Consider the following 56,591-nt stretch of genomic DNA (forward strand, 5'->3'; position numbering starts at 1 on the left):
AAGCCGCCCAGCCCGCCGCGGCCCAGCCCGCGACGCCCGCGCGCAAGCCGATCATCCCGGCCGGCCAGCCGCTGCCGCCGCAGCCCTCCGCCGGCGAGATCAGCCCCGAGGCGCTCGCCTCGGTCCGCGAGGTCGAGAAGAAGGCGCGCAAGATCGGCCTGATGGATCTGACGGAACGCACCTGCAAATGGCCGATCGGCGACCCGGCGACCGAGGATTTCTGGTTCTGCGGCCTCGCCGCCCAGCCCGGCAAACCCTATTGCGAGGCCCATGTCGGCGTCGCCTTCCAGCCGATGTCCTCGCGCCGCGACCGGCGCCGCTGATCCCGGCGGCAGGCGGCAGGAGGGTGCTTCCCTTCGCCGCCGCCTGCGCGTAGCCTCCGCCCCGCGAACAGGAGGCCCCATGCGACCGATCATCGAGGTCCGCGACCTTTCCAAGACCTATGCCAGCGGCACCCATGCCCTCTCGGGCGTGACGCTCGACATCGCCGGGGGCGAGATCCTCGCGCTCCTCGGACCGAACGGCGCCGGCAAGACCACCTTCATCTCGATCACCTGCGGCCTCGTCACCCCCACCGGCGGCTCGGTCAGCGTCGACGGGCACGACATCGTCCGCGACTACCGTGCGGCGCGGTCGCTGATCGGGCTCGTGCCGCAGGAGATCACGCTCGAATTCTTCGAGACCGTGATGAACACGGTTCGCTTCTCGCGCGGGCTCTTCGGCAAGGCCCCCGACGACGCCTACCTCGAAACGGTGCTCCGGGCGCTGGCACTCTGGGACAAGCGCGACGCGAAGCTGCGCGAGCTGTCCGGCGGCATGAAGCGCCGGGTGCTGATCGCCAAGGCGCTCGCCCACGGCCCCCGCATCCTCTTTCTCGACGAGCCCACCGCCGGGGTCGACGTGAACCTCCGCCGCGAGATGTGGGAGGTCGTGCGCGGCCTGAAGAAGCAAGGCGTCACGATCATCCTGACGACGCATTACCTCGAAGAGGCCGAGGAGATGGCCGACCGCGTCGGCATCATCGACAAGGGGCGTCTGCTGCTCGTCCGCGACAAGACCGAGCTGATGCACGAATTCGGCCAGAAGATCCTCACCGTTGAGCTGACCGACCCCGTCGCCGCGCTGCCCGCCCCCCTCGCCGGCCTCGGGCTCGACCTTGGCGCCGACGGGCGCACGGTGCGCTTTCGCTATGACACCCATGCCGACCGCTCCGGCATCGCCCGGCTGCTCGCGGAATTCTCCGGCCACGGGCTCGCGGTGCGCGACCTCTCCACCGAACAGACCTCGCTTGAGGAGGTCTTCCTGCGGCTCGTGAGGGACATGGCATGAACGCGCGCTCGATCCTTACGATCTTCAACTTCGAGATGGCCCGGTTCTGGCGCACGCCCTGGGAATCGCTCGCCGCTCCGGTCGTCTCGACCGTGCTCTACTTCGTCGTCTTCGGCGCAGCGATCGGCAGTCGCATCCAGTCGGTCGAGGAGATCAGCTACGGCGCCTTCATCGTGCCGGGTCTGATCATCCTCACCGTGCTGCAGCAATCGCTCTCGAACGCCGCAAACGCGATCTTCATGCGCAAGTTCGTGGGCACGATCTACGAGATCCTCTGCGCCCCGGTCTCCTTCCTCGAGGTCGTTGCCGGCTTCGTCGGCGCGGCGGCGCTGAAATCGGTGATCATCGCCATCGTCATCTACCTCACCGCGCTCTTCTTCGTCGACCTGCCGCTCGCCCATCCGGTGCTGGCGCTCCTCCTCCTGGTCCTGACCTCGTTCGGCTTTGCGCTCTGGGGCTTCCTGATCGGGATCTGGGCCAAGGACTGGCAGCAGCTGCAGTTCATCCCGATGATGGTGATCACCCCCCTCGTCTTCCTCGGCGGCGCCTTCTATTCGACCTCGATGCTGCCGCCGTTCTGGGCCGCGGTGGCGAAGCTCAACCCGGTCCTCTACCTCGTCTCGGGCTTCCGCTGGACCTTCTTCGGCCTCGCCGACGTGCCGCTTGCCGCCTCGGTCCTCGCCCTCGCGATCTTCCTCGCGCTCGGCTTCCTCGCGGTCTGGGCGATCTTCCGCACCGGCTGGCGGCTGCGCGCCTGACCCTTTCCTTGACCGCCGCGAGCGCGTATACGCCGCCGCCATGACCCAGAACCCGCCGAACCTCCGCCCCGATCTCGCGCCGAAGCCCGTCTTCGACGGTCCCGCCCGCCCCGGCCAGCCCCGGATCGGCATGGTCTCTCTCGGCTGCCCCAAGGCGCTGGTCGACAGCGAGCGGATCCTGACCCGCCTTCGCGCCGAGGGCTACGCGATCAGCCCCGACTACGCCGGCGCGGACGCCGTCATCGTCAACACCTGCGGCTTTCTCGACAGCGCCAAGGCGGAAAGCCTCGAGGCCATCGGCGAGGCGCTTACGGCCAACGGCCGGGTGATCGTCACCGGCTGTCTCGGGGCCGAGCCCGACTACATTACCGGCGCGCATCCCTCCGTCCTCGCAGTGACCGGCCCGCATCAGTACGAACAGGTGCTCGACGCGGTTCACGGCGCAGTGCCGCCCGCGCCCGATCCCTTCGTCGACCTCATGCCCGCGACCGGCGTGAAGCTCACGCCCCGGCATTACAGCTACCTCAAGATCTCCGAGGGCTGTAACCACAAGTGCCGGTTCTGCATCATCCCCGACATGCGCGGCCGCCTCGTCTCGCGCCCCGCCCATGCGGTCGTCCGCGAGGCGGAAAAGCTGGTCGAGGCCGGGGTGCGGGAACTGCTCGTCATCAGCCAGGACACCTCGGCCTACGGGCTCGACCTGAAACACGGGGTCAGCGCCGGCCGCGGCGGGCGCGAGCACCGCGCCCATATCACCGACCTCGCCCGCGACCTCGGCAGCCTCGGCGCCTGGGTCCGGCTGCACTACGTCTACCCCTACCCCCATGTGCGCGACCTCATTCCGCTGATGGCCGAGGGGCTGGTGCTGCCCTATCTCGACATCCCGTTCCAGCATGCCCATCCGGAGACGCTGAAGCGCATGGCACGCCCCGCCGCCGCCGCGAAGACGCTCGACGAGATCGCGGCCTGGCGCGCCATCTGCCCCGAGATCACACTCCGCTCCACCTTCATCGTCGGCTATCCCGGCGAGACCGAGGCGGAGTTCCAGACCCTTCTCGACTGGATGGACGAGGCCCAGCTCGACCGCGTCGGCTGCTTCCAGTACGAGAACGTCGCCGGCGCGCGCTCGAACGCCCTGCCCGACCACGTCCCCGACGAGGTCAAGCAGGAGCGCTGGGACCGTTTCATGGAAAAGGCGCAAGGGATCTCGGAGGCGAAGCTCGCCGCCAAGGTCGGCACCCGGCTGGAGATCATCGTCGACGAGGTCGACGCCGAGGGCGCGACCTGCCGCACCAAGGCCGACGCGCCAGAGATCGACGGCAACCTCTTCATAGACGAGGATTTCGAGGCGCTGAATCCCGGCGACATCGTCACCGTCGAGGTCGACGAGGCCGGCGAATACGACCTCTGGGGGCGGATCGCCTGAAGGCGTGACGACACTCAGGCGATCCGGCTCTCCTTGGCGCTACGCGGGCGGCTTGTAGGCCGCAGCGATGGCCTTTGCCTTTTCCTGCGCCGCCTTGAACTCGGCGGCGGTGAAGGCCTGGACCGTCCGCATATGGCTGATCTGGCCCGAGGCGCCAACCGCCATGAGGGCCGGCAGCATGTCCTGCATCGAGGGAGCTTCCGAGATCGCCATGAAATCCCGCTCGCCCGAGGTCAGGTAGAAATGCAGCAGCTTTCCGCCCGCAGCCTCGATCAGCGCCCGCGCCGCGGCCTCGCGGTCCGACGGGCTCGCGATCATGCCCTTGATGGCGGAGCTCTCGTAGTTTCCGGTGAGAATGAATGTCGGCATGCTGTCCTCCCAAACAGTTGAACGCCCGATCAAGCGCCGGACGATGCACTTAAGTGTCTGTAGGCAAGTGCCCTTTTCTACCACACGAACGCGATTCACGCCATGCGGGACGAACGGCGGGTTCAGCCGAGAAGCACCACGAGCCAGGCCACCCCGCCCGCGATCGCCGTCGCCGCCACCGCCGCCGAACCGCAGTCCTTGGCCTTGCCGGCCCGCGGATCGCGCTCCGGCGAGGCGAGATCGGCGATCTCCTCGATCGCGGTGTTGAAGAGCTCCGCCGCGAGGATCAGGAGGCCGAGCGCGAGGATCATCGCCCGCTCGCCCGCGCTCAGGTCGAGCGCGAAGGCGAGCGTCGCGGAGGCGAGGTTGACCACCGTCCACTGGCGAAGCGACTTCTCGCTCGCCCAGGCCGCCGACCAGCCCTGCCAGGACCAGATGCAGGTATTGGCGAAGCGCCGGAGCTCGGCGGTGACGATGGCGCGCATGGGTCCCTCCGGTCGATCTTCCCGCGACCTTAGCGCCGTGCCGGGGTGGCTGCCAATCGCCGACCGTTGCCCGACGGAATGCCGACATTTTGCCGCCCGCGCCGCAGCGGCCTCAGCCGCACTCGGCCAGGTAGATCCGCACCGCCTCGGTGACACGTCGGAACCGGTCGCCGCCGAGCTTCACCCCGCCATACCAGCGGGTGACGACGACGATGTGGTTGACCAGCCCCTCGCGCTCGAGCATCCGCAGGATCACCGCCCCGGCGCCGGCCTCGCCGTCGTCGTTCTTCACCCCCTCGCGCCGCCCATCCTCGTCAAGGAGCAGCGCCCAGCTGTTATGGGTGGCGCGCGCGAACTTCTTCGCCCGGGTGAGTTCGGCCAGAAACGCCGCCGCGGCCTCGCGGCTCGCCGCCGGGCCACCCGACACGGCGTATTTCGAACCGCGATCGCTCAGCACGTTCTCGATGATCCGCATAGCACCTCCGCCGCCGGGAATAGGACCTGCGGCGGGCGCTGCCAAGCCTGCGGCCGGGCGTTGTTCAGACGATGCCGCGCAGGCCCTCAAGCACGGCGCGGTTCGCGCACCATTCGGGCGCTACATGCGCGTGGCGGTCATGGCCGGGCTCGCGCCGCAGTTCCTGGCCTTCGTGGCAGTCGCGGCAGAGCGCGAGGATCGCGCGGAAATCGTCCAGCGTGAGGATCCCCGACTGGATCGCCTCGCCGATATCGACGCCGTGGCGCCGCGTCTCCTCCTCGGTCAGGAAATAGGGAAGCTCGGCCCCGCCGGACTTCGCCGCCATCGTCACGACACTACCCATCGCGCCTTCCTCCGATCCGTCGCGTTTGCGCCACCATCGCGCGATGACCATGGCCGACGCCTTGATTCAAATCAAGAGCCGTCGAAACCGCGGTCAGCGCAGCCCTGCAAGCGTGCGGCGCACCGTATCGATCCGGCTGGCATTGGGCGGATGGGTTCCTAGGAAACGGTTGCCGGGATCGGGAATGCGCATGAAAAACTCCGCGCCGCGCTCGGGGTCGTAGCCGGCCTGCCAGGCGAGGATCGTGCCGAGCGAGTCGGCCTCAAGCTCGTGATCCTTGGCGAACCGGCGGGCGCCGAACGTGCCGCCGATGTTCTGGGCGCCGCGGATCGCGCTCGAGTCGGCCCCGGTCGCGGCGGTCAGCACACCGGCGATCAGCGCGCCGGTCATCGCCTCCTGCTGCTGGCGCGGGATGTGGCCGGCGATGTGATGCGCGGCCTCGTGACCCATGACGAAGGCAAGCTCGTCGGTGTTGCGCGCTTCGGCGATCAGGGGAAGCGTGAAGGCGATGATCGGCCGCCCCGAGCGGTCGAGCGTTTGGAACGCGTTCGGCGGCTGGCCGGGCCGGTCGTCGACGACGATGCGGAAGTCGCAGTTCCCGGCACCCATGTTCCAGCATTCGCGCTCGATCACCGGCTCCATGCGGCTGACGACGCTGGTGAAGTTGCGGGCCGCGACCCGGGGAGGAACGGCGGGGCCGGGATCGACGGCCGGCCCGGTCGGATAGGGTCCCTGTGGATAGGGAGCCTGCGGATAAGGCGATTGTGGAACGGTCTCGACACAGCCCGCCAGCATGACGGTTGCGAGGATCGCCAGTTTTTTCATTCGCCTCTCCCGGGCCGCTTTGACTGCTCTGCGTAGGGTCAAGTTAGCGCTGCGCCGCGATCAGCGAAAGGCCCCGCGACCAGCGTTCACGATCCCGTGCGGACATCCGCTTTTCGCGGCGACTCCGGCCCGTCGCAGACCGCCATTGAGCCCGGTCGCGGGCCGCGCTAGGCTGGGGCCATGTTTACAATCGAGCACGATTTCGACGCCACCGTCATCACCCTCGTCGACGAGGGAAGTCCCCACCTCGAAGAGGATGTGACCATCCAGGGCTTTGCCGAATGCGTGACGATCGAGCAATACGATCCGCGCAAGGACGAGGTCTGCAAGATCGTCATGTCGATGGCCCAGGTGCGCGAGCTTGCCGCCGCGCTGAACCTGCCCGAAGGCGTCTACCGGCTGAAGCCGAAAAGCTGACGGGTCAGGCCCCGAACCACTTTCCCCACAGCCCCGCCGCCTGGAACATCAGGCCGAGCGTGACCATCAGGATGGCCAGCCCCAACTTGTCGCGCATCGCGAAGACGATCGGGTCGTAGTCCTGCTTGCCGTTCCAGCCGAGCATGACCATTCGGACGAGCCAGAGCCACATCGGCAGCATCGACAGCCACAAGACCCAGGTCGCGGGATAAAGCACGCGTCCCTGCTCGCTGATCGAAAACAGAAAGAAGACCAGGAGCGCGCCCACCGTTCCGAGCCCGGCGACGTTCAGAAGATCGCCGCGGTCCTGACGCCCGTACCCCCGCCCCGGCAGAGGTTGGTCGTCGGTGGTGAGCGTCAGCTCGGTCAGCCGCTTGACACAGCCGAGCGTGACGAAGACCGGAAGAAGGAAGATCAGCGCGTAGATCGACACCGCGACCCCTCCCGCCGCCGCGCCGGCGATCACCCGGATCGTGTAGAGCGCGGAAAGCGTCGCCACGTCGACCCATCGCATCCTCTTGAGCTTCAGCGAATAGGCGAGCGACAGGATCATGTAGAGCACGACCACGCCAAAAAACGCCCAGTTGATCGCTGCCGCCAATCCGAGCGCCAGAAGGCCGAGCACCGCGAAGGCGGCCATGCCGACCGCGATCGGGACCTCGCCGCTGGCGAAGGGGCGCCGGCATTTCGTCGGGTGCAGCCGGTCCGCCTCGAGGTCGAGAAGGTCGTTGACGATGTAGATCGCGGAGGCGGCGGCCGAGAGGGCGACGATGCCCCACAGGATCGGCACCAGCGTCGCGAGATCGAAGCGAAGCGACACGATCATCGCGAGCAGCAGGAGCAGGTTCTTGACCCAGTGATGCGGTCTGAGCGCACGGATCAGAGCGGCCGGGCTCCAGCCGCCGGGCAGCTCGACGACGTTCTGACCTTGCGCGGTCAGCGCCCGTGCCGACGGAACCCGGCCCACGACGAGTGCGTTCTCTGCGCGTTCCCACACCGGAATGTCCACGGCCGCGTCGCCGGCATAGTCGAAGCCGCGCTCGCCGAAAGCCGCAACCAGCGCCTCTGCCTTGGTCGGCCCCTTGAGGTCGATCTCTCCGTCGGAGGCGAAGACCTCCTCGCTCAGCCCATATTCCGCGGCCAGCCGTTCGACCAGGCTACGATCTGAGGCGGAGGCGAACACGACCTCGCGGCCGGCCATGCGCGAGCGCAGCGCGAGATCGGCGATCTCGGGATTGACCGGCAGGAGGTCGGTGCGCAGCGGCGCAATCGCCGCAAGCTCGGCCTTGAGCCGTTCGGGCCGGCGGAAGTTGCGTACCAGCGCGCCGAGGGTCGCGACCGGATCGCGTCCGAGCCCCGCCCAGAAAGTCTCGAGCGGCATGTCGGTCTTCAGAAACGTGCCGTCTACGTCGAGGACGAGCGGCTTCACCTCGGTCATCGCGGGCAACTCAGCCTTCGACCACGAAGACGCAACCGTCCGACACCAGCATCGGCGGCGTGCGGCAGAGGCCGCGCGCCACGGTCCAGGCCGCGAGTACCTTCGGCACATAGGCGCGGGTCTCGGAATAGGGCGGCACGCCGCCATTGTTCTTCACCGCGTTTTCGCCGGCATTGTAGGCGGCGAGCACCATCAGCGGATCGCGGTTGAATTCGCGCATCAGCCAGTCGAGATAGGCGACGCCGCCCCTGATGTTCTGGACCGGGTCCTTGCTGTTGCGCACCCCGAAGCGGTCCGCCGTTGCCGGGATGAGCTGCATCAACCCCACCGCACCGGCCGAGGAGACCGCGTCGGCCCGCCCCGCACTCTCGACCGCGATCACCGCGAGCGCGAGCGCGGGCGAAACCTCGGTGCCGATCGTCGCATTCAGGATCTCGCTGCCGTGACGCGCCGCGATGTCGCGCAAGTGCTGGAGCCGCGGAGCGGGGACGACCGTGCCGCCCGGCCCCTGGCTCAAGGTGGCGAGCGCGACGTCGAACCGTCCCGCCGAGTTGCCGAGCGATGGCGACACAGATTTCCAGTACCAGTCGTATTCGCTCGGAGAAGGCGGCCCGGACGGCACCGCCGGCTCGAGGCCGGGCGCCCGCCCGCCGCGCGGGATCGGGTTCTCCGGCGGCGGCAGCGGCGTGGACGCCAGCCGCAGCGCCTGCTCGGCGGGGTCGATCTGCACGGTTATACGCTTGGTGCCGGGGGCCGAGCCTCCCGATTTCGGCGCGCCTACCCGCTTGAAAGTGAACTCCGGATAGGGGGCCGCGGCGGTTTCCGCCTGCAGCGTGCCTGCGATCAGCGCCACGACGACGCTATAGAATAGTGCCTGTCCATACCGACGCACGGTTATGCCCGCCCTGCCTTCTTGAGGTTGTTCTTTAACTCTTTTCCCAGAATCTGCCTGCGGGAACCAGCATTTACCGCTCTCTTCCTGGCCAAATCCCACCTGATTCGGCCTTTTGGCAACAGGTCGATACACGAAGCTGCGGCACTATCATTTTTTTATTTTCTTCTTTATCAATGACTTAAGGCAGTTCTGAAAAATACTTAACGCAACCACAAAAAGTACGATCGCCGCCCCAATCATGCCACGTTTCGAGGGCCAGATTAGCCCATGCCGCGACCGGGACGAGGCCCTGGAATACCTCGGAAGATCGGATGCGGATGGCGAAACGGGCGAAGCAAACGGAGAGAAACATGAAGTTCTTCAAACTGTTCAAGAAGTTCCACAACGAAGAAGACGGCGCCGTGACCGTGGACTGGGTCGTGCTGACCGCCGCTGTCGTCGGCCTCGCCGTCGCCGCCCTTGCCGCGGTCCAGCAGGGCAGCGACGGTCTGGCCGGAAAGATCCAGGCCTGGCTGGATGGTTCGGAGGTTCCGGCCACCATGCTCGGGGCATCCTCGACCACGCCGTAATCCGGCACTTCGGTCACGCCGACCGAACGAGAGCCGCGCCTTCAGGGCGCGGTTTTTCGTTTCCGATGCGGACGGGCGTACAGCGCAAGAAATCGGGCGCAAAAATGACCGATGCCCGCCGCTTTGGCGCCATGATGCGCGGCTCTACTGGGCCGGGGGCGAGGGCAGATCTGGCGTTCAACCGCCGCAAACATCGCACGACGATTGCGAGGCATGACATGAAAATTTTGAGAAGATCAAAACGCTTCGCTGCCGACGAGGACGGCGCCGTCACTGTCGACTGGGTGGTCCTCACTGCTGGCGCCTGCGCTCTCTCCGTGGCCACGATGCTCGGAATGAAGGGAAGCATGAACAGCGTCGGCGATGCGGTGAAGCGTTATCTCGACACCAGGACCGTCCCCGAAACCATTCAGGCCCCCTGAACCTCGACGGCCCGATAGAACGAGCCCCTGCCCAAGTGGCAATGTGCGTGGGGCCCGTCCACCGCTCGTGCGGCTCGGCACGGCATTTTCCTGCCGAGTGTTTCCCGGATGCGGGATATTCCTCCCTGCCGGCTCGCTTTGACCACCATTTCGCCGTATTCTCCGCGGATATTCCACGATAAGCAGGCGGATGGGCGCACCCAGCGAAGGAGCGGCGCCTGAGGCCTATTCGACGAAAGGAATCGACATGCGTCTGGTTTTTGGTCTGGTCCTGGTGCTCGGGGTCGCCCTTGCAGGCTTTGCCGTCTACATGGCGCAAGGGTATATCGAGCAGGCTCAGGCGGAGCGTGACATGCTCGCCGCGAGGCAGGCGCAGGCGACGAAGCTCGTGGATGTCGTCGTGACCAAGCGGCCACTGAGATATGGCGACCGGTTTACGGCCGACGATCTCGAGGTGATCAAGTGGCACGAAGGCAAGGTCCCCGAAGGCGCCTTCAATGCCATTACCGCGCCGAAGGGCGGCGACGCCTCGATCGTGCCGGTCTTCTTGGAGGGTGAAACGCGGCCCCGCGCCGCGATGCGCAGTTTCCAGCCGTTCGAGCCGATGCTCGCGTCCAAGATCACCAATCCGGGAGTGGACGCCGGAATCACGGCCACTCTCACCCCGGGCATGCGCGCCTTCGCCATCAGTGTCGACGTGACGTCCGGCGTCTCAGGCTTCCTGCGTCCCGACGACAGGGTCGACATCTACTGGAGCGGCAATATCAACGGCCAGGACACGGCGAAGCTGATCGATACCAACGTGAAGCTGATCGCGATCGACCAGTCCGCCGATGCCGACCGCTCCGAAGAGACCAGAATTGCCCGCACTGTCACCATCGAGGCGAAACCGGAACAGGTGGCGGCGCTCGCGCTTGCCCAGCAGACCGGGCGCCTGACGCTGGCCCTCGTCGGCAGCGGTGACGAAACGGTCATCGGGGCGGTCGAGATCGACCGCAACAAACTGCTCGGCATCGTCGAAGCTGCGCCGGCGCCCGCAGTCGCGCCGGAACCCGTCTGCAGCGTCCGCACCAACAAGGGCGGCGAGATCGTCGAGACGGTGATCCCCTGCACCAACTGATCCGCCCGCGCGGAAACGAGGGCGCGCCGGTCACCCTATGTGGTGGCCGGCGTTTCTTTTTTCACAACGCGTGTGGGAGTGTTGCCCCACGCCCACATAAAGAACTTTGTGCAAACACTTGATAGTTGCAAACAAACGCAGGTTCCCGCAATCTTGCTGCAAGCCGGGCAAATTCGACCCGTTCCTGAAGAAGTGACGGAGAGGCAGGTCACATGAGCACGAAGAAAATATTTGCGGCAGGATTGCTGGGCGCGACGCTCACGCTGGCCATCCCCGCTTCCGCCGGTGCGGAAACTCTGAAAATCGTCAGTGGTTCGGTAGCGAGTGCACTTGTCGTCCCCATGAACCGCGCGGTAGTGGTCGAATCAGACGTACCGTTTGCCGAGCTTTCGATCGCCAACCCCGGAATCGCTGACATCTCGACGCTCTCGGACCGGACGATCTATGTTCTCGGCAAGGCCCCGGGGCGCACGACGCTCACGCTTCTCGCGCCGGATGGCAAGCTGATCACCAATGTCGACGTCCAGGTCTCGCTTGATGTCGCGGAGTTCAAGGAGCGCCTTGAACAGATCCTTCCCGGCGAGAAGATCGAGGTTCGCACCGCGAATGACGGTATCGTTCTGTCGGGCACCGTGTCCTCGACGCAGGGGCTCGACCGGGCGCTCGATCTGGCCGAACGCTATGCGCCGGGGCGGGTTTCGAACCTGATGGGAGTCGGCGGGGTTCAGCAAGTCATGCTGAAGGTCCGATTCGCCGAAGTGCGGCGCGGCGTCGCGAAGCAGCTTCAGGCCGGCGTCGCCGCCTCGGTATCGACGTCCGACCTGGCCGGTGCCTTCGGTCTCGGGCCATCGGCCGGCCTAGCGCTCGGCGAAACGAACGATGCAACAGGGCTCGCCCCGATCAGCCCCAGTGTAATACCGAACTCCGAGAATACCGGACAGGCGCTTCTCGGCTTCTCGGCCGGTGCGTTCGAATTTGGTATCCTGCTCGAGGCGCTTGAAAGCAAGGGTCTGGTGCGCACGCTCTCCGAACCGAACCTGACGACGCTGTCGGGTCAGGAGGCCAGCTTCCTCGCCGGTGGCGAGTATCCGATCCCGGTGCGCGGCGACAACAACACGATATCTGTCGATTACAAGCCGTTCGGTGTCGAACTGGCCTTTACGCCCCGCGTGGTCGACGGCGATGTCATCAACCTGATGATCAACGCCGCGGTGTCGGGCATCGACCCGACCGTAAGCGTCACGGCCGCCGGCATCTCGGTCAACGCCTTCCGTCGCCGCGAGGCCGAGACCACGGTCGAAATGCGCGACGGCGAGAGCTTCGCGATTGCCGGCCTGCTCCAGGACGACTTCACCGACCTGAACGACCAGGTTCCGTGGCTCGGCGACATTCCCGTCCTCGGGGCGCTGTTCCGCAGCACCGACTACCAGCGCAACCAGTCCGAACTCGTGATCATCGTCACGCCGCATCTCGTCACGCCGACCCGCGGCGAGGCGCTGGCGCTGCCGACCGACCGCGTCCGGCCGCCGAGCGAGGCCGAGTTGTTCCTGTTCGGCAAGACCGCGTCGTCCGGCGGTGCCGTCGGCGAAGTCGCCAAGCAGGACTATTCCGGTTCCTACGGCTACGTGATGGAGTAAGACGATGCCAATGACAAAGAGCCTCCTCCTCCTCTCGGCCGGCTTCGTAGCACTCGCTGGCTGCTCGAAGGAAACCAACATGGGCCGGGCCTTCTATGCCGAGGCCGGATCCGAGATCGAGACCAGCGACTTCGGCAATGCGACGATGAACAACACGCTCGTGCAGACCGGCCAGAAATCCTATGCGATCGATCTAACGCGCCGCTTCGCGGCCGATGTGCCGAACACCGTGAACTTCGCCTTCGACAGTTCCCAGCTCGACGGCGAGGCGCAGGCGGCGCTGCGGCAGCAGGCCCACTGGATCCGTCAGTTCCCGGAAGTGCGGTTCCGCGTCTACGGCCATACCGACCTTGTCGGATCGAACGCCTACAACAAGGCGCTCGGCTTGCGTCGCGCGCAAGCAGTCGTGGCATATCTGTCGAGCCAGGGTATCAGCCGCTCGCGGCTTGAGGCTGTCGCCTCGTTCGGCAAGACCCAGCCTCTGGTCTTCGTCCAGGCGCCGGAACGGCGCAACCGGCGTACCGTCACCGAGGTGTCCGGCTTCGTCGAAAAGCATCCGACGATCCTCAACGGCAAGTACGCCCAGGTGATCTGGCGCGAGTATGTGCGCAGCGCCGAGCCGGTTCACAGCCAAGCGCAAGTGACGGAGGGCGCCGCTGCGGCTGGCTCCGGCAGCTGATTTCTGCCGAGATTGTTTCTGTGTATGGGCGGACTTTGGCAACAAAGTCCGCCCAATTCACCTCATCGTCCACCCACAACGCATAATTACGATCTTTTAGCCCCAATATTGCCAAGATTCTCGCGGAGTTTCGAAACTCGGGAGCAATGGCGCGGCGCCCGAGTCGCGCCGGGTGAACGGAATTGGCCATATGGGATGCAGAGCGGACGCTCGACGCCCCCGGTTTGAAAGACGCACCCGCGTAGAGAAGGACATGTGTTAATGAGCAGCGTAGCAGCATTGCAGCCGGAGCCGGCGCCGATCGTCGCTTGCACAATTTCGCGCGATGTCAGCAACTTCGACCTCCTCATCGAGGATATGGAAACGGAGCTCGGCGAAAGCTGGGGTGACCTGACGTTCGACGATGCGGCGCAGTTCCTCAATCAGCCGGACGCCGATTCGCTCGAGTTCGTCGCCATCGCGGTCGACACGCAGGACGAGAACGACCTTGCGCGGATCTCCGGCATCATCACGACTGCGAAGGACAAGGGCGTGAAGGTGATCCTGATCGCCGAAGAGGTCAGCCCGATCGCGCTGCACCAGCTTCTCAAGCTCGGCGCCGACGATTTCGTCCCCTACCCCCTGCCCGAGAACGCCCTGCGCGAGGCGATCGAGCGGGTGAACCGGGCGCCGGCCGTCGCCCAGGTCATGCACGAGCCGGCCCAGACGCCGGGCTTCAAACCGAAAGGCGATCGCAACGGCGTGATCCTGCCGGTCCACGGCCTCGCGGGCGGATCCGGAGCGACGACGCTAGCCGTGAACCTAGCGTGGGAACTCGCGACCGTCCAAAAAGACGACTCCCCGCGGGTCTGTCTGCTCGACCTGGACTTCCAGTACGGTTCGGTCTCGACCTATCTCGATCTGCCCCGGCGCGAGGCAGTCTACGAGATGCTCTCGGACACGACCTCGATCGACAATGTCAGCTTCATGCAGGCGCTTCTTCCGTTCAATGACAAGATCCATGTCATGACCGCGCCGTCGGAGATGCTGCCGCTCGACATCGTGACCTCGGAGGACATCAACCGGGTGCTCGACGTGGCGAAGGCCAATTTCGACTTCGTGGTGGTCGACATGCCCTCGACGGTCGTGCAATGGACGGAAGCCGTCCTTAACCAGTCCCACGTCTATTTCGCGATGATGGAGCTCGACATGCGTTCGGCGCAGAACGCGCTGCGGATGATCCGGGCGCTCAAGGCCGAGGAACTGCCCTACGAAAAGTTGCGTTACGTTCTCAACCGGGCACCGAAATTCACCGACCTGTCCGGCAAGAGCCGGGTGAAGCGTCTGGCGGAAAGCCTTGGAATCACGATCGAGCTTCAGCTCCCGGACGGCTCGAAGCAGGTCACCGAGTCCAACGATCACGGCCTTCCGCTTGCGGACACGGCAGCGAAGAACCCGCTGCGGCGGGAGATCGTCAAGCTCGCGAAGTCGATCTACGAGCTGAACAAGGCCGCCGAAGCCGCCCTGTAACCTGGAGAGACCGCAATGTTTTCCCGTTACAAGAAATCGGCCAGCGCCGCCCCGGCGGCGACCGAACAGGCCAGACCGGCAGCGGAAGCGCCGAGCGCGCCGGCCGTCGCCGCCGTCCGGCGCCAGCCGCTCGCCGCGGCTCCGACGGCCCAGTCGATTGCGGCTGACAAGGAGAAGAAGCGCAAGGAGAAGATGAGCGAGTTGAAGGTCGAACTGCACAAGCGGCTTCTCGACAACCTCAACCTCGCCGCGCTGGAACACGCCACGGAAGCGGACCTCCGCCAGGAGATCGTCGCGATCTCGACCGAGGCACTCGAGGAACTGAGCGTCGTCCTGAACAAGGACGAGCGCGCCAACCTGTTCCAGGAACTCTACCACGAGGTCATGGGCCTCGGCCCGCTGGAGACGCTGCTCAAGGACGACTCCGTCAACGACATCCTCGTCAACGGCCCCCGGCAGATCTTCGTCGAACGTGACGGCAGGCTCGAGCTGACCGACATCACCTTCAAGGACGAGCGCCATCTCCTGCGCATCATCGACAAGATCGTTTCGGCGGTGGGCCGGCGCGTCGATGAATCGAACCCCTATGTCGACGCCCGCCTCGCCGATGGATCGCGTTTCAACGCGATGGTGCCGCCAATCGCGGTCGACGGCTCGCTCGTCTCGATCCGGAAGTTCAAGAAGGAAAAGCTCGGGGTCGACGACCTCGTCCGCTACGGCGCCTTCACCGAGGAGATGGCGGCCTACCTTCAGGCCGCGGTATCGACGCGCCTGAACATCATCGTGTCGGGCGGTACGGGTTCCGGTAAGACGACCTCGCTGAATGCCCTGTCGTCCTTCATCGACAACTCCGAGCGGATCCTAACGATCGAGGACACCGCGGAACTCCAGCTCCAGCAGGTGCATGTGGGCCGGATGGAAAGCCGCCCGCCGAACGTCGAGGGCAAGGGCGCGGTGACCCAGCGCGACTGTCTCAGGAACGCGCTCCGGATGCGTCCCGACCGCATCATCGTCGGCGAAACCCGCGGCGAAGAAGTCATCGACATGCTGCAGGCCATGAACACCGGCCACGACGGCTCGATGACCACGATCCACGCCAACTCCGCCCGCGACGGCATCTCGCGCCTTGAGAACATGATCTCGATGGCCGGGATCGAAATGCCGATCAAGGCGGTGCGGGCCCAGATCGCCTCGGCCGTCAACCTCATCGTGCAGGTCTCGCGCCTTCAGGACGGCTCCCGCCGTATGGTCTCGATCACCGAGCTCACCGGGATGGAGGGCGACGTCATCTCGATGCAGGAGATCTTCCGCTACGAGCGGCTCGGCATTGCCCCCGACGGCAAGATCGTCGGCCGGTTCACCGCGACCGGCGTGCGCTCGGCCTATGCCGAACGCTTCCGCCAGTGGGGCTACGATCTTCCGGCCTCCATCTATGACCCCATCGCCGCGGAGTAAACGCGCATGATCATCAGCCCCACCCCGATCATCTATGCACTGATCTTCCTGGCCGTGCTTCTTCTGGTCGAGGGCATCTACCTCGTCGTCTTCGGCAAGTCGATTTCGCTGAACTCGAAGGTGAATCGGCGGCTCGATCTGCTCGATAAGGGCGGCAAGCGCGAACAGGTGCTCGATCAGCTTCGCAAGGAGGCGAGCCAGCACCTCAAGGCAAGGGGCATTCCGCTCTACTCCGTCCTCGCCAGCAAGGCACAGAAGGCCAACATCGCGTTCTCGCCGAAGGCCCTGATCGGCATGATGATCCTCCTGTCCTTCGTCGCCTTCCTGGGGCTGAAGATCGGCACCTCCGCCTCGACCCCGATCCAGATCGCCGTGGCCTTGGTGATGGGCGTCGGCGCGGTCTATCTCTGGATCGCCCGCAAGGCCAAGAAACGCATGGACCTGGTCGAGGAACAGCTTCCGGACGCGGTGGAACTCATGGTCCGCTCCCTGCGCGTCGGCCACCCCTTCTCCTCGGCGATCCAGATCGTCGCCAAGGAAGTCGCCGATCCACTCGGGTCCGAGTTCGGCATGATCGCAGACGAGAGCGCCTACGGTCGCGATATCACGGAATCCCTCAAGGATCTCGCTGAACGCATGGACATGCAGGATCTACGCTTTCTCGCAGTCGCCGTGACGATCCAGCAGCAATCCGGCGGCAACCTCGCCGAGATCCTCGACGGCCTCGCCAAGGTGATCCGCGCCCGGTTCCGGCTGTTCCGGCGCGTCCGCGCCATCACCGCCGAAGCGAAATGGTCCGGTGCGTTCCTGTCGTTGTTCCCGTTCGGCGTTCTTGCGGTGATCCAGGTCTTCAAGCCAACCTATTTCGACACCGTGAAGGACACTGCTGCCTTCATCCCGGCGGCGCTGGTCGTCTTCACAATGCTCGGAATAAACTTCATCTTCATGAAGATGATGGTCAACATCAAGGTCTGAGGGGGGCTGACCGTTATGCTCAACGCGATCAACGACTTCCTGATCGAGAGCTTTGGCCCGCTCGGCCCGCTCTTCGCGGTTGCCGTGCTCGGCGTGCTGCTGATCGCGGCCGCCCTGCCGACGATTCTGAAGAAGCGGGCCGATCCCTACGCCAAGCTGCGCGATACCGCGGGCCCGGCCGCCGGAACCGTCCGAACCCCGGAAAAGAAGACGCTGCGGGCGGCACGTGGCTCGGACAAGCTCGACAAGTTCGCGACTTTCCTCGAACCCAAGACCGCAGAGGAAATGAGCACGTCGCGGCTGAAGATGACCCGTGCCGGCTATCGCGGCCGCGACGCGGTTCGGACCTTCCACGCGATCCAGTTCATCCTCGGCATCCTCTTCCTGCTCGCAGGCGTGGTCTACGCCATCTTCGCCTCGGCCAGCGATGAGATATCTTCCGTCAAGCTGATCCTCTCCGTCATCATACCCGGTGCGGTCGGCTACTACCTGCCGCGATACTGGATCGAGCGCCGGATACAGACCCGCCAGCAGGAGATCCAGAACGGCTTTCCCGATGCGCTCGACATGCTTCTGGTCTGCGTCGAGGCAGGCCAGTCGCTTGATCAGGGTATCATCCGGGTTTCCAAGGAACTAGCCGCGGGTTATCCCGCCCTCGCCGAGGAGTTCGAGGTCGTCTCCCAGGAGATCAAGGCCGGCAAGGACAAGCCCTCGGTCCTGCGTGCCTTCGCCGAGCGGTCCGGTGTGCAGGATGTCGCCTCGTTCGTCACCGTGATGATCCAGTCGCAGACCTTCGGCACCTCGATCGCCGAGGCTCTGCGGGTCTATGCGTCGGAAATGCGCGACAAGCGGGTGATGCGGGCCGAGGAGGCTGCGAACAAGCTGCCGACCAAGATGACTCTCGGTACGATGCTCTTCACCGTGCCGCCGCTCCTGATCATCCTTGTGGGGCCCTCGCTCTACGACATGCTCCAGCTGTTCGCGAATTTCGGTCCCTGACTTCATGACATTGCGCATTCTTGGACTTGTGGTCGCGATCGGCCTCCTGGCGGGCTGCGAGTCGACCGGCGGCCAAGCCGCAATGGGCGACTCACCCTTCGCTCCATCAGGCACGGTCAAGGGCGAGGAGGCGGTTGACGGCCTCATCGTCGGTCACCGGCTGATGGAAGCCAAGGAGTACGAGATGGCGCTCAAGGCCTACATGCGCTCCGCCTCCGAACATGGCCTGACCGTCGACGTGCTATCAGCAATCGGCTCTGCCAACCTCCAGCTCGGCCGGCTCGGCCAGGCGGAGACCATTCTTCGCCGCGCAATAGAAACGGACGAGACCTTCGTGCCCGCTTGGAACAATCTCGGCGTCGTGCTGATGGAGCGCGGCGAGGTCGCCGAGGCGAGCCGCGTCTTCAAAGCCGCTTTCGCTCTCGACAGTGGCCGATCGGACGCCATACGCGATAATCTGCGTCTCTCGCTCGCCAAGCTCGAAGAACCGGCCTATGATGATTCCGACAATAGCGAATTTTCGCTGGTGCGGCGCGGGCACGGGCAATTCCTGCTCCTCACCAAACACTGAGGCACGAGGCAGCAAAGGACGCAGACAATGCGCCATCCCTTCCTGATTTCGCTCTGCATCGCCGGCGTGTCGGTTCTCCCGGCCTGTGAGAAGAACTCGGATGCCGACGTCAAGCGCGCGATCGAGAGCGTCAACGTCATCGACGAGAGCAACCTCAACGACGTCATGCTGACGGTCGCCGATCCCAACGAATCCGTGGCTTACTTCCAGAAAACGGTCGCGCAGTACCCCGACCGGATCGACCTGAAGCGCGGCCTCGCGAAGTCGCTGGTGCGGGCCAAGAAGCCGACCGAAGCCGCGATCGCCTGGCGGGCCGTCATCGACAGCGCCGAAGGCACCAATGAAGACCGCGTCGCGCTGGCCGACGCGCTGATCCGCGCCAATGATTGGAAGAAGGCCGAGGCTGAACTGGCGCAGATCCCGCCGACCCATGAGACCTACGATCGCTACCGTATCGAGGCAATGGTGGCGGATGCGAACAAGAAGTGGTCCAAGGCCGACAGCTTCTACGAAACCGCCGTCGGCCTGACCACGCGGCCGTCGGGCGTGCTCAACAACTGGGGCTACTCGAAGCTGACCCGCGGCGATTTCGCCGGCGCGGAGAAGCTGTTCTCCGAGGCGCTGACCTACGACCGGTCCTCCTTCACCACCAAGAACAACCTCGTCCTCGCTCGCTCGGCGCAGCGCAAATATGACATGCCGATCGTGCCGATGACCCAGCAGGAACGGGCGGAACTGCTCTATACCGCCGGCCTGACCGCGATCAAGCATGGCGACGTGACCATCGGACAAGGTCTTCTCGAGGATGCCGTCGAGACCAGCCCGCGCTACTTCGACCAGGCGGCCCGCGCGCTCGAGACGCTCAACGCCAGCGTGACGAAGGGTTGACCCGGTGCTCGGCCTGCCTGCCTCGCAGGCGTATCTGATCCTTCTGATCTGTGTTCTCCCGGTCTGCGCATGGGTTTGCTGGTCGGATCTTCGCTCGATGCGGATCCCCAACGTCGCGGTCTTTACGCTGGTCGGGATCTATGCGGTCGTAGGGGTCCTCGTCCTGCCGTTAGAGTTCTGGGCGTGGCGCTGGCTCAACCTCGTGGTGGTTCTCGCGATCGGCTTCGTCCTGAACGCGGTCGCCCATTTCGGTGCTGGCGACGCCAAGTTCGCAGCCGCCGCAGCGCCATTCATCCCGGCGGCCCATGCCGCGCTGGTGCTGCCGCTGTTCGCCGCCTTCTTGCTCGGTGCCTTCAGCGCCCACCGCCTCCTCCGCGCGATCCCGGCGATTCGGCGGATGACTCCGGACTGGGTGTCCTGGACGCGCAAGGATTTCCCGATGGGCCTCGCCCTCGTCGGCACGCTCGTCGCCTACCTTGCGATCCGCGCGTTCCTGCCCGAAGCATGACGCAATCCGGGCGCAATCGCTCCGGCCTCGGTGCAGCGCGGGCCGCGGCTCCGCCAGTCCGAGTTGTGCACGGTGCTGATTCATGCCGCTACGTCACCTCCATGCGCAAACCGGTCGCGGCGAGCGCCTCCCCCGAGCGGGTTCGACCTGCGGGCAACACCCGCTGCGGCAATGACAAAGCTAGGCCAATTGCCGCCTCGATCCGGATTTGTTTCCATTTTTTGGCCACAATGCCCCGGCACATTGCCGCTGTGAATCCCGTTGCAGATCGAGGGTTGTCGCGCGTGTCACAGCCCGTGCGCTGCCGTCGACTGGCGTCCAAGGAGGCCCCGACCCGATGAACATGCAGGTACCCAACGTCGTCGCGCCCTCCCCGCCGCGCTCTCTGGCAGAGACCGGCCTTTCCGTCGTGATGTTGCGCGACTTGCTCCTCAAGACCATGTTCCGCATGAATCTGGAGCGTGCCTCGGAGATTTCGCGGATCATCGCCCTACCCCTGCCCGTCACGCAGGAACTGATCGACCTTGCGCGCGGCCAGAAACTCCTGGAGGCCACGGGCACGCTGCACGCGAATTCCGGCGGCGAGATGGGGTATCAGCTCGCCGATGCCGGCAAGGCGCGCGCGCTCGATGCGCTGAGTCAGTCGGAATACTACGGCGCGGCGCCGGTCCCGCTAGAGGTCTATCGCGAGCAGGTCCGGAAACAATCGATCCGCAATGTGCAGATGACGCGCCAGCAACTCACCGGCGCGATGGGCCACCTGATCCTGCCCGACGAGCTTCTCGACCATCTCGGGCCCGCCGTCGGCGCGGGGCGTTCGATCCTGATGTACGGACCACCGGGCAACGGCAAATCCTCGATCTCGAACGGCATCCGCGATGCGATCGGCGACAAGATCTACGTCCCGAAGGCGGTCGAGTATTCCGGCCAGGTGATCACGGTCTACGATCCGATCGTGCATTCCGCGGCCGAGGCGTCGGTCGACGATCCGACGAGCCTGCGCCGCACGTCGAACCGCTTCGACAACCGCTATGTGCTTTGCGAGCGTCCGACGGTGATCACCGGCGGCGAATTGTCGCTGGAGATGCTCGATCTCACCTACAATCCGACGGCCCGGACCTACACCGCGCCGCTGCAGATGAAGGCGACCGGCGGCGTCTTCATCATCGACGACCTCGGTCGCCAGCAGGAGCCGCCGCAGAAGATCGTCAACCGCTGGATCGTGCCCCTGGAAGAGAACCGCGACATCCTCGCGCTGCAGTCGGGCGAGAAGTTCGAGGTGCCGTTCGACACGCTGGTGATCTTCTCGACGAACTTCCACCCGAACGAGATCTTCGACAAGGCGGCGCTGCGCCGGATCTTCTTCAAGATCAAGATCGACGGTCCGAACCAGGAGATATTCCTCAAGATCTTCGCGATGGTCGCGAAGCGGAAGAACATGCCCCTGGACGAGCAGGCGCTTCTGCACCTCCTGAAGGTCAAGTACCCGACGATCGACAATGTCTATGCGAACTACCAGCCGGTTTTCCTGATCGACCAGATGATCGCGATCTGCACGTTCGAGGGCATCCCCAACCAGATGTCGCCCGAACTGATCGACCGGGCCTGGGCCAACATGTTCGTCCGCGACGAGAAGATCATTCACTGATGCGTGGAATTGGTATTGCAGGGTCGGCTCGCATCGCGCGACCCTTTCTCGCCCGGCTGAACGCCGCTGGAATCATGGCCGAGGCCTTCGGCCTTGCGCCGCTCGACGGCGCCGGGCACGAGGCGAGCGCCGCCGAGGCCGAGGTCTTCGCGAACGGTCTCACCTGCCTCATTATCGCGCCCCGCGGCATCGCCGAGACGGAGGCGCTGCTGTTCGAGGGGCCGGCCTTCGCCAAACGCGCGGCCAGCCTTCGGACCATCGTGATCGCGGCGACTCTGTCGCCGCGCTATGTGCGCGCGCTCCGCGGTCGCGTCGGTGACGGGATCGCGCTGATCGACGCGCCCTATACCGGCTCGCTCCGCGCGGCCGAGGAAGGCCGGCTGTCGTTCTTTATCGGCGGCGAAGAGGATGATATCAGCCGCATCGCACCGGTCTTCGACGAGCTTGGCCACCAAGCGACTCGGATGGGCGGCTTCGGTACGGCGATGGCTGCGAAGGTGATGAACGATTTTCTGGCGGCGTCTGCGACCGCGCTGACGCGGATTGCCCTCGACTGGGCCGAGGCGCAGGGTATCGACGAGGCGCGGCTTCTCGAGATGACTGGCGACACGCTCGATGGCCTCCTGTTGCCGGGCCACGACCTCGCCGATCCGGTCGCGCCCGGCGGAGGCGCGGTCGACTGCGTCACGACGCTGGTGCGAGAGGTGGAGACGGCGCTCGACACCGCGCTGAAGGGCGCGCATCTGACCCCGCCCCACAAGGTGCAGGAAATGTTCCGCAGCATGAAGTCGCGGGCGCTGCACTGAGCTTGGCGCGGGCCGGGCAACGCGCCTAGACTGGGGCCATGCAGCCCCTGCCCGCCCCTATTTCCGACTGGTTCGCGTCCCGCGGCTGGCAGATCCATCCGCACCAGCAGGCGCTTCTGGATCGCGCCGGCAACCCCGCGCTCCTCCTCGTGGCACCGACCGGCGGAGGCAAGACGCTTGCCGGTTTTCTGCCGACGCTTGTCGAATTGACGGGTGGGACGCAGGCCGGCTTGCACACGCTCTACATTTCGCCCCTGAAGGCGCTGGCGGCCGATATCCGTCGCAACCTGACGGTGCCGGCGACGGAGATGGGCCTGCCGATCCGGATCGAGGATCGCACCGGCGACACCTCGCAAGCCAGGCGCCGTCGCCAGCGGGCCGATCCGCCACATATCCTCCTCACGACGCCGGAAAGCCTCGCGCTGCTCCTGAGCTACCAGGACGCGCCGCGCATCTTCGCGGGGCTTTCGCGCGTGATCGTCGACGAGGTCCACGCGCTCGCGGAATCGAAGCGGGGCGACCAGCTCATGCTGTGCCTCGCCCGGCTTTCGCGGCTGGCGCCGGGGCTGCGCCGCGTCGGGCTCTCGGCCACGGTCGAGGATCCCGACGCCATCGCCCGTTTTCTCGCGCGCCACCCGGACCCCTGCGCGATCATTCGTGCCGATCCCGGCCCCGACCCCGATATCGCGATGCTTGAGACCGACACGCCGCCGCCCTGGGCCGGCGGCGGCGGCCGCTACGCGATCCCGGAAGTGCTCGCCGAGATCCGCCGCCACCGCACGACGCTGGTCTTCCACAACACCCGCGCCCAGGCGGAGCTCTTCTTCCGCGACCTCTGGATGGCCAACGAAGAGGGCCTGCCGATCGGCATCCACCACGGCTCGCTCGCCCGCGAGGCGCGCGTGAAGGTCGAGGCGGCGATGGTCGCGGGCGAGTTGCGCGCGGTGGTCTGCACCGGATCGCTCGACCTCGGCATCGACTGGGGCGATGTGGACCTCGTGATCCAGGTCGGCGCGCCGAAGAACGTCAAGCGGCTCGTGCAGCGGATCGGCCGCGCGAACCACCGCTACAACGCGCCGTCGAAGGCGCTGCTGGTACCGGCAAACCGCTGGGAGGTGGTCGAGTGCGAGGCCGCCCTGCAAGCGGTGAAGGCGCATGACCTCGACGGCGACCCACGCGGCCCCGGGCCGCGCGACGTCCTCTGCCAGCACATCCTCATCGCCGCCTGTTCGGGCCCCTTCGACGCGGGCGATCTTTATTCGGAAGTCACCTCCGCCGGCCCCTACGCCGCGCTCACGCGGGCCGGGTTCGACGCCTGCCTCGAGTTCTGCGCCACCGGCGGCTATGCGCTGAAGGCCTATGACCGGTGGCAGCGGCTGATGCGGCGCGACGGTCTCTGGTCCCTGCGCGATCCGCGCGCGAGCCGCGACATCCGCATGAATATCGGCACGATCACCGATACCGAGATGGTCAAGGTGCGCTGGCAGAACCGGCTTGGCGGCCAGCCCCTCGGCGAGGTCGAGGAGGCTTTCGCCGCGACGCTGACACCGGGCGAGACCTTCCTCATCGGCGGCCAGGTGGTGCGCTATGTCGGATTGCGCGAGATGGCGCTGGAGGTGGCCCCGGCCCCCGGCCGGGAACCGAAGATCGCGGTCTATTCCGGCACCAAGTTCTCCACCTCGACGCAGCTTTGCGACCGCATCCTCGCGATGCTCGGGCAGGAGAGTTGGCCCGACCTGCCAGCGTCGACCGCGGAATGGCTGGCGCTTCAGCGCGAGGTCTCGCGCCTGCCCGCACCCGACCGGCTGCTGGTCGAGACCTTCCCGGCCGAGGGCCGGCCGCATCTCTGCGCCTACGGCTTCGCCGGCAAGGCGGCGCAGCAGACGCTCGGGCTGCTCCTGACCAAACGCATGGAGGAGGAAGGGCTGAACCCGCTCGGCTTCGTCGCGACCGATTACGCGACCCTGATCTGGGGGCTCGACGCGGTGCCCGATCCGGCGCCGCTCTTCGACCGGGCGGCATTGCGCGAGGGGCTGGAGGGCTGGCTTGCCGGCAACGCGGTGATGAAGCGGACCTTTCGAAACGTGGCGCTCGTCGCCGGGCTCATCGCGCGCAACCATCCCGGCGCGCGCAAATCGGGACGGCAGGCGACCTTTTCCTCCGACATCCTCTACGACACGCTGCGGCGCTACGATCCGGGCCATCTGTTGCTCGAGGTCACCCGCGAGGAGGCGATGCGCGGGCTCGTCAGCTTCGGCCGGATCGAGGCGATGCTGGACCGCGCCGGAGGCCGGATCGACCTTCTCGCCCTGCCGCGTGTGACGCCCTTCGCGGCGCCCCTGTTCCTCGAGCACGGGCGCGTCCCGGTCGAGGGGGCGGCGCGCGAGCGGCTGATGGATGCGGCGGCGGAGCGGCTGATGGCGGAGGCTGGGCTCGGCTGAGGCGATGGCCGGGGCGGCTGCGTCGACGGCCGGGGGCGCGGCCCCCGGACCCCCCGGGGTACTTGGGCAATGAAGAAGACGGGATTGTTTTTTCATTGGTTGCGGGGCAGGAACGCGGGCATGAGCGCATACGCATTCACTCTTGCAGGCGCGGCGCTGACCGCGCTGCCGTCCGGGGCGCTCCATTGGGCGGACCAAGGTTGCCTGACCGTTTCCGACCTGCATCTCGGGCGTTCCGAACGCTACGCGCGTCGAGCGGGAGCGCTGCTGCCGCCCTACGAGATCGTGGAGACGCTCTCGCGGCTCGATGCCGATCTCGCGGCCACCGGCGCGGGGATGGTGATCTGTCTCGGCGACACGTTCGACGATCTTCGGGCGGCGGAGCTGGGCGAGGCGCATGCGCTCTGGCTCGCGCGGCTGATGGCCGGGCGGCGCTGGGTCTGGATCGAGGGCAACCACGATCCCGGCCCGGTGGGGCTCGGCGGTGAGCACCGGGCGGAGTTGCGGCTCGGGCCGCTAACCTTCCGGCACATCGCCGAGACGGGGGCGGCGGGCGAGGTCTCGGGCCATTACCATCCGAAGGCGCGGCTTGCGGGCCAGGCGCGGCCCTGCTTTCTTGTCGATGACGCGCGGGTAATCCTGCCCGCCTACGGCACCTATACCGGCGGGCTTTCCTGCGATGACCGGGCGCTCGCCGGGCTGATGGCGCCGGGGGCGCTCGCGGTGCTGACCGGCCGTGTCGCGCGGGCGGTACCGATGCCGCGACGGAGGGGGGACGGATGAGCGGGACGGTCGATCCCGGCCGCGAGGCCAAGGTGCGGGCAAGCTTCGCCCGCCAGAACCTGATGGCGACCTTCGGCGCCGAGATCGTCGCGCTCGGGCCCGGCGAATGCCGGATCGAGGCGCCGATCCTTCCCGCCGCGCGCCAGCAGCATGAAGTCGGTCATGCCGGTCTGACCTTTGCCCTCGGCGACAGTGCAGCGGGCTATGCCGCGCTCACGCTGATGCCGGAGGAGGCGGAGGTGATGACGGCCGAGATGAAGATCAACCTCCTCGCCCCCGCGCGCGGCGAGCGGCTCGTCGCCACCGGCCGCGTCGTGAAGGCCGGCCGGCGGCTCACCGTCGTCACCGCCGAGGTCGCGGTAGAGGCGGCGGGCGAGACCCGCCTGATCGCCGTCCTCCAGGGCACGATGGTCGCGGTCATTCCGGGCTGAGAGCGGTGCTCTCAACCGTGGGTGCGCGCCTTCTCCGGATCGTGGAACGGCAGCGGTGCGACGCGGGCGGTGGTGGTGACGCCGTCCGCAATGACCTCGAGGACCGTGCCCTCGGCGATGTCCGCCCGGACATGGCCAAGCGCCAGCGACTTCGCCATCCGGTGCGACCAGCAGGGGCTGTTGATCACCCCCACCTCTTCGCCGCCGAGCGCCAGCGTGCCGGCGAGCATGTCGCCGTGATCGACAATAAGCCCGACATTGCGGATCCTCTCGTGCCCCTTCGCGGCCATCAGCGCCGCGCGCCCCCGGAACTCCGGTTTCGTCGCGCTTACCGTGAAGCCGAGCCCGACCTCCCAGGGTGTATGGGCCTCGGTCATGTCGTAGCCGTAGAAAAGGAGCCCCGCCTCGATTCTGACCTTGTCGAGCGCGGTGAAGGAGCAGGGCATCACCCCCGCCTCGACGAGCCGGTCCCAGATCGCGCCAGCCACCTCGGCGCGGGCGAAGATCTCGTAGCCGCGCTCGCCGGAATAGCCGGTGCGCGAGATCCGGCAGTCATGGCCGAAAAGCCGGGTCGGCATGTGCTGGAAATAGCCGAGCGCGCCGAGGTCATCCGGCGAGGCCGCGTCGAGGATGTCGAGCACCTTTGGCCCCTGCACCGAGATGTCGTGGAGGTCGTCGTCGAGCGCGAAGGTCACGTCGCGCCCTGCGGCCGAGGCCGCAAGCAGCGCCATCGTGTCGCCCGAGCCGTGGACGATCATCCATTCGCCGCCGTTGTTGGACACGATCGCATCGTCGGCCATCGTGCCCGCTTCGGTCAGGACCGAGAGATAGGCCGACCGGCCGGGCTCGATCCGCGAGATGTCGCGGGTCGTGAGATGATCGAGCACCGAAGCGGCCTCCGGCCCGCGCACGAAGACCTTCTTCAGGGGCGACATGTCGAACATGCCGGCCGCCTCGCGCACCGCGTCGTGCTCAGCCTCGGGGTCGGTCGCGTAGGTCCAGGCGGTGCCCATCCCGTTCCAGTCCTCGAGCCCCGACCCGAGCGCGCGGTGGCGCTCGGCAAGGACGGAGGTTCGGCTGAGGGGTGCGGTCATGGGGATATCCTTTCGGGGTCAGTACCATTCGTCCGGCAACGCCGTCTTGCGGCGGGCCACATAGTCGTCGAGCGCCTCGGCAATGGCAGGATCCATCGGCGGCGCCTCGTAGGCCGCGAGCATCGCCTTCCAGCGGTCGTTGGCGCGTTCCTCGGCGGTGCGGCAGCCGGCCTCGACCCAGCTCTCGTAGGGGCCGGCCTCGGCGATGTCGGGCATGTGGTTGGCAGTCGCGAAATGCCGCATCGTGTGGCTGGTGGAGAGGAAGTTCTGCCCCGGCCCGGCCTCATGGTAGCTCTCGCGGGTGAGCGTGTCGGCGGAGACCTCCATCCCCGAGGCGAGCGTCAGCATCGCCCCGCAATGGTCGAGATCCATGACGAATTTCTCGTAGCCCATGGTCAGCCCGCCCTCGAGCCAGCCGGCCGCGTGCCAGACCTGGTTCGCGCCGGACATGACCGTCGCCCACATCGCCGAGGCGCTGTCCTGCATCGCCTGGCCATCGGGCGAATTGGCCGCCGTGATCTGCCCGCCGCCGGAGCGCACCGGCACCCCGAGCCGCCGCGCGAGCTGGCCGAGCGCCATCGTCACGAGATTGCCCTCGGGCGTGCCGAAGGTCAGCGCGCCGGACTTGAGGCTCATCGTGTTGTGGAAGCTGCCGTAGACCACCGGGCAACCGGGCCGGACGAGCTGCGCGAGCGCGATCCCGGCCATCGCCTCGGCATGGGTCTGGGCGGCGACGGCGGCGGGCGTCACCGGCCCCATCGCGCCGCCGAAGATCGCCGGCGAGACGCAGACGCATTGCCCGGCCGCCGCATAGCTGCGCAGCGCCCCCGTCATCGTCTCGTCGAAGACCAGCGGCGAGTTGACGTTGATGTTGCCCTGCATCACCGCGTGCTCCGCGACCGTATCGGCGCCGTAGGCGATCCGCGCCATCTCGATCGAGTCCTCGGCGCGCGATACCGAGGTCACGGCGCCCATGAAGGGCTTCGCCGACAGCGTCAGATGGGCGTGCACCATGTCGAAATGGCGCTTGTTGACGGGAATGTCGGTCGGCTCGCAGACGGTGCCGCCGGAGTGATGAAGCCAGGGCGACATCCAGGCTAGCTTCACGAAGTTGCGGAAATCCTCGATCGTCGCGTAGCGCCGGCCACGGTCGAGATCGGTCACGAAAGGCGAGCCGTAGCCCGGCATCAGCACGAGGTGATCGCCGCCGAGGACTACCGAGTGGCGCGGATCGCGGGCGTGGAGCGTGAATTCTGCCGGCGCAGTGGCGCAGAGCGCGCGCGCCTGACCGGGCTGGAACCGCACCCGCTCGCCCTTCACCTCGCAACCTGCCGCCGCAAAGAGCCGCAGCGCCTCCGCGTCGCCGCGAAAGTCGATGCCGATCTCGGCGAGGATCCAGTCGGCCTGTTCCTCGAGTTGGGCGAGCGCCTCCTCGCCGAGAAGCTTGTAGGCCGGGATCCGGCGTAGAAAGAGGCCCGCCCCGGTCGCCGCGATGTTGCCCGCAGCCCGCCGGGCGCGGCCGCCGCGCCGCCGCTCGGGACCGGTATCGGAGGTTGCCGGCGCTTCATGGGTCAACACGGTTCGCCTCTTGGCTGGATCGCCGGATGCGGAATTGCCCGGATACGTCCATAGAAAAGGCCAGTTCAGCAAATCGACAAGCGAATTGATTTGCTCTTGTCGTATAGTTTTTCTATACGCAAAAGATGCGGTTCCGCCATTACGACAGCCTGCGCATTTTCGCCACCGTCGCGCGTCATGCGAGCTTCGCCGCCGCTGCCGAGGAGCTCAACCTCACCAAGGGCGCGGTGAGCCACCAGATCCGCGGGCTCGAGGACGTGCTCGGGTTCGCGCTCTTCACGCGCCTGCCGCGCGGCATCGCTCCAACGACCAAGGGGCAGGAACTGGCGGCCACGCTCAAGGCCGCCTTCGACACGGTCGAGGCGCGAATCGCCGATCTGCGCGAGGCGCCCGAAAGGCCGGTGACGGTCGGCGTGACGACCTACTTCGCCTCGCGCTGGCTCTCGCCACGGCTGATGACCTTCCTTGAGGCCCATCCGCGGGTCCGCATCCGCATCCAGCCGATGGTCGACCTGACCGAACTGCAGGGCGAGGGCATCGACCTCGCGATCCGTTGGGGCCGGGGCGACTGGAACGACGTGGCGATCCGCCCGCTCTTTCGCTGTCCTGCCTTCGCCACCGGAGCACCCGCAGCGATGGCACTCGTGCGCGAGGCGGGGCTCGCTGCCGCGCTCGGGCGGCTCACACTGCTCGCCGACCGCTCCGGCAGCGCCGCCTGGGCCGACTGGCACCGCGCCGCCGGCCTGCCCTTCGCCGCGCGGAGCGCGGTCCTGACCGTCGCCGACCCGAACGTGCGCGTCCAGGCAGTGATCGACGGCCAGGGAATCGCGCTCAACGACGCGCTGGTGCAGCCGGAGATCGACGCCGGCCGGCTCTGCCGCCTGTCGGAGCATGCCCTTGATGATTATGGCTATTTCCTCGCCTATGAGGCGGGAACGCTGGCAAATCCGGACGTCGCGGCCTTCGCAGACTGGCTGATCGCGGCGGCGGAGCGAGGATGATGTCTGTCTGGAGGAGAAGTGGTGGCGAGGGGGGGACTCGAACCCCCGACCCCGTGATTATGAGTCACGTGCTCTAACCAGCTGAGCTACCTAGCCACTGCGCGGGCTAGGTATGCCAGCCCCCGCGCCCCGTCAAGGGCGAATCTCGGCCCTCACACACCATGATAGTCGCGGTACCAGGCGACGAAGGCCGCCATCCCGGTACGGATGTCGGTTTCCGGCCCGTAGCCGGTGAGGCGCCGCATCAGGCTGTTGTCGGCCCAGGTCGCCCTTACGTCGCCCTTCTGCATCTCCATCAGGTTGCGTTTCGCCGGTTTGCCCGCCGCGGCCTCGATCGCCGCGATGAAATCTCCGAGCGCCACCTTCTCGCCGTTGCCGATATTGACCACACGCCACGGCGCCACCGGCGACAGGCTGTCGCCCTCCGCGATATCTTCGGGGGCGGCGGGCCGCTCGGGCACGGCGTCGATCAGGAGCCGCACGCCGCGTACCAGATCCGTCACGTAGGTGAAGTCGCGGTACATCTGGCCGTGACCGTAGACGTCGATCGGATCGCCCGCGAGAATCGCCTTGGTGAACTTGAACGGCGCCATGTCCGGGCGCCCCCAGGGGCCGTAGACGGTGAAAAACCGGAAGCAGGTCGTCGGCAGGTTGTAGAGATGCGCCCAGGAATGGCTCAGCGCCTCGGTCGCCTTCTTGGTCGCGGCATAGAGCGACACCTGCGTATCCGCCTTGTCGGTCTCGCGGTAGGGCATCTCGGTATTGGCACCGAAGACCGAGGAGGTCGAGGCGAGAAGCAGGTGCTTCACGCCAAGGTCACGCGCGGCCTCCATCACGTTGAACGTGCCCTCGATATTGGAGGAAAGGTAGCTTCGCGGCGCCTCGAGGCTGTAGCGCACGCCGGCCTGGGCGGCGAGGTGGACGACGACATCGGGCTTGAACGCGGCCATGTCCGCCACGAGCGCCGCGCCGTCCTCAAGCATGCATTCGGTGAAGCCGAAGCCCGGTGTCTGCAGCAGGATGCCTAGACGCGCCCGCTTCAGCGCCACGTCGTAATAGTCGGTCATCCCGTCCATGCCGTGAACCCGGATCCCCTCGTCGAGCAGGAGCTTCGCGAGATGGAAGCCGATGAAGCCGGCCGCCCCGGTGATGTAGACGCGCATGCTGTCCTCCCTGCCCTCGCGCGATGAATAGCCGGTCGGCGCGCGGGGGCCAAGGCCGGGCATCGCCAAATCCCGCGCGCCGCGTTAGGGAGAGCGGGAAAGGAGCCCCGATGCAGCCCCAGATTCCGCTCACCCGCGACCTCGTCCTGATCGGCGGCGGCCATACCCACGCGCTGGTGCTGCGGATGTGGGGGATGCGGCCCCTGCCCGGCGTCCGGCTGACGCTGATCAACCCGGCGCCGACCGCGGCCTATTCCGGCATGCTGCCCGGCCATATCGCCGGGCATTACCCGCGCGAGGCGCTGCAGATCGACCTGGTGCAGCTCGCCCGCCACGCCGGGGCGCGGCTCATCCTCGGCCGCGCCGCGGGGATCGACCGGGAATCAGGCCGGGTGATCGTGCCGGGGCGGCCCGACGTCGCCTACGACGTCGCCTCGATCGACATCGGCATCACCGCCGAGATGCCACGCCTGCCGGGCTTTTCCGACTTCGCAGTGCCGGCGAAGCCGCTCGACGCCTTTGCTGACCGCTGGGAGGCCTATGTGCTCCAGCTTCCCGCCGGCGCGTCGGGGGCCAGGGTCGCCGTGGTCGGCGCTGGCGTCGCCGGGGTCGAACTGGCGCTCGCCGCCCGCCACCGGCTCGGGCCGGAGGCTTCGGTCACGCTCGTTGAGCGCAATCACGCGCTCGCCGCGGTCGGCGCCGGAGCGGGCCGGGCGCTCCGGGCGCATCTCGACCGCGCCCGGATCACCCTGATCGAGCAAATGCCCGCCGCGGCGGTGGAGCCCGACGGCGTGCGGCTCGCGGACGGCCAGCTCGTCCCGGCCGATTTCGTGATCGGCACCGCCGCGGCGCGAGCCCCAGGCTGGCTCGCCACGACCGGGCTGCCGCTGCGGGACGGTTTCGTGACGGTCGATCCGATGCTGCGATCGACCGGCGACAGGTCAATTTTCGCGGCAGGCGACATCGCGCATCTGTCCCACGCGCCGCGCCCGAAGGCCGGGGTCTTCGCCGTGCGCCAGGCGCCGGTGCTCCTGCACAATCTCGACGTCGCGCTCACCGGCACCGGGCGGATGCGGCGCTACCGGCCGCAATCGGACTATCTCAAGCTCATCTCCACCGGATCGAAGCACGCGGTCGCCGACAAGTGGGGACTGCCCGTGGACGGCGCCTGGCTCTGGCGCTGGAAGGACCGGATCGACCGTCGTTTCATGGCGAAGTTCCACGATCTGCCCAAGATGACCCCGCCACCCCTGCCCGCGCGCGTCGCGGCAGGGGTGCGCGAGGAGCTTGGCCGCGGCAAGCCGCTCTGCGGCGGCTGCGGCGCCAAGGTCGGCCAGGCCGATCTCAGGGCCGCGCTCGCAGGCCTGCCCGCGCCGCACCGGCCCGACGTGATCTCGGGCCCCGGCGACGATGCGGCGGTGCTCGCCCACGGCAAGGGCCAGCAGGTGATCACCACCGACCATGTCCGCGCCTTCACCGAGGATCCCTGGCTTCTGGCGCGGATCACCGCGGTTCACGCGATGGGCGATGTATGGTCGATGGGCGCGCGGCCGCAGGCGGCGCTGGCGCAGGTGATCCTGCCGCGCATGTCGCCGCGGCTGCAGGCCGAGACGCTGCGCGAGATCATGGCGGCGGCGGCCGAGACCTTCGGCGCCGAGGGTGCCGATGTCGTCGGCGGCCATACGAGCCTCGGCGCCGAGCTGACCGTCGGGTTCACCGTGACCGGCCTGTCTGCGGAGCCCGCGCTCGCCCAGGCCGGCGCGCGGCCCGGCGACTGGCTGATCCTGACCAAGCCGATCGGCACCGGCGTGATCCTCGCCGCTGAGATGACCCGCGCCGCGCCTGGCGGCGTGGTGGCGGGCGCGCTGGCCTCGATGGCGCGCAGTCAAGGCGCGGCGGCGCGGATCCTCGGCCCCGAGGCCCATGCGATGACCGACATCACCGGATTCGGACTCGCCGGCCACCTGATGACGATGCTCGAGGCCTCGGGCACCGCCGCGCGGATCTCGCTCCGCCATGTTCCGCTCCTGCCCGGCGCCGAGGCGCTCGCGGCGGCGGGGCACGGATCGACGCTCCTGCCCGCGAACCGCGCGGTGATGGCGCGGATGTTCCTGACCGAAAACCCGCGCGCCGATCTGCTCTTCGATCCGCAGACGGCGGGCGGCCTTCTGGCCGCAGTGCCGGCCGCGGCGGCGATGGATCTTGTCCGTCGGCTGCGCGACGCGGGCGAGCCGGCGGCGGTCATCGGTGAGCTGACCGAGGGTCCGGCCTTCCTGACGGTCGAGGACTGATCCATCGGAGCGCCCGTTCCGGGCGCAAGTGATCTCTCGCGCCCGTCGCCAGGGCGACGGGCACTCGGGCGGGGTCAGTCCCGCGCGGATCCCGTGAGCCTGCGCGCGGCCGCGGCCACCCCGCTTGCGAGCGAGCGCAGCGCATCCGGGGCGAGGCTCGGGGTCTCGACCAGCGCCTCGCGCTCGGGCGCGAACCGGGCGCGGTGCTTTTCGTAGCGCGGGTCGTAGTGGCGCTCCATCAGGTCGCGCGCGAGGTCGGGATAGGCGCCCTGCCCCGCGAGCCCGAGCCAGGTCTCGATCACCTCGGCGGCGTGGACCGGCCGGAGCCGTTCCACCACCGCGGCGAGCCTTGCGGGATCGTCGGTCACGTCGGCATAGGCGCGCGCGAGGTAGTCCGCCCGCGCCACCAGCGGCGCCGATATCCGCACGCGCGGCGCGGCGCACATCGCCGCCCAGAGCTGCTTTGGCACCGCGAGATTGCCGACGCGCGAGCTTTCGGCCTCCACCACCACCGGCCGAACCGGATCGAGACCCGCAAGCGCGGTCGCGAGCCGCCCCTCGAACGCCTTCTGCGAGGGCTGGCCGCCGGGCATGTCGCCAAAGAGCGAGCCACGGTGGTTGGCGAGCCCCTCAAGGTCGATCACCTGCAGCCCCTCAGCCGCGAGGAGCCCGAGAACCTCGGTCTTGGCCGAGCCGGTATTGCCGTCGAGCACGACGACCGGCGCCCGGACGGGGCGCTCCTGCAGCTCCTCGACCACGAGCTTGCGCCAGGCCTTGTAGCCGCCCTCGACCAGTTCCACCCGCCAGCCGACCTGGCCGAGGATCGTCGCGAAGGAGCCAGACCGCTGACCGCCGCGCCAGCAATAGACGAGCGGACGCCAGCCGCCCGGCATGTCGGCCAGAGGCCCTTCGAGATGGCGCGCGGCGTTTCGCGCCACGAGGGCGGCCCCGAGCTTGCGGGCGCGGAAGGGCGAGTTCTGCTTGTAGATCGTCCCGACGCGGGCGCGTTCGGCATCGTCGAGCACCGGAAGGTTGATCGCGCCCGGCAGGTGGTCCTCGGCATATTCCGAGGGGGAGCGCACGTCGATCACCGCGTCGAAATCGAACGCGGCCACTTGGGCAAGGGAGGTGAGCGTCAGCGCCATGGCCCCTCATAGCGCCCCCGGCGCTGCGCCGGAAGGGGTGTGATCAGTAGACCATCACCGGCGCGCCGAGCGCGACGCGGTCGTAAAGATCGACGACATGGGAATTGACCATGCGGATGCAGCCGTTCGACACCGATCGTCCGATCGAGTTCGGCTCGGTCGTGCCGTGGATGCGGATCGCAGTGTCATGGCCATTCTGGAAGAGATAGAGCGCCCGCGCGCCCAAAGGATTGTTCGGCCCGCCCGGCATGCCCTCGGCATATTTCGCGTAAGCGGCGGGATTGCGCTCGATCATCTCCGGCGTCGGCTTCCAGCTCGGCCATTCGACCTTGCGCCCGACCACCGCCTGGCCGCGATAGACGAGCTCCGCCTTGCCGACCGCGACGCCGTAGCGGACCGCCCAGCCGGGCTTGGCGATGAAATAGAGGAAATGCTGCGACGAGAGCACGTGGATCGAGCCCGGCACGAAGCTGCGCTTGACGCGCATCACGATGGGGTAGAACTCTGGCGCGATGGTCAGGCCGGGGACCGGCTGGGCAGGCGCCGCGGGCGCCTGTCCCGTTGCGGCGCGTGCGGCCGGTGGCAGGGCGGCGAGCATCCCCGCGGCCAGGGCTCCGGTCACAAGCGCACGACGGTCAGGCATAGTCTCGTTCTCCTCTGCAGCGCCCCCGCGCGAGGCCGCATCCACCAGTCTAACCCAGATTTGTCCTTTTCGATCTGTTTTTTCCGAAGAATCTGGCCGTGTTAGGGCGCGAATATGCCATCCTCGGACCTGTGCGTGCCCGATCCGCCGGCCTTCTATTGCGCCAGATCAATGACGCGGCCCGCGTGCCGGGCGATAGGATCGCAAAGGACAAGCCATGGCCCCGCCCGTCTTCAGAACCGAGAACCTCACCAAGGTCTACGACACCGGCAAGGTGAAGGTCCACGCCCTCGCCGGCGTCGATCTGGAGCTTTACGAGGGCGAGCTGACGGTCCTGCTCGGCCCCTCCGGCTCGGGCAAGTCGACGCTTCTGAACATCCTCGGCGGGCTCGACACCGCGACCTCGGGCCGGGTCTGGTTCCGCGATCTGGAGCTCACCGGGATGGGCGACCGCCAGCTCACCGCCTACCGGCGCGACCATGTCGGCTTCGTCTTCCAGTTCTACAACCTCGTCGCCTCGCTCACCGCGCGCGAGAATGTCCAGCTCGTCACCGATGTCTCGAAGCACCCGATGCGCCCGGCCGAGGCCCTCGCGCTCGTCGGGCTCGAACCGCGGCTCGACCATTTTCCGGCCGAGCTTTCGGGTGGCGAGCAGCAGCGGGTGGCGATCGCGCGGGCCATCGCCAAGCGGCCCGAAGTGCTCCTTTGCGACGAACCGACCGGCGCCCTGGACAGCAAGACAGGCGTCCAGGTGCTCGAGGCGCTTCAGCGCGTGAACGACGAGCTCGGAACCGCGACCGTGGTGATCACCCACAACGCGATGATCCGGAAGATGGCGCACCGGGTCCTCCGCTTCCAGGACGGCCGCATCTCCTCGGTCGAGACCAATGACACCCGCCTCGCGCCCTCGGAGATCGAATGGTGATGCACGCGCTCGACCGCAAGCTCCTGCGCGACTTCTTCCGCCTCTGGGCGCAGGTTCTCGCGATCTCGATGGTGCTGGCCTGCGGGGTCGCGGCGCTGTTGACCTCGTTCGGCATGTACCAGGCGCTCGGCGACAGCCGCGACGCCTATTACGGGCGCAACCGTCTCGCCGATCTTTGGGCGCCGGCGCGGCGCGCGCCGATGTCGCTCCTGCCCGAGATCGCCGCGATCCCCGGCATCCGCACCGCCGAGGCGCGGACCGAGGGCATGGTGATGCTCGACCTGCCGGGGCGCGAGGAGGTCGCGGTCGGCCAGATCCTCTCGCTGCCCGCCTCGGGGGAGCCGCTCCTCAACCTGCCGATCCTGCGCTCGGGCCGCCTGCCCGACCCCGATGCCGAGGCCGAGGTCGCGGTCAACGAGCCCTTCGCGCTCGCCAACGGCTACCGGCCCGGCGACCGCTTCTCGGCCAACCTGAACGGCGCGCGGCGCGAGCTCACGATCACCGGAACCGTGCTCTCGCCCGAATTCATATACGCGCTCGGCCCCGGCGCGCTGATGCCCGACAAGGAGGGCTTCGCGGTCATCTGGATGCCCGAACGCGCGGTGCAGGCCGCCTTCGACATGTCGGGCGCCTTCAACAGCGTGACCATCGCGCTCTATGCCGGCGCGAGCGAGGCCGAGGTGATCGACCGGCTCGACGCCCTGCTCGACCCCTATGGCGGCACCGGCGCCTATGGCCGCGACCGCCAGATCTCCGACAGTTTCGTCTCCTCCGAGATGGACCAGCTCTGGACCATGACGGTCGTGCTACCGCCGATCTTCTTCGGCGTCGCCGCCTTCCTCGTGAACATGGTGCTCGGCCGCATCGTGGCGCTCGAACGCTCAGAGATCGGGCTCCTGAAGGCTCTGGGCTATTCCAACACCGCGATCGCGATGCACTACCTGATGCTCGCCGGGCTGACGGCGGTGGTCGGCATCCTCGTCGGCTGGGGCTTCGGTGCCTGGATGGCGCACGGGCTCGCCACGCTCTACGCCGATTTCTTCAACTTCCCCTACCTGATCTTCCGCGGCTCCTGGACGGTCTACGCGATCTCCGGTCTGATCGGCCTCGGCTCGGCCGCCTTCGGCGCGCTCAGGGTGGCGCTGAAGGCCGCGCGCCTGCCGCCAGCCGTCGCGATGCAGCCACCCGCGCCGCCGCGCTTCCGCCGCGGGCTCATCGACCGGATCATGGCCCGCCTGCGCCTCTCGCAGCCGGCGATGATGATCCTGCGCAACCTCGTGCGCTGGCCGATCCGCGCGGCGGCAAGTGCCCTCGGCCTCTCGATGGCCGTCGCCGTCCTCGCCGCGGCGAGCTTCTTCGACGACGCGCTCGACAAGATGCTCGACACCACCTTCGGCCTCGCCAACCGGCAGGATGTCGTGCTGATGTTCACCGAGGACCTGCCCGAGATCTCGCTCGACGAGTTGCGCAGCCTGCCCGGCGCCATGCAGATCGAGGGGCAGTTGAGCGAGGCGGTGATCCTCCGCAACGGCCATCTCGAAAAGCACACCGGAATCGAGGCGCGCCGCCCCGATTCCGATCTCTCGCGCGTCGTCACCGACGCGGGCCGCGTCACCGCGGTGGCGCCCGGCGGGCTCGTCCTCACCGAGCGGCTCGCCGAGCAGCTCGGCCTCGCCATCGGCGATCCCGTCGAGGTCGAGTTCCTGTCGGGCCGCCGCGAGACAGTGTCGCTGCCACTCCACGCGACGATCCCGCAATACATCGGCCTCGGCGCCTATGCCGATTTCGAGACGCTGAACGCGATCCGCCGCCAGGCGCCGCGCGTCTCGGTCGCCAACGTGACGATCGACGAGGCCCACAGGGCCGAATTCCACCGCGCGCTCAACGAGATGCCGGCGCTCGCCGGGACGGCCATGCTCACCGACATGCTGCGCTCGTTCAAGGACACGATCCAGAAGAACATCGACATCACCGCGACGGTCTACATCGTCATCGCCGTCTTGATCACGGTGGGCGTCACCTACAACGGCGCCCGCATCCAGCTTTCCGAACGCGCCCGCGAACTGGCGAGCCTGCGGATCCTCGGCTTCTCGCGCGGCGAGGTCTCCTTCATCCTCGTCGGAGAGACGATGGTGCTCGCGCTCCTCGCCCAACCCTTCGGCTGGCTCGCCGGCATGGGCATCGCCTGGGCCTTCACCCAGGGCGTGACGAGCGACCTCTACGAGATCCCCTTCGTGATCGTCCCCTCCACCTTCGCCCGCGCGAGCCTGATCGTGCTCGTCACCGCGCTCGTCTCGGCGCTCATCGTGCGCCGCCGCATCGACAGGCTCGACCTCGTCGCGGTCATGAAAACAAGGGAGTGACCCATGGCTCTGCAACCGCGCCACTACATCATCGGCCTCATCGGCGCCGCGACGCTGGCCGGGCTCGGCTGGATCGGTTTCCGGACCGAGCCGGTGCCGGTCGACATCGCTGACCTTGCACGCGGGCCGATGCTGGTCACCGTGAATGCCGACGGCGAGACCCGGATCCATGACGTCTTCGATGTCGCGACCCCGATCTTCGGCACCGCGCGCCGGGCGCCAGTGGAGGTCGGTGACCCTGTGATCGCGGGCGAAACGGTGGTCGCGGTGGTCGAGCCGGCGGCTCCGGCCCTCCTCGACGCGCGCTCACGCCAGCAGGCCCAGGCCGCAGTTCAGGAGGCCGAGGCGGCGCTCCGCTTCGCCGAGGCGCAGCTCCTCCAGACCGAGGAGGAACTCGCCCACGCGCAGAGCCAGTACGACCGCGCCCAGACGCTGGCCGAGCGCGGCGTCACCTCGCTGACCCAGCTCGAGGATGCGGCCCAGATCCTCTCGATCCGCCTCGCCGCGCGCGAGGCCGCGCAGTCGAATGTCGCGATGTCGACCAGCGCCCTGCGACGCGCCCGCGCCGCGCTAATCGAGCCGGGCGCGGCCTCCGGCCCCGGCGAGCAATGCTGCATCACGCTCCGTGCGCCGATCACCGGCACGGTGCTGTCGGTCGACATTGTCAGTGAGCGGCCGGTCCTCGCCGGCACGAGGCTCGTCTCGCTCGGCCGCACCGACGATCTGGAGATCGTCGCCGACCTTCTCTCGGCCGATGCGGTGGGCCTCGAACCCGGCGTCCGCGCCATCGTCGAACGCTGGGGCGGCCCGGTGCCGCTCGAGGCGACTCTGCGGCGGGTTGAACCATCGGCGCGTACCAAGGTCTCCGCCCTCGGAATCGAGGAGCAGCGCGTCGACGCGATCTTCGACATCACCAGCCCGCCCGAGAAGCGCAAGGGGCTCGGCGACGGCTTCGCGGTCTATCTGCGCATCGTCACCTGGGAAGGCGCCGACGTGCTACAGGTGCCGCTTTCGGCGCTCTTCCGCCGGGAGGGCCAGTGGGCGGTGTTCCGCGAGATGGACGGCGGCGCCCGCCTGACCCCGGTCACGATCGGCCGCCGGAACGGCACCGCGGCCGAGGTGACCGAGGGCCTCGCCCCCGGCGACCGGGTGATCCTGCACCCCTCCGACGCCATCGCCGAGGGCACGCCGGTCACCGATCGCGGCGCACCCTGAGCGGACGGTCCTGCGGCGACGCGCGCGTTTGACTTTCCCCGCTCCGCCCCACATCTATCGGCGGAAGGAGGCTCCATGACCACCCACACCACCTTCACCGTCGAGGGCATGAGCTGCGCCTCCTGCGTCGGCCGCGTCGAGCGCGCACTGAAAGCCGTGCCGGGCGTCGAGGACGCGCAGGTGAACCTCATCGCCAGCACCGCGAGCGTCGACTACGACGGCACCGATGCGGTGACGCTCGCCGCGGCGCTCAAGGTGGCGGGCTACCCGGCCACGGAGATCGAGACCCGGCTCGAGGTCGAGGGCATGACCTGTGCCTCCTGCGTCGGTCGGGTCGAACGGGCCCTGAAGTCCGTTCCGGGCGTCGCGGAGGCCGAGGTCAACCTCGCCACCCAGTCGGCCCGCATCCGCTACACCTCCGGCACCACGACGCCCGAGGCGCTCGCCGCCGCCGTCACCGCCGCCGGTTACACGGCGAAGCCGGCCCTCAAAGCAGCACCTTCGGGCGACCGTCAGGCCGACGAGGCCGCAAAACTCCGCCGCGCCGTCGCGATCTCGGCCGTGCTCGCGGTCCCGGTCGTCGTGCTCGCGATGGGCACCCACATGGTGCCCGCCTTTCACCACTGGATCATGGGAACGCTCGGCGAAGCCAATTCCTGGCGCATCCAGTTCGTTCTGACCGCGGCGATCCTCCTCGGCCCCGGCTTCCTCTTCTTCCGCCACGGCATTCCCGCGCTCCTGCGCGGCGCGCCCGAGATGAACTCGCTCGTGGCGCTCGGCAGCCTCGCCGCCTTCGCCTATTCCGCGGTCGCGACCTTCGCCCCCAGCCTTCTCCCCGAGGCCGCGCGCGGCGTCTATTACGAGGCCGCCGCCACCATCGTCACGCTGATCCTGCTCGGCCGGCTCCTCGAGGCCCGCGCCAAGGGCCAGGCCGGCGAGGCGATCCGGCGGCTCATCGGTCTGCGTCCCGAAACAGCGCGGGTCGAGCGCGACGGCGGCGTCGAGGACGTGCCGGTCGAGGATCTCGCCCCCGGCGACATCATCCGCCTCGCACCCGGCGAACGCGTCGCGGTCGACGGCATCGTGACCGCGGGGCATGGCTGGATCGACGAATCCATGCTCACCGGCGAACCCGCCCCGGTCGAAAAGGCCGCGGGCGCCCCGGTCACCGGCGGCACCGTGAACGGCGCCTCCGCCCTCAGCTTCCGCGTCACCGCCACCGGCGCCGATACCGTCCTCGCCCGGATCATCGCCATGGTCGCCGACGCGCAGGGCGCGAAACTCCCGGTCCAGGCGCTCGTCGACCGGATCACGCTCTGGTTCGTCCCCGCGGTGATGGCGCTCGCGGCGCTCTCCTTTCTCACCTGGCTCCTCGTCGGCCCCGCCCCCGCGCTCACCCATGCGCTCGTCGCCGGAATCTCGGTGCTGATCATCGCCTGCCCCTGCGCGATGGGGCTCGCCACCCCGGTCTCTATCCTTGTCGGCACCGGCCGCGGCGCCGAGTTCGGCCTCCTCTTTCGCCGCGGCGACGCGCTGCAGCGGCTCTCCGAGGCGCGCATCGTCGCCTTCGACAAGACCGGCACCCTGACCGAGGGCACGCCGCGCCTCACCGACCTGATCCCGGCGAACGGCTTCGATGCCGACACTGTCCTCGCCCTCGCGGCCGGCGCCGAGGCGCGCTCCGAACACCCGCTCGCCCGCGCGATCCTCGCCGAGGCCGAGGCGCGCGGCCTCACCCCGCCCGAGGCGGAGACCGCCACGGCCCTGCCCGGCCGCGGCCTCACCGCACGCGTGGGCGGCCACGACCTCCTCATCGGCAACGCCCGCGCGCTCGTCGAGGCCGGGGTCGACGCGGCCCCGCTCGTCCCCGAGACCGCGCGCCTCGCCGCCGAGGCCAAGACCCCGATCCTGATCGCCGTCGACGGAAGGCCGGCCGCGCTCCTCGCGGTCGCGGACCCGGTCAAACCGGGTGCCAGGGCGGCGATCGCCGCGCTCCACGAGATGGGCGTGAAGACGGCGATGATCTCCGGCGACGCCAAGGCCACGGCAGAGGCCATCGCCGCCGACCTCGGCATCGACCATGTCGAGGCCGAGGTCCTGCCCGAAGGCAAGGTCGCAGCCCTCGAATCCCTCAAGTCGCAAGGTACGACCGCCTTCACCGGTGACGGCATCAACGACGCCCCCGCCCTCGCCGCCGCCGATATCGGCATCGCCATGGGCACCGGCACCGATGTCGCGATCGAGGCCGCCGAGGTCGTGCTGATGACCGGCGACCCCGGCGCGGTCGCGGACGCGGTCCGGCTCTCGCGCACGACGATGCGCAACATCCGCCAAAACCTCTTCTGGGCCTTCGGCTACAACGTGCTGCTGATCCCGGTCGCCGCCGGCCTCCTCTACCCGGTGAACGGCATGCTGCTCTCGCCGATGCTCGCCGCCGCCGCGATGGCCCTCTCCTCGGTCTTCGTGGTGACGAACGCGCTCCGGCTCCGCCGCGCCGGCCCCTGGCGACAAAGACAGGCCTGATCCTTCTTCATTGCCGAAATACCCCGCGGGGTCCCGGGGGGCGGCGCCCCCCCGGCCTCGCCGTCAGTCCCGCGCCCGCAGGACCTGCGCCGGCCGCGCCGCCAGCGGCCGGAGCGCGAAGAGAAGCCCCGCGACCAGCGTCGCCAGCGCCCCGCCGACAACGATGGACAGGGCCGAGACCGGCTCGAAGCGGAACGCCCCCTCCATCACGAAGACCATCACCGCCCAGCCCGCACCGGCGCCGAACCCGACGGCCACCAGCCCCGCCGCCGCCCCCATCAGCGCCGAACGGAGCGCGAAGCTCCTCAGCACCAGCCCGCGCGTCGCCCCGAGCGTCTTTAGCACCGCGGCCTCGAAGACCCGCGCCCGCTCGCCCGCCGCCGCCGCACCGACGAGCACCACGACCCCGGTCAGAAGCGTCACCCCGGCGGCGATCGCGGTGGCCCGGGCGATCGCCGCCAGCGCCTCGGAGACCCGGTCGACCACGTCGCGGACCCGGATCGCGGTGATGTTGGGATAGACCGAGGCGAGATCGCGCAGGATCGCCGCCTCGGCGGACGGATCGGCATGGACGGTGGCGATCCAGCTGTGCGGCGCGCCGGCGAGCGCCGCGGGGTTCATCGACATCACGAAGCCGATGCCGCCGGTGCCGAAATCCACCTCGCGGAACGAGGTGATCCCGGCCTCGATGTCGCGGCCAAGGACGTTCACCGTCACTCGGTCGCCGAGCCTCAGGCCGATCTCCTCGGCCTCCTCGCGCGCGAAGCTCATCTGCGGCGGCCCGGCGTAATCCTCCGGCCACCACGCCCCCGCCACGATCCTCGTGCCCTCCGGAGGTACCGCCGCATAGGTCAGACCGCGATCGCCCCGCACCACCCAGTGATCGCCCGCCACCTCGCGCGCGTCACGGCCATTGATCTCCGTCACCACGCCCCTCAGCATCGGCGCGGCCTCGACCTTCGTCACCGCCCGGTCGCCGTCGAGCCGGGCCCGGAAGCCCTCGATCTGGTCGGGCTGGATGTCGACGAAGAAATAGGACGGCGCCACCTCCGGCAGGTCCTCGGCGATGGCGCCCCTGAGATTGGCGTCGATCTGGCCGACGGCGGCGAGGACCGAGAGCCCGAGCCCAAGCGACAGCACCACCGCCCGCGCCTCCTCGCGCGGTCCGCCGATGGCCGAGAGCGCGAGCCTGAGCGCCGGGCGCCCGCGCGCGCGCTTGCCCATCCGCCGGGCGATCCGGCTGAGCGCGAAGGCCGCCAGGGCGAGCACGACAAGCGCCGCCGCGACGCCGCCGAGCGTCCAGAGCGCGAGGGTCGGCACGCCGGACAGCGACGTGGCCACGACGACCAGAAGACCGGCGATGGATGCCAGCACGAGCCCCAGCCGCCAGCCCGGCCATTGCCGCCGCCCTGGCCCGAGATCGCGGAAAAGCGCCGCCGCCTTCACCTCGCGCGTCCGTGCCAGTGGCCAGAGCGCGAAAAGCGCGGCGGCAAGGGCACCATAAAGCCCGGCCTCGGCCAGCGGCCGGCCGGTCACGACCATCTCGACCGGGATCGGCAGCCGCGCGGCGATGAGCGGGCCGGCCAGAACCGGCAACGCCGCGCCAAGCACCAGCCCCAGGGCGATGCCGATCCCCGCCAGCACGCCGATCTGGACGAGATAGACCGCGAAGATCATTCGGCTTTCCGCCCCGAGCGCCTTCAGCGCCGCCATCGTCTCGACCCGGCCCTCCAGGTAGGAGGTCACCGCCGCGCCGATGCCGACACCGCCGACGGCGAGCCCGGCGAGCCCGACCAGCACCAGGAACGAGCCCATCCGCTCCACGAATCTCTGCATCCCCGGCGCGCCGCGCCGCGCGTCGCGCCACCGGAGCCCGGTGTCGCGGAACGCCGCCTCGGCCTCGCGCTTGAGTGCGTCGAGGTCGCTCCCCGCCGGCAGCAGGAGCCGGTAATGGGTGTCGAAGAGACTGCCGGGCTCCAGAAGCCCCGAGCCCGCGAGCGCGTCGCTCCGCACGATGCTGCGCGGCCCGAAGGTGAAGCCCGACGTGGCGCCGTCCGGCTCGCGCAGGAGCCGCGCAGCGACACGAAACTCCTTCAGCCCGAGCCGGAAGCGGTCGCCGACCGCGAGCCCGAGCCGGTCGGCCAGCACCGGGTCGAGCACCGCGCCCGGCACCCCGTCCACATCCGCCAGCGCCTCGGCCAGCGGCATGTCGGGATCGAGCACCAGCCGCCCGGTCAGCGGATAGGCCGCATCCACGCCCTTGACCTGGGTCAGCGCCCGTTCGGCCGTCTCGCCCGCGCCCGCGACCGCCATGGAGCGGAAATCGACGACCTCGGCCACCCGCTCGGCCCGGCGCTCCATGAAGCCGCGCTCGGCCTCGCTCGCGTAGCGATAGGTAAAGGACATCTCGGCATCGCCGCCCAGAAGCACCGCGCCCTGGTCGCGGATCGCCACCTCGATCGCCGACCGGACAGTGCCCACCGCGGCGATCGCCGCGACCCCGAGCATCAGACAGAGGAGGAAGACGGTAAAGCCGCCGAGCCCGCCGCGCATCTCGCGCCGGGCGATCCGGGCGGCGAGCGCGAGCGTCATTCGGCCACCTTGCGGGCCAGTTCCTCACCGGCGATCCGCCCGTCGAGAAGCCGCACCACGCGGTCGCAGCGCGCTGCAAGCTCGGGCGCATGGGTGACGAGGATGAGCGTCGCGCCATGCCGGTCGCGCAGGCCGAAGAGAAGCTCCATGATCGCCTCGCCGGTCGCCCCGTCGAGATTGCCGGTGGGCTCGTCGGCGAGGAAGATCGCCGGGCGCGGCGCGGCGGCGCGGGCCAGCGCCACGCGCTGCTGCTCGCCACCCGAGAGCTGCGCCGGATAATGGTCCATCCGCGCGCCGAGACCCATCGCCTCCAGCTCCGCCGCCGCGCGGCCGAAGGCGTCGCGCTTGCCCGCCAGTTCCAGCGGGATCGCGACATTCTCCAGCGCGGTCATCGTCGGAATAAGGTGGAAGGACTGGAACACGATCCCCATATTGCCCCGGCGGAACCGGGCAAGCTGGTCCTCGTCCATCGCCGTCAGGTCCTGGCCCAGAGCCTCGACCCGGCCCGATGTGGCGCGTTCGAGCCCGCCCATCAGCATGAGGAGCGAGGACTTGCCCGACCCGGACGGACCGACCAGACCGAGGCTTTCGCCGCGCGCGACCGACAGCGTGACGCCGCGCAGGATCTCCAGCGGACCGGCATTGCCCTCCAGCACCAGCCGGGCCGCTTCCATCTTCAGGATCGTCTCGCTCATCCGGTCTATCCGCCCGTTCCACCTTCCGAATCCATATGGGGTCCGGGGGCGCGCTGGCAACCTCGCCCGCGCCACAGCCCTGCTCGCGGCGCTCGTTCCGGCGGGGGCGGCGGCCGAGCCGCTGACCCTGCTCGCCTTCGGTGACAGCCTCACCGCGGGCTACGGCCTGCCGCCCGAAGAGGGGTTCGTGCAGCAGCTGCAAGGCTGGCTCGCCGAGCATGGCGCCGAGGTCACGGTCCTGAACGGCGGCGTTTCGGGCGACACGACGGCCGGCGGGCTGGCGCGGATCGACTGGGCGCTGACGCCCGAGGTCGATGCGATGATCGTGACGCTCGGCGGCAACGACCTCCTGCGTGGCCTGCCGCCGGAGGAGGCGCGAGCCAATCTCGACGCGATCCTCGACCGGGCCGACGAACGCCAGCTTCCGGTCCTCCTCGTACCGATGACGGCACCGGGCAACTACGGGCCCGACTACAAGGACGCCTTTGACGCAATCTACCCCGAGCTTGCCAAGGAGCATGGCGCCCGCCTCGCCCCGCCCTTCCTCTCTCCGATCCTCGCGCAGGAGGATCGCGCCGCCGCGATCGCCGCCTACATCCAGCCCGACGGGCTGCACCCGAACGCCGAGGGCGTGGCGCTCGTGGTCGAGGGGCTCGGGCCGGAGGTGCTGGACATGCTCGACAGCGCGGAGTGAGGCGCCCGGCGCGCGTCACGGGCCAAGCTGCGGCCCCGGCGCATCGGGATTGATGAACTCCGCCTCGATCCGGATCGCGACCTCGTCGCCCACGCCGAGCGTGGTGCCGGGCGCGGGAAGGCCGAAGGTGATCCCGAAATCCGACCGGAAGATCGTGCCGCGCGCCGAGAACCCGACCCGCGCCCCACCGGGATCCTGCGGATGTCCGGCATAACCGCCGTTGAAGGTCACGCTGAGCGTGATCCGGCGGGTGACGCCGTGGAGCGTCAGGTCCCCCGTCACCGCCGCCCGCTCCGGCGCGACGAGCCGCACCGCGCGGCTCTCGAAGGTGATCTCGGGGTAACGCGCGGCGTCGAGGAAGTCCGGCCCCTCCAAAATGGCGTCGAAATCGACCTCGGGATCGGGGTGGAGGGTCCGCACCGACCCCGGTTCGACGCGCGCCTTCAGTTCCATCGCCTCGGGATCGGTGGGGTCGAAGGCCAGCGTGGCCTCGAGCCCGGTCAGGTAGAGGGTGTAGTTCGAGAAGCCGAGATGGCTGACCGCGACGCTGAGACGCGCATGGGCCGGATCGAGGCGGTATTCCCCCGCGGGCGCGAGCGTGGCGACCGGCACGATACCCGGACGCTCCTCGGCGCCGGCACCCGCACCGGCAAGGAGGATGGCGATCAGGAAGGCGCGGGAACGCGCGAACGGCGGCAATGTGGTTTCCCTCGTCATGGGCTCTGGCGGCCAAGCTCCACCGGCGCCGGGCGGCTGTCAACGCGCGAGTCCGGGCCGCGCTCCGGATCGGCGCCGCGCCGCGCGGCGCGAGTTAGTTTCTGCTGGCCAATGCTGCGCATAGACAGGAAAGTGGCGCCAGACTCCGGAGGCTCCCCGCATGACCCTCATCGAGCGGCTCGCCGAAATCGTCGGCCCCGCAAACGTCCTGACCGGCGCCGACACGGCCCCTTACCGCGACGACTGGACCGGCAGGTACTGGTCCGAACCGCGCGCGGTCCTGCGCCCGGCCACGACCGCGGAGGTCGCCGCGATCCTGCGCCTCGCTAGCGTCGAGGCGCTTCCCGTCGTCCCCGCCGGCGGGCGCACCGGCCTCACCGGCGGCACCGAGGCCGAAGGCGCGCTCATGCTGTCGCTCGAACGGATGAACCGGATCCGCGCGATCCGCCCCGAGGCGCGAACCGCCGTCGTCGAGGCCGGTGTCATCCTGTCGACCCTCCACGACGCGACCGCGGCGCTGGACCTCTACTTTCCGCTCTGGTTCGGTGCACGCGGGTCGGCGACGATCGGCGGGGCGCTCTCGACCAATGCCGGCGGGTCCAACGTGCTGCGCTACGGCTCCACCCGCGCGCTCTGCCTCGGGCTCGAGGTGGTTCTGGCCGACGGGCGGGTGATGGATCTCATGTCCGAGTTGCACAAGGACAACTCCGGCTACGACCTGAAGGACCTCTTCATCGGCGCCGAAGGCACGCTCGGCGTCATCACCGCGGCGGTGATGAAGCTCGTTCCCGCCCCGCGCGCCCATGCGACCGCGATGCTCGCCGCGCCCTCGCTGACCGCGGCGCTGGCGCTGCTCAACCGGCTGCAACACGCGACCGGCGGCCTCGTCGAGGCTTTCGAGTTCATGCCGCGCGACTACATGGAACAGCTCCGCGACCGGCGCCCCGATCTCGGCCAGCCGTTCGCGGAGATCCACGACGTGACGATCCTCGTCGAGCTCGGCGCGACCGCACCCCGCGACACCGACCCCGGCCCTGACGGCAGCGTCCCCCTGACCGGGCTTCTCGAGGAGACGCTCGGCGCCATGCTGGAAGAGGGGCTGGTTCTCGACGCCGTCATCGCCACGTCCGAGGCCCAGCGCGCGGCGATCTGGGCCCGGCGCGAGGCGGCGGCGGAGATCGCGACCGGGGTCGGCCATGCCGTCGATCTCGACGTGGCGCTGCCGCTCGACCGGGTCGAGACCTTCCTCGCGCGGCTGCAGGACGGGCTTCATGCCCTCGCCCCCTGCGCCGTGACCAACACGGTCGGCCACCTCGGCGACGGCAACATCCACCTCGCAATCTTTCCAGGCCGAGAGGATGCCGCGCTAGACGACCGGATCACCGAGGCGGTGGAGGATATCGTCGCCGATCTCGGCGGATCGTTCTCGGCCGAGCACGGGATCGGCCGGTCGAAGCTCGGCTCGATGCGGCGGCGCAAGGATCCCGTGGCGCTCGACATGATGCGGGCGGTGAAGGCGGCCTTCGATCCGAAAGGGATCCTCAATCCCGGAAAGACCGTGCCCGAAAGCCGGGCCTGACCGTCGGCCGAAACGGTTCGGCCCCGTCAAGTCCGGCGGAACGGCATCGGCGTCGTCGCGCCCCTCAGCGCCAGTCGAAGAACCCTTTGGGCGCCTGCCCGAGCAGATCGCGCGCGAGGTCCGCCCCTGCCTCGGCCGCGTCCCTGACCCCGCAGCGGCGCTCGCCGCGGATCACCTCGGAGCCGTCCGGCCTCAGGATCTCGCCCCTGAGCCAGAGTCCGTCGTCGTCATGGACCGCGAGCCCGGCGATCGGCGTCTCGCAGGAGCCGTCGAGCGTGGCGAGATAAGCGCGTTCGGCGGCGAGCCGCTCGCCGGTCGTCCGGTCATGGATCGCCGCGAGCAGCTCCGCAGCGCGGCTGTCGGCCAGCCGCCGCTCGATGCCGATGGCGCCCTGGGCAACGGCCGGCAGCATCTCCTCGACCGAGATAGGCCCCCGCGCAACCCCGGTCATGCCGAGCCGGTTCAGCCCCGCCATCGCGAGGAAGGTCGCCGAAGCCACCCCGTCCTCGAGCTTCTTGAGCCGTGTCTGAACATTGCCGCGGAACTCGACGATCCTCAGATCCGGCCGCCGGTTGGCGAGCTGGGCGCGCCGACGCAGCGAGGAGGAACCGACGACCGCACCCTCGGGCAGATCCGCGAGGCTCCCGGCCGACGGCGACACGAAGGCGTCGCGCACGTCCTCGCGCGGCAGGTAGCAGTCGAGCGTCAGCCCGTCGGGCTGGGCGACCGGCATGTCCTTCATCGAATGGACCGCGATGTCGATGTCGCCCGCGAGAAGCGCCTCCTCGATCTCCTTGGTGAAGAGGCCCTTGCCGCCGATCTCCTTCAGGGGCCGGTCGAGCACCCGGTCGCCGGTCGTCTTGATGATCACGATCTCGCAGGCGTCCTCGGGCAGCCCGTGCGCGGCCATGAGGCGCGTTCGGGTCTCGAAAGCCTGCGCCAGCGCCAGCGGCGAGCCGCGGGTGCCGATCTTCAGCGGTCTGGTTACGTCGGGCATCTGCATGAGCCCGGCATAACCGCGACAGAATGCCCTTGCAATGGGCCGCGCTGGCGCATCCGCTTGACATCCCGTCGCAGGGCGGGGTGAAAGGGGCCGAGAGGTGAGAGATGACCAAGACGATCCTGCGCGCCCTAGCCGGCGAAACCCTGCCCGTGCCGCCGGTCTGGATGATGCGCCAGGCGGGCCGCTACCTGCCGGAATACCGCGAAACCCGCGCGAAGGCGGGCGATTTCCTGTCGCTCTGCTATAACCCCGACCTCGCCGCCGAGGTCACGCTGCAGCCGCTTCGCCGCTACGGCTTCGACGCCGCGATCCTCTTCGCCGACATTCTGCTTCTGCCGCAGGCGCTCGGTTCCGATCTCTGGTTCGAAACCGGCGAGGGTCCGCGATTGTCCACGATCACGGGACCTGCGGACCTCGCCCGGCTGAAGGACCGCGACGCGATTCACGAGACGCTCGCGCCGGTCTATGAGACGGTGCGGATCCTCTCCCGCGAACTCCCGAATGAGGTCACGCTGATCGGCTTCGCCGGCGCGCCCTGGACCGTGGCAACCTACATGATCGCCGGGCGCGGCACGCCTGACCAGGGTCCGGCCCACGCGCTGAAGGCCGCCGACCGCGCGACCTTCGCCGCGCTCATCGACCTTCTGACCGAGGCGACGATCGACTACCTCTCGGCCCAGGTCGAGGCCGGCGCCGAGGTCATCAAGCTTTTCGACAGCTGGGCCGGCTCGCTCAAGGGCCAGGACTTCGACGATTTCGCCGTCGCGCCCGCCAATCGGATCATCGCCGCGCTCAAGGCACGCCATCCCGGCTTGCCGGTCATCGCCTTCCCGCGCGAGGCACGCGAGCGCTATGTCGGCTTCGCCAAGGCGACCGGGGCCGATTGCGTCGCGCTCGACAATTCGGTCGCGGCCGACTGGGCGGCCGAGAACGTGCAGACGGACGGCTGCGTCCAGGGCAATCTCGATCCCTCGCTCCTCGTCACCGGCGGCGAGGCGCTGGTGACGGAGACGCGGCGCATTGTGAAGGCCTTCTCGAACGGCCCCCATATCTTCAACCTCGGCCACGGCATCACGCCGGACGCCGATCCCGAGAATGTCCACCGGATGCTCGCGGCGATCCGCGGCTGAGGATCAGCTTTCGATTCGGGCGCGGTGCCGGGCGTTGAACGTCTCCAGCTCCGCCGCCGATCCGGGACGCCCGGTGAAGGTCAGAAGGTAGGTCGGGATGCGCTGAAGCCGCGTCTCCAGCGTCTCGGCGGTGCCGAGCGCGAGGTAGCCCACCTGCGTCAGGTAGACGGTGTTGGCGCGGATGTCGGCCTCCTCGGCGCCGTAGCCGTGGCGCTGGAACATCGCCCGGATCGCGGCGAGGCGCGTGTTGTCCGCCGCCTCGAAGGCCCGCCCGAGGTCGGAATCGGTGCGCGCCCAGTTCCGCATCGCGACATCGAGCGCGGCATCGAACAACTCCGGCGTCACCCAGCAGTCGAAGAGGTTCAGCACCGCCTCGTTGATCGTCGCCGCCGCGATCTCGGTCTGGAGCACGAGGTTGCCGGTGTTCTTCTCCTGCCACCGCTTCACCAGTGCCGCCAGCAGCGACTCGCGGTCGGTGAAATGCCAGTAGAAGCTCGTCCGCGACAGCCTGAGCCGCCGGGCGAGCGGCAGGATCTTCACCGCCTCCACCCCGCCTTCGATCAGGAGCTGATAGGCGGCCTCGATCCAGCCCGCCTCGGTTCCGCGCCAGCCGCGCCCAAGCGATTCCATGTCTTCCATGCCGCTTCATAACCAGATCGCGGCGAACCGGGGTCGAAAAAAATCGACACATGTGTCGGTTTTTGCCCTCCATCGCCTGCAAATCCGGCGTAAAACCGATTCCGTAATCGCCCGGACACGACCCGGGCGCCTTCGGACAGGAACCGCCATGGCTTCGAAAGACCCCCTCCTCCAGCCCTATCAGCTCAAGCACCTGACGCTGAAGAACCGGATCATGACGACGAGCCACGAGCCCGCCTATCCGGAAAACGGCATGCCCAAGGACCGCTACCGTGCCTATCACGTCGAGCGCGCCAAGGCCGGCGTCGCGATGACCATGACCGCGGGCTCTGCCGCGGTGTCGAAGGACAGCCCGCCGGTCTTCAACAACATCCTCGCCTACAAGGACGAGGTCGTGGGCTGGATGAAGAAGCTCACAGACGAGTGCCACGACCACGGCTGCGCGGTGATGATCCAGCTCACCCATCTCGGCCGTCGCACGCATTGGAACAAGGGCGACTGGCTGCCGGCGCTGACCTCCTCGCATCAGCGCGAACCGGCCCACCGCGCCTTCCCGAAGAAGATGGAAGACTGGGACATCGCCCGCATCATCCGTGACTACGCCGATGCGGCCGAGCGGATGGCCGAGGCCGGGCTCGATGGCATCGAGCTGCAGTGCTACGGCCACCTGATGGACCAGCTCATGTCGCCCCTGACGAACGAGCTCGACGCCCCCTATGGCGGCACCCTCGAGAACCGGGCCCGCTTCACGATGGACGTGCTCGCCGCGATCAAGGAGCGCGTGGGCGACAGGCTCCTCATCGGCATGCGCTACACCGCCGACGAGACTGCGCCGGGCGGCCTCAGCGAGGAGGAAGGCATCGCCGTAGGCAAGATGTTCAAGGCGTCGGGCCATGTCGATTTCCTCAACGTCATCCGCGGCCAGATCCACACCGACCCGGCGATGACCGACGTGATCCCGGTGCAGGGGATGGCCTCCGCCCCGCATCTCGACTTCGCCGGCCGGATCAAGGCCGAGGTCGGCCTGCCGACCTTCCATGCCGCCCGCATCCCCGATGTCGCGACCGCGCGCCATGCCATCGCCTCGGGCAAGCTCGACATGATCGGGATGACGCGGGCGCACATGGCCGACCCGCATGTCGTGCGCAAGATCATCGAGAAGCGCGAGGACGACATCCGGCCCTGCGTCGGCGCGACCTACTGCCTCGACCGGATCTACCAGGCGGGCGACGCGCTCTGCATGCACAACGCCGCGACGGGCCGCGAGCTGACCATGCCGCATGACATCGCACCGGCGGCCGAGAAGAAGAAGGTGGTGGTCGTCGGCGCCGGTCCCGCGGGTCTCGAAGCCGCCCGCGTCGCGGCCGAGCGCGGCCATTCGGTCACCGTGTTCGAGGCCGCCTCGAAACCCGGCGGGCAGGTTCGGCTCACCGCCCAGAACCCGCGCCGCAAGGAGATGATCGGCATCATCGACTGGCGCATGGCGCAATGCGCGGCCCGCGACGTCGAGTTCCGCTTCGACACCTGGGCCGATGCCGCCGACGTCATCGCGCTTAATCCCGATGTCGTGGTGATCGCCACCGGCGGCCTGCCGCAATCAGAGGTGCTGGAGGCCGGCAACGAGCTCGTGGTCTCCTCCTGGGACATGATCTCGGGTGATGTGAAGCCGGGCTCGAACGTCCTCGTCTACGACGATGCGGGCGACCATGCCGGGCTGCAGGCCGCCGAGGTCGCGGCGAAGGCCGGCGCCAAGGTCGAGATCATGACGCCGGACCGCAGCTTCGCGCCGGACGTGATGGCGATGAACCTCGTCCCCTACTTGCGGTCGTTGCAGGACAAGGACGTGACCTTCACCGTCACCTTCCGCCTGACCTCGGTCGCGAGGGACGGCAACCGCCTCAAGGCGGTGATCGGCTCGGACTACATGCCGCTCGCCAAGGAACGGCACTACGACCAGGTCGTGGTGAACCACGGTACGCTGCCGATGGACGAGCTCTACTTCGAACTGAAGCCGATGTCGGTGAACCTCGGCGAGGTCGACTACGACGCGCTCATCGCCGGGCGTCCGCAGACCGTGAACGGCGGCCCGAAGGACGGGTTCCGGCTCTTCCGCATCGGCGACGCGGTCGCGGCCCGCAACACCCATGCGGCGATCTACGATGGCCTGCGGTTCCTGAAGGACGTCTGATCACGCCCTTCCCCTTTTCGCCCCGTCCGGTATTGTGACGTCTCGGGACCGGTCCGCACTTTCGGGTGACGGGCTGGCCCGCGCGCCGCAACGACGGTCGGGAGGAAAGGGAATATGCGATATCTGGCTGCGACAACCGCCGCCGAGGCCGCTGCCGCGCTGGCGGCGGAAACCGGTCTCACGCGGGTCCTGGCGGGCGGGACGGACGTGCTCGTCCAGCTCCGCTCGGGGCTCGTCGAACCCGAGCTCGTCGTCGACATCAAGAAGATCCCCGGCATGCGCGAGATCACGGCGGAGGCCGGCGGTTTCCGCATCGGCGCCGCGGTCTCGGGCGCCGAGATCGGCGAGCACGAGGCGCTCTGCGCCCTCTGGCCCGGCGTGACTGAGGGCGTGCAGCTCATCGGCTCGACCCAGGTGCAGGGGCGCTGCACCATGACTGGCAACCTCTGCAATGCCTCGCCCGCGGGCGACGCGGTGCCCTCGCTGGTGGCGGCGAATGCGGTCGCGCGGATCGCCGGGCCTCAGGGCGAGCGCGACTGCCCAGTCGCCGAGATCCCCTCCGGCCCCGGCAAGACCACGCTGAAGAAGGGCGAGATCATCTCCTCGATCTTCCTGCCCGCCCGGCCCGGCCGCGCCTCCGACGCCTACCTGCGCTTCATCCCGCGCACCGAGATGGATATCGCGGTTGCCTCCGCCGCAGTGTCGCTGGAACTCGACTCGGGCGGCACCGTGAAGACCGCGCGCATCGCGCTTGGCGCGGTGGCGCCGACCGTGATCGCGGTCGACGCGGCGGCCGCACTCCTCGTCGGCACCAGGCTCGATGACGGAACCCTCGCCAAGATGGCGCAGGCCTGCGAGGCAGTCTGCAAGCCGATCGACGACAAGCGCGGCACCGTCGCCTTCCGCACGAAGACCGCCGGCACGCTCGCCAGGCGCGCCGCGCTCATCGCTTACGCCCGCGCCGGAGGTTCCAGATGACCAAGATCCATGTCTCCACCACGATCAACGGCGACGCCCACGAGTTCCTCTGCGCGCCGGACGAGACGCTCCTCGACGTGCTGAGGAACCGGCTCGGCCTCACCGGCGCCAAGGAAGGTTGCGGCACCGGCGATTGCGGCGCCTGTTCGGTGACCGTCAACGGACGGCTCGTCTGCTCCTGCCTCGTCCTCGGCGCCGAGGCCGAGGGGGCCGAGATCGCGACCATCGAGGGCATGGCCGACGGCGACGACCTGCATCCCCTGCAGCGCCATTTCATCGACGGCGCGGCGCTGCAATGCGGGGTCTGCACGCCCGGCATCCTCGTCGCCGCCAAGGCGCTCCTCGAGAAGAACCCGGACCCGACGGACGAGGAACTGCGCTACTGGCTCGCCGGCAACCTCTGCCGCTGCACCGGCTACGACAAGATCATCCGCGCCGTGCAGGCGGCCGCGGCCGAGATGAGGGGGGCCTGAGATGTCCTTGGACGAATACCGCAAGCGCGAGTTCAAGCAGGTCGGAACGCGGGTCCGCCGCCCCGACGGGGTCGACAAGGTCACCGGCCGGGCGATGTACGGGGCCGACGCCACCGCGCCCGGCATGCTCTGGGGCCGCATCCTGCGCTCGCCCCATGCCCATGCCCGGATCCGCTCGATCGACGTCTCCGCCGCGCTGGCGCTGAAGGGCGTTAAAGCCGTGGTCACGGCCGAGGATTTCGGCGTGCCGGAGGACGATTTCACCCGCGACGTGCAGGACAACTGCATGGCGCGCGGCCGCGCGCTCTATGACGGCCACGCCGTCGCCGCAGTCGCCGCCGTGGACCAGGCGACCGCGCGGGCGGCGCTGAAGCTCATCAAGGTCGATTACGAAATCCTGCCGCATGTCACCGACGTCGACGCGGCGATGCAACCCGGCGCGCCCGTGGTGCAGGAAGGCCGGGTGCAGGAGAACGTGCCCAAGGGCTTCTCCGACAACGTCACCGCACATTTCGAGTTTGGCCACGGCGACCTCGACGCGGGCTTCGCCAAGGCCGACAAGATCGTCGAGCGGTCATTCAAGACCGCCGCCACCCATCAGGGCTACATCGAGCCCCATGCCTGCCTCGCCTCGGTCACCTCGGACGGCAAGGCCGACCTCTGGTGCTGCACGCAGGGCCATTTCTACGTCCGTACGCTCTGCGCCGGGATCCTCGGCATGGAGGCGAGCCAGCTCCGTGTCACCGCTTCCGAGATCGGCGGCGGCTTCGGCGGAAAGACCACGGTCTTCATCGAGCCTGTCGCGCTGATGCTTTCGAAGAAGGCCGGGCGGCCGGTCAAGCTCGTGATGAGCCGCGACGAGGTGTTCCGGGCTACCGGGCCGACGGTTTCGTCGTCCTCCGACATCAAGATCGGCATGACGAAGGACGGCCGCATCACGGCGGCCGAGGCGACCCTGCGCTATCAGGGAGGCGCCTTCCCCTGCGGCACGACCGAGTTCGGCACCCAGGCGGCCTTCGCGGCCTATGACCTCGACGCCGTGCGCACTTACGGCTGGTCGGTGATGACCAACCGCCCGAAAGAGGCCGCCTACCGCGCGCCGGGCGCGCCGGTCGCGATCTACGCGGTCGAAAGCGTCGTCGACGAGCTTTGCCAGCATTTCGGCCTCGATCCGCTCGATGTGCGCCTGAAGAACGCCGCGCGGAAGGGCACGAAATCCTCCTACGGGCCGACCTTCCCCGATATCGGGCTCGTCGCGACGCTGGAGGCCGCCAGGGCGCACCCGCACTACAAGGCGCCGCTCGGCCCGAACCAGGGCCGCGGCCTCTCCTGCGGCTTCTGGTTCAACTTCGGCGGCAATACCTGCGTGAGCCTCAACGTGAACACCGACGGTACCGTCGGCATCACCGAAGGCAACCCCGACATCGGCGGATCACGCGCCTCGATCAGCCTGATGGCGGCCGAGGAACTGGGCATTCCCTACGACAACATCCGCACGATCGTCGCCGACACGTCGTCCTTGGGCTACAACGACGTGACCGACGGCAGCCGCGTGACCTTCGCGGTGGGGCTGGCAACGATCAAGGCCGCGCGCGACGCGGTCCGGAAGATGTGCGCCCGCGCGGCGAAGATCTGGGGGATCGACGAGGAAGCCGTCCAGTGGAAGGACGGCGCGGCGGTGCCCGCCGGCCCCAATGCCGGGAAGTTCCCGCCGATGACGCTGGCCGAGATCGCCGCCGTCTCCGCCGAGACCGGCGGCCC

General features: G+C 68.4%; 52 protein-coding genes and 1 tRNA gene (1 of these 53 running past the window's edge). 35 read left to right on the top strand and 18 right to left on the bottom strand.

Going from position 1 to position 56,591, the window contains the following annotated elements; translation table 11 throughout:
- From OM960_RS18195 to rimO, 4 genes are all read left to right on the top strand, one after another.
- A partial coding sequence (locus tag OM960_RS18195) for a GcrA family cell cycle regulator (RefSeq protein ID WP_264772941.1) occupies positions 1–323 on the top strand: 323 nt, incomplete at its 5' end.
- A gap of 79 nt (positions 324–402) precedes the next feature.
- The gene (locus OM960_RS18200) at positions 403–1,329 is read left to right on the top strand and encodes an ABC transporter ATP-binding protein (RefSeq protein WP_264772942.1); all 927 of its coding nucleotides are present in this window, start codon (positions 403–405) and stop codon (positions 1,327–1,329) included.
- Positions 1,326–2,087 carry an ABC transporter permease gene (locus tag OM960_RS18205; RefSeq protein ID WP_264772943.1) on the top strand — a complete coding sequence of 254 codons (762 nt, stop codon included), beginning with the start codon at positions 1,326–1,328 and terminating at the stop codon, positions 2,085–2,087. Before OM960_RS18200 ends, OM960_RS18205 begins: the two co-directional genes overlap by 4 nt.
- 40 nt (positions 2,088–2,127) lie before the next feature.
- A complete protein-coding gene (gene rimO / locus OM960_RS18210; protein WP_264772944.1) occupies positions 2,128–3,513 on the top strand; it encodes a 30S ribosomal protein S12 methylthiotransferase RimO in 1,386 nt (461 codons plus the stop codon).
- Positions 3,514–3,552: 39 nt separating this feature from the next.
- Here rimO and OM960_RS18215 read toward each other — a convergent pair whose 3' ends face one another.
- The 5 genes from OM960_RS18215 to OM960_RS18235 form a co-directional block, all read right to left on the bottom strand.
- A complete protein-coding gene (locus tag OM960_RS18215; RefSeq protein ID WP_263333616.1) occupies positions 3,553–3,882 on the bottom strand; it encodes a GYD domain-containing protein in 330 nt (109 codons plus the stop codon).
- A 122-nt stretch (positions 3,883–4,004) separates the two neighbouring features.
- Positions 4,005–4,367, bottom strand: coding sequence for a diacylglycerol kinase (locus OM960_RS18220; RefSeq protein ID WP_264772945.1), 363 nt, complete (start codon positions 4,365–4,367; stop codon positions 4,005–4,007).
- A 112-nt stretch (positions 4,368–4,479) separates the two neighbouring features.
- A complete protein-coding gene (locus tag OM960_RS18225) occupies positions 4,480–4,842 on the bottom strand; it encodes a YigZ family protein (protein WP_264772946.1) in 363 nt (120 codons plus the stop codon).
- Positions 4,843–4,906: 64 nt separating this feature from the next.
- Positions 4,907–5,236: a DUF6455 family protein gene (locus tag OM960_RS18230; protein ID WP_264772947.1), complete on the bottom strand. Its 330-nt coding sequence runs from the start codon at positions 5,234–5,236 to the stop codon at positions 4,907–4,909.
- 42 nt (positions 5,237–5,278) lie between these two features.
- Positions 5,279–6,010 (bottom strand): M48 family metallopeptidase, encoded by a 732-nt coding sequence (locus OM960_RS18235; protein WP_263333624.1) that lies wholly within the window; start codon positions 6,008–6,010, stop codon positions 5,279–5,281.
- Positions 6,011–6,190: 180 nt separating this feature from the next.
- Between OM960_RS18235 and OM960_RS18240 the strand changes: the two genes are divergently transcribed.
- On the top strand, positions 6,191–6,427 hold the full coding sequence (locus tag OM960_RS18240) for a DUF8831 family protein (RefSeq protein WP_263333626.1): 237 nt from the start codon (positions 6,191–6,193) through the stop codon (positions 6,425–6,427).
- A gap of 4 nt (positions 6,428–6,431) precedes the next feature.
- On the opposite strand, the gene OM960_RS18245 is transcribed toward OM960_RS18240, so the two are convergent.
- Positions 6,432–7,865, bottom strand: a complete 1,434-nt coding sequence (locus OM960_RS18245) for a UbiA family prenyltransferase (protein WP_264772948.1) — start codon at positions 7,863–7,865, stop codon at positions 6,432–6,434.
- A gap of 10 nt (positions 7,866–7,875) precedes the next feature.
- Positions 7,876–8,718, bottom strand: a complete 843-nt coding sequence (locus OM960_RS18250) for a lytic transglycosylase domain-containing protein (RefSeq protein ID WP_411709781.1) — start codon at positions 8,716–8,718, stop codon at positions 7,876–7,878.
- Positions 8,719–9,110: 392 nt separating this feature from the next.
- Here OM960_RS18250 and OM960_RS18255 point away from each other — a divergent pair, with 392 nt between their 5' ends.
- From OM960_RS18255 to OM960_RS18335, 17 genes are all read left to right on the top strand, one after another.
- Entirely contained in the window at positions 9,111–9,329 is a 219-nt protein-coding gene (locus OM960_RS18255) for a hypothetical protein (RefSeq protein WP_263333630.1), read from the top strand.
- Positions 9,330–9,433: 104 nt separating this feature from the next.
- The gene (locus OM960_RS18260; protein ID WP_263333632.1) at positions 9,434–9,751 is read left to right on the top strand and encodes a hypothetical protein; all 318 of its coding nucleotides are present in this window, start codon (positions 9,434–9,436) and stop codon (positions 9,749–9,751) included.
- A gap of 247 nt (positions 9,752–9,998) precedes the next feature.
- Positions 9,999–10,871 carry a Flp pilus assembly protein CpaB gene (gene cpaB, locus OM960_RS18265; protein ID WP_263333634.1) on the top strand — a complete coding sequence of 291 codons (873 nt, stop codon included), beginning with the start codon at positions 9,999–10,001 and terminating at the stop codon, positions 10,869–10,871.
- A 212-nt stretch (positions 10,872–11,083) separates the two neighbouring features.
- A complete protein-coding gene (locus tag OM960_RS18270) occupies positions 11,084–12,508 on the top strand; it encodes a type II and III secretion system protein family protein (protein ID WP_263333636.1) in 1,425 nt (474 codons plus the stop codon).
- Positions 12,509–12,512: 4 nt separating this feature from the next.
- A complete protein-coding gene (locus OM960_RS18275; RefSeq protein ID WP_432759528.1) occupies positions 12,513–13,187 on the top strand; it encodes an OmpA family protein in 675 nt (224 codons plus the stop codon).
- Positions 13,188–13,448: 261 nt separating this feature from the next.
- Positions 13,449–14,696, top strand: coding sequence for a CpaE/TadZ family protein (locus OM960_RS18280; protein ID WP_264772949.1), 1,248 nt, complete (start codon positions 13,449–13,451; stop codon positions 14,694–14,696).
- Positions 14,697–14,711: 15 nt separating this feature from the next.
- Positions 14,712–16,151: a TadA family conjugal transfer-associated ATPase gene (locus tag OM960_RS18285; RefSeq protein WP_263333640.1), complete on the top strand. Its 1,440-nt coding sequence runs from the start codon at positions 14,712–14,714 to the stop codon at positions 16,149–16,151.
- A 6-nt stretch (positions 16,152–16,157) separates the two neighbouring features.
- Positions 16,158–17,126 carry a type II secretion system F family protein gene (locus tag OM960_RS18290; protein WP_263333641.1) on the top strand — a complete coding sequence of 323 codons (969 nt, stop codon included), beginning with the start codon at positions 16,158–16,160 and terminating at the stop codon, positions 17,124–17,126.
- A gap of 15 nt (positions 17,127–17,141) precedes the next feature.
- Positions 17,142–18,125, top strand: a complete 984-nt coding sequence (locus tag OM960_RS18295) for a type II secretion system F family protein (protein WP_263333645.1) — start codon at positions 17,142–17,144, stop codon at positions 18,123–18,125.
- A 4-nt stretch (positions 18,126–18,129) separates the two neighbouring features.
- Positions 18,130–18,696, top strand: a complete 567-nt coding sequence (locus OM960_RS18300; protein WP_264772950.1) for a tetratricopeptide repeat protein — start codon at positions 18,130–18,132, stop codon at positions 18,694–18,696.
- A 27-nt stretch (positions 18,697–18,723) separates the two neighbouring features.
- Positions 18,724–19,584 (top strand): tetratricopeptide repeat protein, encoded by an 861-nt coding sequence (locus tag OM960_RS18305; RefSeq protein ID WP_263333646.1) that lies wholly within the window; start codon positions 18,724–18,726, stop codon positions 19,582–19,584.
- A 4-nt stretch (positions 19,585–19,588) separates the two neighbouring features.
- A complete protein-coding gene (locus OM960_RS18310; RefSeq protein WP_264772951.1) occupies positions 19,589–20,092 on the top strand; it encodes a prepilin peptidase in 504 nt (167 codons plus the stop codon).
- A 337-nt stretch (positions 20,093–20,429) separates the two neighbouring features.
- Positions 20,430–21,740 carry a DUF8689 domain-containing protein gene (locus OM960_RS18315; protein ID WP_264772952.1) on the top strand — a complete coding sequence of 437 codons (1,311 nt, stop codon included), beginning with the start codon at positions 20,430–20,432 and terminating at the stop codon, positions 21,738–21,740.
- A gap of 74 nt (positions 21,741–21,814) precedes the next feature.
- Complete coding sequence (locus OM960_RS18320; protein WP_264772953.1) at positions 21,815–22,546, top strand: NAD(P)-binding domain-containing protein; 732 nt, start codon at positions 21,815–21,817, stop codon at positions 22,544–22,546.
- 38 nt (positions 22,547–22,584) lie between these two features.
- On the top strand, positions 22,585–24,987 hold the full coding sequence (locus OM960_RS18325) for a ligase-associated DNA damage response DEXH box helicase (protein WP_264772954.1): 2,403 nt from the start codon (positions 22,585–22,587) through the stop codon (positions 24,985–24,987).
- Between the two features lie 120 nt (positions 24,988–25,107).
- Entirely contained in the window at positions 25,108–25,770 is a 663-nt protein-coding gene (gene pdeM / locus OM960_RS18330; RefSeq protein ID WP_263333657.1) for a ligase-associated DNA damage response endonuclease PdeM, read from the top strand.
- Positions 25,767–26,201 (top strand): PaaI family thioesterase, encoded by a 435-nt coding sequence (locus OM960_RS18335; RefSeq protein ID WP_263333659.1) that lies wholly within the window; start codon positions 25,767–25,769, stop codon positions 26,199–26,201. Before pdeM ends, OM960_RS18335 begins: the two co-directional genes overlap by 4 nt.
- An 11-nt stretch (positions 26,202–26,212) precedes the next feature.
- Here the strand turns inward: OM960_RS18335 and OM960_RS18340 are convergent, their stop codons facing one another.
- Together OM960_RS18340 and OM960_RS18345 are read right to left on the bottom strand one after the other, a co-directional pair.
- Positions 26,213–27,295, bottom strand: a complete 1,083-nt coding sequence (locus OM960_RS18340; RefSeq protein WP_264772955.1) for an aminomethyl transferase family protein — start codon at positions 27,293–27,295, stop codon at positions 26,213–26,215.
- Positions 27,296–27,313: 18 nt separating this feature from the next.
- On the bottom strand, positions 27,314–28,870 hold the full coding sequence (locus OM960_RS18345; protein ID WP_264772956.1) for a trimethylamine methyltransferase family protein: 1,557 nt from the start codon (positions 28,868–28,870) through the stop codon (positions 27,314–27,316).
- A gap of 128 nt (positions 28,871–28,998) precedes the next feature.
- Here OM960_RS18345 and OM960_RS18350 point away from each other — a divergent pair, with 128 nt between their 5' ends.
- A complete protein-coding gene (locus OM960_RS18350) occupies positions 28,999–29,874 on the top strand; it encodes a LysR substrate-binding domain-containing protein (protein ID WP_263333665.1) in 876 nt (291 codons plus the stop codon).
- A gap of 19 nt (positions 29,875–29,893) precedes the next feature.
- On the opposite strand, the gene OM960_RS18355 is transcribed toward OM960_RS18350, so the two are convergent.
- Both OM960_RS18355 and OM960_RS18360 read right to left on the bottom strand, forming a co-directional pair.
- Positions 29,894–29,970, bottom strand: a tRNA-Met gene (locus OM960_RS18355).
- A 56-nt stretch (positions 29,971–30,026) separates the two neighbouring features.
- Complete coding sequence (locus OM960_RS18360; RefSeq protein ID WP_263333667.1) at positions 30,027–31,037, bottom strand: NAD-dependent epimerase/dehydratase family protein; 1,011 nt, start codon at positions 31,035–31,037, stop codon at positions 30,027–30,029.
- A 110-nt stretch (positions 31,038–31,147) separates the two neighbouring features.
- Between OM960_RS18360 and selD the strand changes: the two genes are divergently transcribed.
- Complete coding sequence (selD, locus tag OM960_RS18365) at positions 31,148–33,328, top strand: selenide, water dikinase SelD (protein ID WP_264772957.1); 2,181 nt, start codon at positions 31,148–31,150, stop codon at positions 33,326–33,328.
- A 74-nt stretch (positions 33,329–33,402) separates the two neighbouring features.
- Here selD and mnmH read toward each other — a convergent pair whose 3' ends face one another.
- Together mnmH and OM960_RS18375 are read right to left on the bottom strand one after the other, a co-directional pair.
- A complete protein-coding gene (gene mnmH / locus OM960_RS18370) occupies positions 33,403–34,473 on the bottom strand; it encodes a tRNA 2-selenouridine(34) synthase MnmH (protein WP_264772958.1) in 1,071 nt (356 codons plus the stop codon).
- 43 nt (positions 34,474–34,516) lie between these two features.
- Positions 34,517–35,116: a L,D-transpeptidase gene (locus OM960_RS18375; protein WP_264772959.1), complete on the bottom strand. Its 600-nt coding sequence runs from the start codon at positions 35,114–35,116 to the stop codon at positions 34,517–34,519.
- Positions 35,117–35,333: 217 nt separating this feature from the next.
- Between OM960_RS18375 and OM960_RS18380 the strand changes: the two genes are divergently transcribed.
- From OM960_RS18380 to OM960_RS18395, 4 genes are all read left to right on the top strand, one after another.
- Positions 35,334–36,041 (top strand): ABC transporter ATP-binding protein, encoded by a 708-nt coding sequence (locus tag OM960_RS18380; protein ID WP_263333674.1) that lies wholly within the window; start codon positions 35,334–35,336, stop codon positions 36,039–36,041.
- Positions 36,035–38,404, top strand: a complete 2,370-nt coding sequence (locus OM960_RS18385; RefSeq protein WP_264772960.1) for an ABC transporter permease — start codon at positions 36,035–36,037, stop codon at positions 38,402–38,404. Before OM960_RS18380 ends, OM960_RS18385 begins: the two co-directional genes overlap by 7 nt.
- Positions 38,405–38,407: 3 nt before the next feature.
- On the top strand, positions 38,408–39,619 hold the full coding sequence (locus OM960_RS18390) for an efflux RND transporter periplasmic adaptor subunit (protein WP_264772961.1): 1,212 nt from the start codon (positions 38,408–38,410) through the stop codon (positions 39,617–39,619).
- Positions 39,620–39,694: 75 nt separating this feature from the next.
- On the top strand, positions 39,695–42,142 hold the full coding sequence (locus tag OM960_RS18395) for a heavy metal translocating P-type ATPase (RefSeq protein WP_264772962.1): 2,448 nt from the start codon (positions 39,695–39,697) through the stop codon (positions 42,140–42,142).
- 63 nt (positions 42,143–42,205) lie between these two features.
- On the opposite strand, the gene OM960_RS18400 is transcribed toward OM960_RS18395, so the two are convergent.
- Both OM960_RS18400 and OM960_RS18405 read right to left on the bottom strand, forming a co-directional pair.
- Positions 42,206–44,734, bottom strand: coding sequence for an ABC transporter permease (locus OM960_RS18400; protein ID WP_264772963.1), 2,529 nt, complete (start codon positions 44,732–44,734; stop codon positions 42,206–42,208).
- Entirely contained in the window at positions 44,731–45,429 is a 699-nt protein-coding gene (locus OM960_RS18405) for an ABC transporter ATP-binding protein (protein ID WP_263333684.1), read from the bottom strand. Before OM960_RS18405 ends, OM960_RS18400 begins: the two co-directional genes overlap by 4 nt.
- 79 nt (positions 45,430–45,508) lie before the next feature.
- Between OM960_RS18405 and OM960_RS18410 the strand changes: the two genes are divergently transcribed.
- Positions 45,509–46,123: an arylesterase gene (locus OM960_RS18410; RefSeq protein WP_263333762.1), complete on the top strand. Its 615-nt coding sequence runs from the start codon at positions 45,509–45,511 to the stop codon at positions 46,121–46,123.
- Positions 46,124–46,138: 15 nt separating this feature from the next.
- Here the strand turns inward: OM960_RS18410 and OM960_RS18415 are convergent, their stop codons facing one another.
- A complete protein-coding gene (locus OM960_RS18415; RefSeq protein WP_263333685.1) occupies positions 46,139–46,840 on the bottom strand; it encodes a YceI family protein in 702 nt (233 codons plus the stop codon).
- 160 nt (positions 46,841–47,000) lie between these two features.
- On the opposite strand from OM960_RS18415, the gene OM960_RS18420 reads away from it, so the two are divergent.
- Positions 47,001–48,419, top strand: a complete 1,419-nt coding sequence (locus OM960_RS18420) for an FAD-binding oxidoreductase (RefSeq protein ID WP_263333687.1) — start codon at positions 47,001–47,003, stop codon at positions 48,417–48,419.
- Positions 48,420–48,483: 64 nt separating this feature from the next.
- Here the strand turns inward: OM960_RS18420 and hemC are convergent, their stop codons facing one another.
- Positions 48,484–49,416 carry a hydroxymethylbilane synthase gene (gene hemC / locus OM960_RS18425; protein WP_264772964.1) on the bottom strand — a complete coding sequence of 311 codons (933 nt, stop codon included), beginning with the start codon at positions 49,414–49,416 and terminating at the stop codon, positions 48,484–48,486.
- A gap of 110 nt (positions 49,417–49,526) precedes the next feature.
- Here hemC and hemE point away from each other — a divergent pair, with 110 nt between their 5' ends.
- Complete coding sequence (gene hemE / locus OM960_RS18430; RefSeq protein WP_264772965.1) at positions 49,527–50,552, top strand: uroporphyrinogen decarboxylase; 1,026 nt, start codon at positions 49,527–49,529, stop codon at positions 50,550–50,552.
- 3 nt (positions 50,553–50,555) lie between these two features.
- Here the strand turns inward: hemE and OM960_RS18435 are convergent, their stop codons facing one another.
- Positions 50,556–51,182 carry a TetR/AcrR family transcriptional regulator gene (locus OM960_RS18435; RefSeq protein WP_264772966.1) on the bottom strand — a complete coding sequence of 209 codons (627 nt, stop codon included), beginning with the start codon at positions 51,180–51,182 and terminating at the stop codon, positions 50,556–50,558.
- Positions 51,183–51,339: 157 nt separating this feature from the next.
- On the opposite strand from OM960_RS18435, the gene OM960_RS18440 reads away from it, so the two are divergent.
- The 4 genes from OM960_RS18440 to OM960_RS18455 form a co-directional block, all read left to right on the top strand.
- Positions 51,340–53,379, top strand: coding sequence for an NADH:flavin oxidoreductase (locus OM960_RS18440; protein ID WP_264772967.1), 2,040 nt, complete (start codon positions 51,340–51,342; stop codon positions 53,377–53,379).
- A 114-nt stretch (positions 53,380–53,493) separates the two neighbouring features.
- Entirely contained in the window at positions 53,494–54,357 is an 864-nt protein-coding gene (locus OM960_RS18445; protein ID WP_264772968.1) for an FAD binding domain-containing protein, read from the top strand.
- Positions 54,354–54,830, top strand: a complete 477-nt coding sequence (locus OM960_RS18450; protein ID WP_263333698.1) for a (2Fe-2S)-binding protein — start codon at positions 54,354–54,356, stop codon at positions 54,828–54,830. Before OM960_RS18445 ends, OM960_RS18450 begins: the two co-directional genes overlap by 4 nt.
- Before the next feature lies 1 nt (position 54,831).
- Positions 54,832–56,591: the 5' portion of a xanthine dehydrogenase family protein molybdopterin-binding subunit gene (locus OM960_RS18455; RefSeq protein ID WP_264772969.1), read on the top strand. The gene runs 481 nt beyond the window's last position; the window shows 1,760 of its 2,241 coding nt (coding positions 1–1,760); it begins with the start codon at positions 54,832–54,834; its stop codon lies off the right edge, out of view.

It is taken from the genome of Defluviimonas salinarum, from assembly GCF_026013545.1.
In the GTDB taxonomy this organism is placed as follows: domain Bacteria; phylum Pseudomonadota; class Alphaproteobacteria; order Rhodobacterales; family Rhodobacteraceae; genus Albidovulum; species Albidovulum salinarum.

Bases quoted from the DNA above. Each gene is read 5' to 3' on its own strand.
- OM960_RS18200 (WP_264772942.1), top strand. From the start codon at position 403: ATGCGACCGATCATCGAGGTCCGCGACCTTTCCAAGACCTATGCCAGC.
- OM960_RS18205 (WP_264772943.1), top strand. From the start codon at position 1,326: ATGAACGCGCGCTCGATCCTTACGATCTTCAACTTCGAGATGGCCCGG.
- rimO (WP_264772944.1), top strand. From the start codon at position 2,128: ATGACCCAGAACCCGCCGAACCTCCGCCCCGATCTCGCGCCGAAGCCC.
- OM960_RS18215 (WP_263333616.1), bottom strand. From the start codon at position 3,882: ATGCCGACATTCATTCTCACCGGAAACTACGAGAGCTCCGCCATCAAG.
- OM960_RS18220 (WP_264772945.1), bottom strand. From the start codon at position 4,367: ATGCGCGCCATCGTCACCGCCGAGCTCCGGCGCTTCGCCAATACCTGC.
- OM960_RS18225 (WP_264772946.1), bottom strand. From the start codon at position 4,842: ATGCGGATCATCGAGAACGTGCTGAGCGATCGCGGTTCGAAATACGCC.
- OM960_RS18230 (WP_264772947.1), bottom strand. From the start codon at position 5,236: ATGGTCATCGCGCGATGGTGGCGCAAACGCGACGGATCGGAGGAAGGC.
- OM960_RS18235 (WP_263333624.1), bottom strand. From the start codon at position 6,010: ATGAAAAAACTGGCGATCCTCGCAACCGTCATGCTGGCGGGCTGTGTC.
- OM960_RS18240 (WP_263333626.1), top strand. From the start codon at position 6,191: ATGTTTACAATCGAGCACGATTTCGACGCCACCGTCATCACCCTCGTC.
- OM960_RS18245 (WP_264772948.1), bottom strand. From the start codon at position 7,865: ATGACCGAGGTGAAGCCGCTCGTCCTCGACGTAGACGGCACGTTTCTG.
- OM960_RS18255 (WP_263333630.1), top strand. From the start codon at position 9,111: ATGAAGTTCTTCAAACTGTTCAAGAAGTTCCACAACGAAGAAGACGGC.
- OM960_RS18260 (WP_263333632.1), top strand. From the start codon at position 9,434: ATGACCGATGCCCGCCGCTTTGGCGCCATGATGCGCGGCTCTACTGGG.
- cpaB (WP_263333634.1), top strand. From the start codon at position 9,999: ATGCGTCTGGTTTTTGGTCTGGTCCTGGTGCTCGGGGTCGCCCTTGCA.
- OM960_RS18270 (WP_263333636.1), top strand. From the start codon at position 11,084: ATGAGCACGAAGAAAATATTTGCGGCAGGATTGCTGGGCGCGACGCTC.
- OM960_RS18275 (WP_432759528.1), top strand. From the start codon at position 12,513: ATGCCAATGACAAAGAGCCTCCTCCTCCTCTCGGCCGGCTTCGTAGCA.
- OM960_RS18280 (WP_264772949.1), top strand. From the start codon at position 13,449: ATGAGCAGCGTAGCAGCATTGCAGCCGGAGCCGGCGCCGATCGTCGCT.
- OM960_RS18285 (WP_263333640.1), top strand. From the start codon at position 14,712: ATGTTTTCCCGTTACAAGAAATCGGCCAGCGCCGCCCCGGCGGCGACC.
- OM960_RS18290 (WP_263333641.1), top strand. From the start codon at position 16,158: ATGATCATCAGCCCCACCCCGATCATCTATGCACTGATCTTCCTGGCC.
- OM960_RS18295 (WP_263333645.1), top strand. From the start codon at position 17,142: ATGCTCAACGCGATCAACGACTTCCTGATCGAGAGCTTTGGCCCGCTC.
- OM960_RS18300 (WP_264772950.1), top strand. From the start codon at position 18,130: ATGACATTGCGCATTCTTGGACTTGTGGTCGCGATCGGCCTCCTGGCG.
- OM960_RS18305 (WP_263333646.1), top strand. From the start codon at position 18,724: ATGCGCCATCCCTTCCTGATTTCGCTCTGCATCGCCGGCGTGTCGGTT.
- OM960_RS18315 (WP_264772952.1), top strand. From the start codon at position 20,430: ATGAACATGCAGGTACCCAACGTCGTCGCGCCCTCCCCGCCGCGCTCT.
- OM960_RS18320 (WP_264772953.1), top strand. From the start codon at position 21,815: ATGGCCGAGGCCTTCGGCCTTGCGCCGCTCGACGGCGCCGGGCACGAG.
- OM960_RS18325 (WP_264772954.1), top strand. From the start codon at position 22,585: ATGCAGCCCCTGCCCGCCCCTATTTCCGACTGGTTCGCGTCCCGCGGC.
- pdeM (WP_263333657.1), top strand. From the start codon at position 25,108: ATGAGCGCATACGCATTCACTCTTGCAGGCGCGGCGCTGACCGCGCTG.
- OM960_RS18335 (WP_263333659.1), top strand. From the start codon at position 25,767: ATGAGCGGGACGGTCGATCCCGGCCGCGAGGCCAAGGTGCGGGCAAGC.
- OM960_RS18340 (WP_264772955.1), bottom strand. From the start codon at position 27,295: ATGACCGCACCCCTCAGCCGAACCTCCGTCCTTGCCGAGCGCCACCGC.
- OM960_RS18350 (WP_263333665.1), top strand. From the start codon at position 28,999: ATGCGGTTCCGCCATTACGACAGCCTGCGCATTTTCGCCACCGTCGCG.
- OM960_RS18360 (WP_263333667.1), bottom strand. From the start codon at position 31,037: ATGCGCGTCTACATCACCGGGGCGGCCGGCTTCATCGGCTTCCATCTC.
- selD (WP_264772957.1), top strand. From the start codon at position 31,148: ATGCAGCCCCAGATTCCGCTCACCCGCGACCTCGTCCTGATCGGCGGC.
- mnmH (WP_264772958.1), bottom strand. From the start codon at position 34,473: ATGGCGCTGACGCTCACCTCCCTTGCCCAAGTGGCCGCGTTCGATTTC.
- OM960_RS18375 (WP_264772959.1), bottom strand. From the start codon at position 35,116: ATGCCTGACCGTCGTGCGCTTGTGACCGGAGCCCTGGCCGCGGGGATG.
- OM960_RS18380 (WP_263333674.1), top strand. From the start codon at position 35,334: ATGGCCCCGCCCGTCTTCAGAACCGAGAACCTCACCAAGGTCTACGAC.
- OM960_RS18385 (WP_264772960.1), top strand. From the start codon at position 36,035: ATGGTGATGCACGCGCTCGACCGCAAGCTCCTGCGCGACTTCTTCCGC.
- OM960_RS18390 (WP_264772961.1), top strand. From the start codon at position 38,408: ATGGCTCTGCAACCGCGCCACTACATCATCGGCCTCATCGGCGCCGCG.
- OM960_RS18395 (WP_264772962.1), top strand. From the start codon at position 39,695: ATGACCACCCACACCACCTTCACCGTCGAGGGCATGAGCTGCGCCTCC.
- OM960_RS18400 (WP_264772963.1), bottom strand. From the start codon at position 44,734: ATGACGCTCGCGCTCGCCGCCCGGATCGCCCGGCGCGAGATGCGCGGC.
- OM960_RS18405 (WP_263333684.1), bottom strand. From the start codon at position 45,429: ATGAGCGAGACGATCCTGAAGATGGAAGCGGCCCGGCTGGTGCTGGAG.
- OM960_RS18415 (WP_263333685.1), bottom strand. From the start codon at position 46,840: ATGACGAGGGAAACCACATTGCCGCCGTTCGCGCGTTCCCGCGCCTTC.
- OM960_RS18420 (WP_263333687.1), top strand. From the start codon at position 47,001: ATGACCCTCATCGAGCGGCTCGCCGAAATCGTCGGCCCCGCAAACGTC.
- hemC (WP_264772964.1), bottom strand. From the start codon at position 49,416: ATGCCCGACGTAACCAGACCGCTGAAGATCGGCACCCGCGGCTCGCCG.
- hemE (WP_264772965.1), top strand. From the start codon at position 49,527: ATGACCAAGACGATCCTGCGCGCCCTAGCCGGCGAAACCCTGCCCGTG.
- OM960_RS18435 (WP_264772966.1), bottom strand. From the start codon at position 51,182: ATGGAATCGCTTGGGCGCGGCTGGCGCGGAACCGAGGCGGGCTGGATC.
- OM960_RS18440 (WP_264772967.1), top strand. From the start codon at position 51,340: ATGGCTTCGAAAGACCCCCTCCTCCAGCCCTATCAGCTCAAGCACCTG.
- OM960_RS18445 (WP_264772968.1), top strand. From the start codon at position 53,494: ATGCGATATCTGGCTGCGACAACCGCCGCCGAGGCCGCTGCCGCGCTG.
- OM960_RS18450 (WP_263333698.1), top strand. From the start codon at position 54,354: ATGACCAAGATCCATGTCTCCACCACGATCAACGGCGACGCCCACGAG.